The organism is Streptococcus sp. Z554, assembly GCF_053010305.1.
This window is the reverse complement of record NZ_JBRKNV010000006.1, coordinates 1-54,386: the sequence shown is the minus strand read 5'-3', so window position 1 is coordinate 54,386 and position 54,386 is coordinate 1. Positions and strand designations below refer to the sequence as shown.

The window sequence follows — 54,386 nt, the reverse complement described above, 5'->3', positions numbered from 1 at the left end:
CAAGGCTCCCGCTGGCAAAATTGGTTAAAAGATATCGACCAAGTCACTCTGAGTCCTAAGCCTCCTTCCTCCAAGATGGAAGTCAACTTTGAGACCTTGGACTTTATCGTTTCCCAACTAGACCCAGACAAAGTCACCTTTAAAATCCCTGTCTTTGATGATGCAGATCTAGCCTTTGCCAAAGGTATTCAAGAACGCTACCAACCAGATGTCCTCTTCTTATCGGCGGGAAATCCTGAGCCCAAGGCTACAGGCAATATTGTCCAAGACCAACTGGATCGCCTCAAAGAACTCTGGGAACGTGTCGCTACCGACGATAGCTGGGGCAATGTCCGCGTCCTTCCTCAACTCCATACCCTCCTCTACGACAACCAACGTGGTGTTTAAGATTAGAAAGAAAAAATCATGTCACAACAAGAAGAAATGAAAAACCTCAGCCTCCTCGGCAACAAAGAAACCAACTACATTTTCGAATATCAACCCGAAGTCCTCGAATCCTTTGACAATCGTCATGTAGAAAATGACTATTTCATCAAATTTAACTGCCCTGAATTTACCTCACTTTGCCCTATTACCGCTCAACCAGACTTCGCAACCATTTATATTTCCTACATTCCTGACAAGCTCTGTGTCGAGTCAAAATCCCTCAAACTCTACCTCTTTAGCTACCGAAACCATGGAGATTTTCATGAAAACTGTATCAACACTATCGGGAAAGACTTGGTCAACTTGCTAGACCCTCGCTATTTAGAAGTCTGGGGAAAATTTACACCTCGCGGTGGCATTTCAATCGATCCCTACTACAACTACGGTAGACCTGGAACCAAGTATGAAGGATTGGCAGAACAACGCCTCTTCCAACACGACCTTTATCCAGAGAAAATTGACAACCGTTAAACTCATACTCAATGAAAATCAAAGAACAAATTAGGAAGCTAACCGAAGGTTGCTCAAAACACTGTTTTAAGGTTGTGGATAGAACTGACGAAGTCAGCTCAAAATACTGTTTTGAGGTTGTAGATGGAAGCTGACGTGGTTTGAAGAGATTTTCGAAGAGTATAATACGAAAAAGCCCTGTTCCTCAAGCTGAGGAGCAAGGCTTTTTAAGCTTCAATTATTCTTCAGTTCCAAGGAAGTTTTTAGCAACAAGGGCTGCAAGAACTCCACCAACGATTGGTGCAAGGATGAAAATCCAAACTTGTTGAAGCGCTGCGCCACCTACCAATACAGCAGGAGCCAAGCTACGAGCTGGGTTTACTGAAAGTCCAGTGATGTTTAAGCCAGCTAGAATCAAAGCTGTCAATGACAAACCAATCACCAAACCAGCGATTGCGCCATTCCCTTTGCTTGCTGAAGTTACAGTCATGATAACCAAAACAAACAAGAAAGTAGCGATTGTTTCAAACAAGAAACCACCAAAGACAGTTACACCGTTTGCCAAGGCATTTTCACCAAGACTTGCAGTTGACATTCCTGAATTTGCCAAGAGGAAGAACACAGATCCTGATGCAAGGAAAGCACCGACTACTTGACCAAGGATGTAGTTTACAAGTTCTGAAGATGACAAACGTTTGTTAACAAACATAGCGATAGAAACAGCTGGGTTCAAGTGAGCACCTGAAACAGTTCCGATTGAGAAAGCTGCAACTACGATTGCCAAACCAAAGGCAAGAGCAATTCCAAGGTGTCCAAGACCTTCAACACCATTTCCAAAAACAACAGCTCCTGTTCCGATGAACACAAGCATAAAAGTACCGATTAATTCAGCAACAAATTTTTTCATATTAAGTCTCCTTTTTTCAAACTATGTATTAGTCTATCAGAAGAAGGAAAGGGTTTCAAGAAAAGTGCTTGGAAAATAATGGTTTGCCTTACTATCTTTTAATTGAGGAATTAAACAGAAAAATACATTTCCTCTATAGAGCTTATCAGTCGCTTATCTCACTAGCATTTAGCAACTTGATATAATCCAGACCCCATTTCTCGACAGCATCTAAAACAACTTTGAATTCCTGCCCCATTTCAGTTAAGCTGTACTCAACTCGTGGTGGAACTTCGGCATAGACCTTTCGTTGAACAATCTTATCCTTTTCTAATTGACGGAGATGACGTGTCAAAATAGTTTGAGTAATCCCAGGCAATAATCTCTGCAATTCTTTAAATCGTTTGGTACCCGTACTCAACTGATAAATGATTACCAGTGCCCATTTCCCCGTTAAAACCCTCTGCGTTGTCGCAAATGGACAAATACCATACTCACTCACTTTATTTGTCATAAAATATCTTCTTTCTATTTTTTTAAAAAAATTTATCTTTTAGTATCAATAAAAGTACTACTTTTGATACTAGCTATCAAAAAAGTGTCTACTTGTTTTTTTGTTTGTAACTGTTACAATTATATCATAAAAAAGAAATGGAGAATATATATGTCAACAAACTTAGAAATTTTCAATACTTATAACCAATCTTTAATTGCTGGTGACTTTCCTGGTGTCTTTGAAACGATGGCAGACGATATTATCTGGCACCAACCTGGTACTCATAGTATATCTGGTACAGTTGTTGGTAAGGACCAACTAGGATCTCACCTAGCTACTTTTGCTGAGAAAACTAATGGAACCTTTAAGGTGATAACAAATTGGGTTTCTGATAATAAGGATTTTGTCGCAGCTAATGTTACTTTTCTTGGAACACGTGCTGATGGTACTGAACTCAATATGAACGGGATTGACCTCTTCCGTATTGAAGACGGGAAAATCAAAGAAGTTTGGCTCTTCTCTTCAGATCAAGCTGAAGAAGATAGCTTTTGGGGATAAGCAAAACAGATTGGAAAAATCCAATCTGTTTTTACTTATACTCATAACTCAGCACTGTAGGAGATAATCTGATCAACCATATCAGACAAGAACTGAATGGTATCGCGGAGAGATTTATCAGTTGAGATATCTGCTCCGATAATCATAGCAGACTCAAGTGGTGTCTTGCTACCACCTGATTTGAGGAGGTTGAGCCAGTCTTCAGCTCCAGTCTCAGATAGTTTTTTCACTCTTAGAGGGTTTATTTTCCCAAAAACCAGTCTTTGTTTGACACAAATTTCACAAAGGTGTATACTAAAAAGCGATAGGACTTCTTTTAGAAACCTATCACGACTCACTTATAACCCTTTGCTGTTCTTTTATGAACGTTTAAATGGTATCACGGATACCAAAGGAGGAATCATATGTCTAAAGTAGCTATTGTTACAGGTGCAGGTCAAGGAATCGGTTTTGCAATCGCAAAACGCTTGGTCCAAGATGGTTTTAAGGTTGGAGTATTAGACTACAATGCTGAAACAGCTGAAAAAGCAGTTGCTGAGTTGTCAGCAGAGAATGCTTTAGCTGTTGTAGCAGATGTGTCTAAACAAGCGGAGGTTGCTGCAGCTTTCCAAAAAGTTGTAGACCATTTCGGAGACTTGAACGTTGTGGTAAACAACGCTGGTGTCGCTCCGACTACACCTCTAGATACGATTACAGAAGAACAGTTCAATCGTACCTTTGCTATTAACGTTGGTGGGGTAATCTGGGGAGCACAAGCTGCTCAAGCTCAGTTCAAAGCACTTGGTCATGGTGGTAAAATCATCAACGCTACTTCTCAAGCAGGTGTTGTCGGAAATCCAAACTTGACTGTTTATGGTGGTACAAAATTCGCTGTTCGTGGTATTACTCAAACATTGGCACGTGACTTAGCTGATTCAGGTATCACTGTTAATGCGTATGCTCCAGGTATCGTTAAAACACCAATGATGTATGATATCGCTCACGAAGTTGGGAAAAATGCAGGAAAAGACGACGAATGGGGTATGCAAACATTCGCAAAAGATATTACATTGAAACGCCTATCTGAGCCAGAAGATGTCGCTGCAGCGGTTAGCTTCCTTGCTGGACCAGATTCAAACTACATTACAGGTCAAACCATTATCGTCGATGGTGGTATGCAATTCCATTAAAATTAAAAAAAAGAGGTTGGATTAAATCCAACCTCATTTTTTATTTGGTGATTCTACATTGGAATCCTTTTTTATTCCCTTAACTCTGCACTATAAGCAATAATCTGATTGACCGTATCAGAATAGAAGAGTGAAGAAGTATTCATTTTCACTCTAATTCTACCAATACACTAATGGCTGATAGGGCGTAAAGTGGTGCTGTTTCTGCTCTTAGAATGCGAGGACCAAGCCCTGCCAATACTGCTCCCTTGGCTGTAAAACTTTCAATTTCTGCAGGGGATAAACCACCTTCTGGACCAAAGATAAAGAGCAACTTAGCTCCTTTTTCAAGACCAGTGACTGCTTGTATCAAAGCAGCACTTTCTCCTTCTTTAGCTGACTCTTCATAAGCCACCACGATGCGGTCAAACTGGTCTAACTGAGCTAGAAAGTCTACCTTTTTTTCAAAAAGGGTAATGCTTGGGACAAGATTCCGCTTGCTTTGCTCGGCTGCTCCAAGGGCGATTTTTTCTAGTTTTTCGATTTTCTTGCCCAATTTTTTGCCGTCCCACTTAGCGACTGACCAGTCGGCAGGGAAGGCCCAGATTTGACTAGCACCTAGTTCCGTCACCTTTTGAGTGATGAACTCGAGCTTATCTCCCTTGGGAAAGCCAGAGGCAATGGTCACTTGGACTGGTAGTTCTACATTGTCAGCTAATTCTTCAACCAACTCAAACTGACGTGCTTCCACATTTACCACGCGCGCCAAACGCTTGATCCCATCATCAAAAACTAAAGTAACCTCATCATTTTCCTTCAGGCGCATGACCTGAAACATGTGCTTGCTGGTTTCCTTGTCCTCGATAGTGACAGGTGAGATTGCACTCCCCTTGACAAAATACTGCTGCATGCTAGCCTCCAATCACACCAGAAATATCCTTGGTCTTCTTGAAGACACAGGCATTCCACTCCCCTTGGATCATGTGGGTTTCGAGGAAAAATCCAGCCGCTTCTGCTGACTCACGCACCATGTCCCACTTGTCCTTAATAATGCCACTCATGATAAGATAGCCTTCGTCCTTGACCAAACGATAAGCATCATCCGTTAGATGAATGAGAATACCCGCCAAGATGTTGGCCACGATGACGTCTGCCTCAATCTCCACTCCCTTGAGCAAATCGCCTGGCGCCACATGGATATTTTCCATGCCCGGATTGAGCTCAATATTTTCCTGAGCGACACGAACCGCCACATCATCCAGATCATAGGCAAAGATTTCCTTGGCACCCAGAAGAGAGCTGGCAATGGAAAGAACCCCTGAACCTGTCCCCACATCTAGTACTGTTTCGCCACCACGAAGGACCTGCTCCAAGGCAAAAAGACTCATCTTAGTCGTCGGGTGTGTTCCAGTCCCAAAGGCCATACCAGGATCCAGCTTGATAATCTTTTCTCCCGCAGTAGCCTCATAGTCCGTCCATGACGGCACAATAGTCAAGTCACGAGTGATGCGGGCTGGTTCATAGTATTTCTTCCAGTTATCCGCCCAGTCTTCCTCAGCCAAGGCAGTCGTGCCAATCTTAACCTCGCCCAAATCCATAAAATCTGTCAATTCTGCCAAGCGAGCCTGCAAATCAGTCTCCACTGCCACTACATCAACCGTTTCAGGGTAGTAGGCGGTCACTACGATTTCTTCCTGTTGCTCGACCTCAGGGAAAATCTCACCGAAGCGGTCCACATTTCCCACATAGTCCATACTGTCTTCGATTACTACCCCTTGGGCACCTAACTCAATCAGGAGATTAGAGACCAGCTCCTCTCCCTCACGCTTGACTGTAACTTTTAACTCTTGCCATGTTTCCATCTGATTCTCCTTAACCCTCCATTTCTTCTAATTCTTTTAAAGTCTTGCCGTCCTTATTTTTCCAATCAGTTCGTCCATTCGTATTCATTCCTAGCACAAAAGCAGCTGCATAAGATGGACTGGAGAACAGTTGTTTTTCTTGTAAAACACCATCTTTAATCACATTTGACTTGATTAATTCCTCACGCAATTCTTTTAGACTTGCTGGTATTGCGGATGAATCAACTTCATCAACTTGACTGCCTTCTAAAACAACAAAACCCTCCGAAGTCTGTTCACAGATAGCTTCAATCATTCGATTTGATTTCTTTGTTTTTCGCTTTAGATAGAGATAAGTTAAATTATCATCAGAAACATTCTGATTTGTTTTCTTGGTCATAGGAACAAACACTCGGTACCCTAAGGTCCCTACAATCATCAAAGTGTTTTCCACAACCTCATCTAACTCTGACTGCTTTTCTTCTGTTACATTCCCAGAATTGGGCTCATTCCCATTTTTTACAATGAAGCGCCCCGTGTCCTTTGCCAGCTGTGTAAATTTATTTTCCAAGTAACTAATTTCCGTGGGGCCAAAGGAGTTATTCTGCGTCGTCAAAATAATGACATCATTAAAATAATCTGCATGGTTGTCACGAGTATGTTCCTGAACACGTAAAAGGACACCTTCACCATTTTTGCGATTCGTCGCCTGCCCGATGTAGGTAACATCCTTTTGCTTATCCTCATTACGACCAAATAGGAAATAAATGCCACTTTGCTTCATTTCATCACGTGATTTTAAATCAGCCAATTGAATTCGAGGAATTTTATAAATCACCCCTGTCCAATTGGACAAGGTACATTTAATTATCCCAGTAACTTCTCCATCCATGAGAAACATATTGATATTCTTACTACGATTTGGCATCTACCTTACTTCCTCCAAATAATCCCTCAATCTCCCCTGCAACTGCGGAACTACTTGACTGGATGTCAAAAATTCCTCAATGTTCATCAGTTTATAGGCTTGCCCTTCATCTCCAAATATGATATTGCCAAACTGTTCTTGGCTTAGCTGACCAACCATAAATACTGACTGTCTACCTTCATAGAGCATGCTAGGATAGACCTTGCTCCAAAGCAGACAATCTTCAGTCAAATGAATCCCCAATTCCTCAAAAACTTCACGCGCCGCACATTCAAAAGGGCTTTCGTCCCCTTCACGACCACCACCTGGTAGCTCCCACATATTGGGCCAGGGAATGGTTAGTTTGTCATCACGTAAGATAGTCAGGATTTTATCCCCACAAATCAAGGCAATCTTACAACCTTGGAAATCAGTAACTTCTATTTCCATGCTGGACTCCTAATATCTCGGATAAGGGTAAAATTCTCCTTCTTCCAAACCGACTTTCCCTTCTTCAAAGACTTCTTGGTTCCATTCCATGACGAATTCTTCTGCTTCTGGGTCTTCCAAAAAGTCCATGAGGGCATCTAGTCCAACTTCTGCAGTATCTTTAAGGAATAGCGCAAAATAAGCTAAAAATTCACGAGAAAAACCTTTCTTCGGCAGGTAAGGGATGACTGTGAGATAGTCTTCTGCATTAACTGTTGACTTGGCAGGGTTGTAAAAAAGCACCGCTTCTTCAAATAGGATATCGTCTGACGACACTTCTCCTTCCTCATCCACCATCTCCACCCCTGCAGCATTTTGCGCCTCTAGCAGAAAACTCACTTCAACTGCATGATTGCGCTTGTCCCAACTAATCTCATAGTCAAAAGGAAAGTTCTTATCCAACTCTTCCTGTAAAACATCTAAAAATCCGTATGTTGCCATGTTGTCCTCTTTCTATACGACTCTTAAATCGCCCCGAATACTCGGAAATATGCTAAAATAGATACTACCATATTACCACATTCGTATCAGAAAATCCATGTTAGAAAGGACTGCTATGCCAGACAATCTCGCGCTTCGTATGCGCCCCAAAAAAACTTGATATCATTTGCTTTCTTTAAAAATCTTTAAGGCATAAGGTCAACTTAGTTTTCTTGAAAATTCATAAAATATCAACAAAAAAACTCAAAGGGACTAGCAAATCATTTCTTTCAGAAAACGAGATACCAGCACTGCAAATCAACTTTTTAGCATCTACTACCCTTTTATTCATTAGCAATTTACCTCAATTTGTAGTATCATATTGAAAAGGAAATCAATTATGAATCTAGAACAATATTTAGGAAAAGATATTAGAGTTATTTTTGTTGACGGTCAAGTTTTAGAGGGACATTGTAATAGTTTTACAGGGAAACTTGATACTGAAAATGAACTCTATGATGAAATTACAATAAGTACAGATAAGCATCCATATATTGGATTTAATGAATCTGAAATCGCTGCAATAGAGTTAACTAAAGCCATTACAACACAATGATAGGAGTTTCGTAGCATGAATAGGACTGGGAAAGACAATTTAATAATTATTGACGGGTGCGAATACGTCCATTGTCCTGTTTGTGGAACTGTTACAGCAGTATATGATATCTGTGATGTTTGTAAATGGCAAAACACTGGAGAAACTAATATTGATGGCGGTCCCAACAAAATGACACTTGCAGAGGCTAAGGAAGCATACACAAAAGGAATACCCATACTCTAAAAGGAAAAATTAATAGAATTTGAAAATAAAATTTTAACAATTGAAGTAATTAACAAACATACAAAGAGGCTGAGCAAAAAAGTCTCTGAAATCAGAAAGACGCATAGTATCAGGTATTGAAAAACTTGATACTATGCGTCTTTGTTATGTAATGGTTTACCTTATTTTCTACTAAAATTGAGTTTTTGACCAGCCTCTTAGAATAAATAGCCACTATTTCACTTTTCAACCATGTTTATAATTTCTTTCAAACTCGGTTTAGTCTTCCTAATTCTATCCCAAGACCTCATTTTTAAAAAAGTTGGTAAATAAATACCGTTTATTTTTGGTATTTCTTTAGATAATTTATATTTTTTTCTAATTTCATCTTTATGATCCATTATGTACTGATTACGAGGCAGACAATAAAAGATCCCCTCACCAAAATAACTCAAATCTTCATCAGATATTTCAATAAGCTCTTCAGGCTTTACAAAAATCGCTCTATTAACTCTATCTTTTCCACTAGAAAAAACCTTATCAATAAAATCTTTATCAAATCCCATTTGAAACTAACTCTCTAAAATTAAATACCTCATTTAGTAATGATATCCCGCTTCTTTTTTCATTTGGTCAAAGCCCCTCTTAACTTTAGAATCCACCATGTATTCTTCAGCCAAAGGTCCATACCCTACATTTTCTGGATGTTCCAGTATTTCTTTTACAGACTCTATATCATTCTTACTGGGAGAATTTGGGAATTCCATCCATTTATAAAAAGAATCTAGTAAGATTTCAACAACAAAAACTCTTTTTTTCAAATCAACTAAAGCACAACGACCGTCTACTAATGTTACTAGTACACTATTTTTTGAATCATCCAATCCAACAATGCTCTTTAATTCAAACAAGTCAGTCATCCCCCTTGTAAATATAATCAGGAAAATCCTTCATTTTAACCAAAACCATGCGAGAATTTTTCCGGTAAGTCTTTCCCTAGCTTTATACTTTTAGTTAAGGTATCCTTTACAAACAAAGTGAATTGTCCCAAATCGTCTCCATGATAACTGTATTTTAAAGTAACCTTATCTACCGTTGCAATACCTTTACAAGTCCCACTTACAACAGAATATTGCCTCTTAGAAATACTATCCTCTAATCTACGTAGAGTAATCATCTGTTTATCAATCTTTGCCATTTTACTCTATCTTTAACCGTTATTTTTAGACTATAAAATTTGTAGGTAAAATCCAGTTTAGATTTGATATCACTTACCAAAACACTTGTCAATCCAATTTCCTACTTATGACTTAAACTTCATTGGAATCAAATACCGTACTCATATTATCTAGTTTATGATTCATCATTTCTTTAAATCAAATAAATAAATGAAATCTCAAGACTTATATGCTAAAATAGGTACTACCATCTTACCACATTCGTATCAGAAAATCCATGTTAGAAAGGACTGCTATGACAGACAATCTCGCGCTTCGTATGCGCCCCAAAACCATTGACCAGGTTATCGGTCAAGAGCATCTGGTTGGACCCGGAAAAATCATCCGCCGCATGGTGGAGGCTAACCGCCTGTCCTCCATGATCCTCTACGGACCTCCGGGTATCGGAAAAACCAGTATCGCTTCAGCCATCGCTGGAACGACCAAGTATGCTTTTCGGACCTTCAATGCGACAGTTGATAGTAAAAAACGTCTCCAAGAAATCGCTGAGGAAGCTAAATTCTCAGGTGGCCTTGTACTGCTACTAGACGAGATTCATCGTCTTGATAAGACTAAACAAGACTTCCTCTTGCCTCTCTTGGAAAGTGGACTGATTATCATGATAGGAGCGACAACTGAAAATCCTTTCTTTTCTGTCACTCCAGCCATCCGCAGTCGTGTTCAGATTTTTGAATTAGAACCCTTATCCAATCAAGACGTCAAAAAGGCCATTCAAATAGCCCTGACAGATCCTGAACGAGGTTTTGATTTCCCAGTTAAGTTAGATGATGATGCCCTTGATTTTATAGCAACATCGACCAACGGAGATCTCCGTTCTGCCTTTAACTCGCTGGACTTGGCAGTTCTCTCCACTCCAGCTACTGACAAAGGTATCCACCATATTACACTGGATATCATGGAAAATAGTCTTCAGAGAAGCTACATCACTATGGACAAGGATGGAGACGGACACTATGATGTCCTTTCTGCCCTTCAAAAGTCTATTCGCGGTTCAGATGTGGACGCTAGTCTCCACTATGCTGCTCGCTTGATAGAGGCTGGTGACCTTCCTAGCCTAGCTCGTCGTTTGACTGTGATTGCTTATGAAGATATTGGCTTAGCCAATCCTGAAGCCCAGATTCATACCGTAACTGCCTTAGATGCTGCGCAAAGGATCGGATTCCCCGAAGCCCGCATCCTCATTGCCAATGTCGTCATTGATCTGGCACTTTCACCCAAGTCCAACTCAGCCTATGTGGCTATGGATAAGGCCCTAGCTGACCTTAAAACATCCGGTCACCTACCAATCCCACGTCACCTGCGAGATGGTCACTATAGCGGTAGCAAGGAACTAGGGAACGCCCAAAATTATCTCTATCCACATAATTATCCTGGCCACTGGGTCAAGCAAGAGTACTTGCCAGAAAAAATCCGTGACCATCACTACTTTTCTCCAGAAGATAGTGGAAAATACGAACGGGCCCTGGCTCAACGCAAGGAAACCATTGATAAATTACGAAACTCGTGAAATCCTTTTCAAAATTTTTAATTTTCCCTTGATTTTTTTTGAAAAAGTGGTATCATATAATCATAGAAACGCTGTGGTGTACGACTTCACATTTAAGTGTTGACCGACTATTTTTTGTATTATTAGGGAAACAAAAGTCTTCTAACAGCATGTAGGCCGTCTCACACGGAAACAGCTTCAGTTAGAGCGAGTTGCCCACCTGCTTAATTGCGCGGGTTCAATACAAACCGTGAAGTTTCGGCACCAATACAGCTTTTTATTTGCCTCCTTAGCTCAGTTGGTAGAGCAGTAGACTCTTAATCTATGGGTCACAGGTTCGAGCCCTGTAGGGGGCATCTAAATCAACAGGAAAAAGCCTTGATTTATAAGGCTTTTTTGCTTGTCTATAACTGATTTGCCCCATCATTTGCCCCACATTTTTTTATGAGCAATCTTTCCAAACATCTCTGATTACGAAAAACAAAAAAGCTATCCTACCTTTGCAAATTTGGATAAGATAGCAGAATATTTTAATGCAACTCCAACCCAACTCTTTGGAACTAGTAAAGAGATTGAGTTAGAAAAGAGTGTTCTTGAATCTAATGAATACTCTGATAAAGTAAGTGAGATTTTAAAAGCTGTCAAATACATCGAAGATTTTCTAGAAACTGATGGACAGTACTTAGAGGATTTACTTTACCTAACAAGAGGCAACCAACTATACACAGAAGATGGAGATGAGTTGTATATTGATCCAACTTCTCAGAAAAGAACACTTCATAACCAATATGAACCTGGTTTTATTGTAGCAAGGGATAAATCTCCACTAGAACTCTTAATTGAAAATAAGGAATTGTTTGATAAATAGAAAAAGCGAGGATAACCTCGCTTCAGATTGAAGTTAAAATCTTTAGAAGACACTTTTATAAGGACTTTGTCTTCAATCTGTGAAAAGGAGTGGAAACTCCTTTTCTTTTTGTAAGTCAGACTGAAACTTCCAAATTGTTTATTTATTTTATTGACATTTTCTATAAAAATAACTACAATAGTTTTATTAACAAACTATACTATACTATATAGGGGGTATTGAAATGAAATTTTCTAATCGTTTATTGCTATTCCTTGCAGGAGTTGTTTTTGTCCTTTTAGGACTTTTCCTATTTACAAACCCAGTAGCTAATCTTGTTGCTTACAGCTGGTGGATTGCATTTGATTTACTGGTTTCTTCTATAGCAGCTATTTTAGGCTATTTCTCTGCACCAAAAGAGCTTCGCTCACCTGTTTATCTTTTCCAAGGATTTGTTAGTCTTCTCTTAGCTCTTTACCTCGTTGCTTATGGCTTTTTGACCCTGCCGGTCGTCATTCCGACCATTGTAGGAATTTGGTTAATTGTAGAAGCCATTATTGCTTTCTTTAAAGGCAATCGTCTAGGATTGATTTTCCCTATTATTGGTAGCAATATCACGTGGGTAGCCTTGCTTGAATTTTTACTAGGTCTAGTGATTCTGTTCAATCCAGTGGCTACAGGTGTCTTTGTCGTTTATGTCATTGCCTTTGCATTTTTAGTTACTGGCTTCACCTACATTATTGAGGTCTTTCGTAAATAGTCTAGTTGCTATTTCTATCGCATTCAAAAAAGCTGGGAAATCATATTCTCAGCTTTTTTGTCTCTTTAATTATCACTTTTTCGCATTCCATTCTGCGTAGAATTGCTCCAAGTATTCTTCCAAAAAGTGATGGCATAGTGCTCTAGCATTCGATAAGTTGCAATAATAACCGGTCGAGAACGGGGCATCGACTCAATCATACCGAAAATAAAAGAGCGAATGTTATCTGCAAAAAGAAAGCTTAGATTCTTTGCGATTTCAACAAAAAAAGCACTGTTTGTACTGACCCCAAAAAGTTAGACAAGTAATTTAAGTGAAGGATTTAGTTCTGTATTTCACAGGACTAATGTAAGTGGCTCATTTGGACTATCCTCCTGTTTTGTTTTGTCACTTACAGTATAGTCCTTTTAGGCTTTTCAGAATTAAAACAGTTTGTTCAAACTGAAAATACAAAATTAGCTCAGGCTTCAATTGTAAAAGCTGAAAATGGTGTTGTTAACGTCAAAGATAGCTTTGATTTGATGAATTCCCTAGGAGATGATTATTTCGAAGGCGGATTAATTGGTAGTTTAATCGGAATTTTAGGTGGACCACTAGGTGTTCTCTTTGGTTTTGCTACTGGTGGAGCAATTGGCGCCTCCGTTGGTTCAGACAAAGAATTGATCAATTCGGCATTAATTACAACCGTTAGTAAAAAGTTGACTAATGGCGAAGTAGCTATTATTGCACTTGTACAAGAAAATGATGAATCTGTTTTAAATGCTATTTTTGAAAAGTATCAGGTTGACATTGCTAGATGGGATGTCGCTACTGTTGCGGCAGAGATAGAGTCAGCTCTCAAAATTCAAGAAGATTTAGAGCATCAAGCTAAAGCTCGCTTAATTGCGGATAAAAAAGAAGCTCGTCGTGAAAAATTTGATAAATTGAAAGCTAGTATTAAAGAGAAATTTTCGAAAAAAAATTAACAGACTGAAGAGACTGAGGTAATTAGGAATCGGTAAACAGTCCATCTCTGATTACGAAAAACAAAAAAGCTATCCTACCTTTGCAAATTTGGATAAGATAGCGGAATATTTTAATGCAACTCCAACCCAACTCTTTGGAACGAGCAAAGAGATTGAGTTAGAAAAGAGTGTTCTTGAATCTAATGAATACTCTGATAAAGTAAGTGAAATCTTAAAAGCTGTCAAATACATCGAGCATTTCCTACATACTGATGGACAGTACTTAGAGGATTTACTTTACCTAACAAGAGGCAACCAACTATACACAGAAGATGGAAAAGAGTTGTATATCGACCCAACTTCTCAGAAAAGAACACTTCATACCCAATATGAACCTGGTTTTATTGAAGCAAGAGAAAAATCTCCACTAGAACTCTTAATTGAAAATAAGGAGCTATTAGATTAAATAAAAAAAGCGAGGATATCCTCGCTTTTCTATTGTAAAATCTTATTCTTCATTATCAATCGTCAAACACTCCGCCTGTGAGTTGGTACATGAGGTAAATGTGTTCCAAGGTTTTTACCTTATCCATATGATCCACATCTTTTACGCCTCCCAAGGCTAGTAAAGGAACAAAACCGAAACATTGGTTATAAGACAAGGGACCATGTTTTAACACAGCCTGTCTATATAAATCCAATTCAAAGTTATCAGTCACATATGAGTTATCTAAATACTGAAGAAAATATTTCAAGCTCTTGATAATAATGTCGCAGTTTTGAAGATTGTATTTTACAATACCAACAAATTCATTCTCTTCCCAAGTAATAATATCTCCAAAAGCTGTTACGAACAGCGGAAAAAGAAGTAAGGAACTATTCATAATAATAGCCGTAGCAAATCTTTGCATTTTTGTCTTATCTTTTTTAAGATAGTACTATTAAAAAAAGATAAGGTGAAAATCATGGAAACATATACACTTGCAAATGGGGTTACTATTCCTAAAATTGGTTTTGGAACTTGGCAAATTGCTGAAGGCGAAGAAGCCTATAACAGCGTTAGCTTCGCACTTAAGGCGGGTTACACACATATTGATACCGCACAAATTTACGGTAACGAGGTTTCTGTAGGTAAGGCGATTGCTGATAGTGATTTGGCACGTGAGGATATTTTCCTAACTACCAAACTTTGGAATGATAAGCACGATTACGAGTTGGCTAAGACTTCTATCGATGAGTCTCTCGAAAGACTTGGTGTGGATTATTTGGATCTTTTGCTTATCCATTGGCCTAATCCAAAGGCGCTTCGTGAGAATGATGCTTGGAAGTCTGGTAATGCAGGCGCTTGGAAGGCAATGGAAGAAGCCTACAAAGAAGGTAAGGTGCGTGCTATCGGTGTGTCTAACTTTATGCAACATCACCTAGAAGCTCTTTTTGAAACAGCTGAAATTGTGCCACATGTCAATCAAATCCTCTTGGCTCCAGGTTGTGACCAAAAAGACTTAGTTGCCTATTGCCAAGAGCGCGATATCCTTCTTGAAGCCTATAGTCCACTAGGTACAGGTGGTATTTTTGGAAATGAAGATGTTGAAGCAGTGGCTGAACGTAACGGTAAATCTGTGGCACAAGTTGCTCTGCGTTGGAGCCTTCAAAAAGGTTTCTTGCCACTACCTAAGTCTGTGACACCTAAAAATATAAAAGCTAACTTGGATATCTTCGGCTTCGACTTATCAGAGGAAGATATGGCGGTCTTGGATAAGATTCAAGGCATCAAAACTCAGGATGATCCTGACAAAGTTAATTTTTAATAGGATTTTAATCAACTCGTCAGGGTTGCTTTTTCAAGTAAATGACAAAAGAAGTCAAGGTTTTGACAATTCGCGCCACATGAAATTATTTAAGCATATCCTTTTCTTTCATTACCATTTTCTGTTATAATGTATTGTATTTCTAAAGTAGAAAGGTATTAATATGACAACTCTTATTAAGCATAAACGTGTAGAATTTTCAGAACTTTTTTATGACCTAGTTTTTGTTTTTGCAATTTCAAAAGCAACTGCTTTAATTCACCCTCTTCATAGCGGTGTTGTGGCTTGGGATTCTTTACTTGATTTCTTCATCTCTGTCATGGTTATCATCAATTCCTGGATGATTCAAACCATTTATACCAATCGCTATGGAACAAACTCGTTATTTAACATGGTAATCATGTTTATCAACATGGGACTTATGCTCTTTATGTCCAATATGATTGGATACAATTGGCAACAATGGTTCTATTATACCTGTTGGGCTGTTGGTACATTGACCCTTACCTTATTTTTTCAATATTTGGTTGAATTTTTTAGAAAATCAACCGATAATACTGATCGGGAAAGTATCAAAGGTTTTCTATGGTTAACAGGTCTAGGAAGTTTAGGAGTCTATCTGGCAGCTCTTTTTCCTATTTACGTTGGAGTCTATATCTTTATTGCTAGTATTCTGCTAACATTTATTGTGCCAATTTTCTTGATTACTAAAGATGAGCATTTCCAGGTAAATCTTCCCCATTTAATCGAGCGCGTCTCCCTTCTTGTGATTATTACGTTTGGAGAGATGGTTGTTGGGCTAGCTAGCTTCTTTACAGTCGAGAATTTCTCGATTTATTCGGTTCTCAATTTCGTTATCATGCTTTCCCTGTTCTTGTTTTATTTTGGCGAATTTGACCATGCTATTGATGAAGGATCTAGTCAAAAGGGATTATTTGTAATTTATAGTCACTATCCTATTTTCATCGGGCTTATGTTGATGACAGTTTCGATGGGTTATCTCCTGAATCCCGAGGCTAATCTTCTCGTTGCAATCAGCTTCTTTTATATCGGAATTGGCCTCTTCCAAGCTGCTGTCCTAGCAAATGGGCCCTATAACAAAAACTATCTTCGCTATCCGAGAAGTTACTACTGTGCTCAAGCGACACTCTATCTGGCTGCCTTGATTCTCTCTTTGCTTTTCGCTTCTAATCCTATAACAGTGTTGAGTATTGCAACCATTTTTACTCTAGCTATAGCTAGTCATTTTATTTATTTTTATGTGACACAGAATAAAAAATATTCCAAATCTAACTGGGGGTTCTTTTAATGAGTTTATAACATAAAAAAGCTTTGGGAACCAAGGCTTTATATGATATCAATCACCGACCACGAAAATGTTTAGCTTACAGAACTGCTAGTGAAGCTCTAGAGGATGAGTTCGAGTAAATGTTGCACTTATTCTTGCAATTTATCATTTACTTGATGCACGAACTCGATATTTTTTTCGTTAATTTGTTTTTGCCCCACTTTTGCCCCATTTTGAAATAATTGTATTTAAAAATGCTCCAAGTATCTTCTAAAAATCACTTATACTTCAACATTTTTGATTATTTTCAATATGAAAGTCCTCTCCAAATCCATGCAGGGGGCATCTAAATCAACAGGAAAAAGCCTTGAAAATCAAGGCTTTTTATATTCGTTTTCTAGTCAAGGTCAGAATCTATTTATACAAAAAGTGAGCCATCAGTATGACTCACTTCTTATTTTTCATTCTTAGTTACGGTAAAAATGACTATCCTTGTCACTTGGTGATTGACCGATTGCCAAAACATCTTGGCTACCGTCTGTACCAGTCACTTCATTTTGAACTCCAGCTGGGGTGAAGATCAGTCGTGCACCTTGTCCACCACCGACAAGATGGATACCTGTTAAGTAGTAGCCATCTTTTTCCTCTACTTGACCCATCTCATATTTAAAGGTTCCATTTAAACTTTGAATCGTTACAATTCCATCAGATGTAACTGTTGCTGTTGTTCCTGCATAGTTTTCCCAAGTTCCTACAAATTTAGCATAAGCTTCTTGTGATTTTTGCTTATCTTCCTTCTTATCCGTTTGAGTGTTTGCCGAACTTGATGTGCTCGTCTCAGACTTCTGTTCCTCTTTTTGGCTAGCTTCTGTTTTACTTGATGACTCCTTAGTTACTTTAGAGGATGAAGCCTCTTTGCTTGAAGATGCTGTAGTTTTTTCAGTATTTCCTCCACAAGCAACAAGTGCCACCACAGCCAACAAGGCCAGGGCTGAAAGACTAGTGTAACGCAATGTTTTTTTCATGATAATCTCCTTTTGAAATGATGACCCAGTTTAGTCTGAGTCTAAAATAGCTAGCCTGAAATTGCATATATTTTTGACGGCTAACCTGTAGTCTTCAGTGTATCATTTATTTGCTTTTAATTCAATAGCTATTTGACATCAAAAAAGGCTAATCCAATCAGGAATTAGCCCTTCTATCTCTAGTCTTTATTTCATTACTTTTTAGTAAATAAACATGGCATCGCCAAAGCTAAAGAAACGGTATTTTTCATCGATAGCATGCTGGTAGGCTTCGAGGACCAATTCACGGCCCGCAAAGGCTGAAACAAGCATGACTAAGGTAGACTTGGGCAAATGGAAATTCGTAGAAAAAGCATCCACCACCTTCCAGTCATAGCCTGGTTTGATAAAGATATTGGTCCAGCCAGAATCGGCCTGGATTTGCCCATCAAACTTGCTTCCGATGGTTTCTAGTGTACGGATAGAGGTGGTCCCAACCGCAATGACACGGCCCCCATTTTCTTTGACCTGACGCAAGGTCGCTGCTGCTTCCTCAGACAATTGATAAAACTCTGAGTGCATCTCGTGCTCATCCAGATTATCTACTGAAACAGGTCTAAAGGTCCCAAGTCCAACGTGCAAGGTCAGGTAGATTAGGTGAACCCCTTTTTGCTGGATTTCTTCTAGTAATTCTTTGGTAAAATGTAGCCCTGCAGTTGGGGCTGCTGCTGATCCACTCTCCTTGGCATAGACTGTCTGGTAACGTTCACGGTCATCCAATTTTTCATGAATATAAGGAGGCAAAGGCATTTCTCCAAGACTTTCAAGCACTTCTAGGAAAATCCCCTCATACTCAAAACGGACAATACGGCCACCATGGGTTAATTCCTCAATCACGACTGCGCTAAGTCGACCATCACCAAAGATAACACGGGTGCCGACCTTGAGACGTTTGGCAGGTTTTGCCAAGACTTCCCATTCGTCTCCTGCTGTATTTTTCAAAAGCAAGAGTTCAACATGGCCCCCTGTTTCTTCCTTTTGACCATGAAGTCGAGCTGGCAAAACGCGGGTATCATTCATAACCAGGGCATCACCTGGCTCTAGCATTTCAATAATGGAGTGAAAGTGGCGATCTTGAAATTCACCTGTTTTGCGATTGACCATCAAGAGTTTAGAGGCATCGCGCTTTTCCAAAGGAGTCTGAGCAATCAATTCCTCCGGCAAGTGAAAATCAAAATCATTTGTATTTAATGTCGTCATTCTTCTTTTCTCTTCTCATTTATTCAAATTACTTATCAAAGCGAACTTCTTCAAGTAGGTACTCGATGAAACGTTCACCCATCTTAGATAAGCTCGTTTTCTCATGCTGAATATAAACCAGTTCAATGGGATCATCAATATCTAGAGGAATAGAAACAATATTGTCTCCATTAAGATTACTATTGAGGATACCAGTCGCGATGGTATAGCCGTCCAAACCAATCAAGAGATTGAACAAGGTCGCACGGTCACTAACCACGATGGATTTTTTGTGGTGTTCCTGAGACAAAATCTCCTCTGAGAAATAGAAGGAATTATGGGTACCTTGGTCATAACTTAAGTATGGAAAGTCTTCTAGGTCTGCCAACTGCACCTTGTCTCTTTTAGCAAGAGGGTTAGTCTTGCTGACAAAGATATGGGGCTGTGCTGTAAAGAGATGGTGGGCAACGAGATGGTTGTCATCCAACATCTTCGAAAGAACGTCCCGATTATAGCTATTTAAAAAGAGGACCCCTACTTCACTACGGAAGTTCTTGACATCATCGATAATCTCCCAAGTTCTCGTCTCACGCAAAAAAAGCTCGTACTTTTCCATATCGCTTTTCTTGAGCAAGGAAACAAAGGCATTGACCACGAAGGCATAGTGTTGTGAAGACACACTAAAAAGCTCGCGATGAGCGATTGGGTTCTTATAGCGTTCTTCTAGAAGTTGCGTTTGCTCGACAACCTGACGGGCATAGGATAGAAACTCCATCCCATCACGTGTGAGAGTGATTCCCTTAGGATTGCGGATAAAAATCTCAATTCCCATCTCATTTTCTAGATCACGAACTGCATTTGAAAGACTAGGTTGTGTAATAAAGAGTTGCTTGGCAGCCTCATTCATAGAACCAGTCTCTACGATTTTGATAATATAGTGTAATTGTTGAATTCTCATGCTTTTATTGTACCATACTTGACGCAATATAAAAAGGAACAGTCACTGAAAGCCAAGCTAGTCGCACATCAGTCTTTTTTTACAGCTCATAAAAAAGAGGTTGGAAGATTTCCAACCTCTTTTTCTGTTCTAGAAAGTTAAAACTAGCTGTCTTTTTTCCAAAAGATGGCTAATAAAATCATGGCTCCTAAAACTGATGGGATAATAGCCGTATCAGCTAAGATAGGCCCCCAAGTTCCAAAAAGCATTTGACCCAGGAAAGCACCAATCCAACCCAGGAACATTTTCCCGAAGCATCCCATCCGTTCTCCACGATTGGTGATAGCTCCTGCTAATAGTCCGATCAAAAGACCGACAAACATACTTCCAATCATAGTTTCTCCTTAAATTGCCCAATCTCCATTGCGGAAGAGTGATACGCGTGTCCCATCCTCACGGATACCATCGATATCCATTTGGTTCGAACCGATCATAAAGTCAACGTGAACATCTGAACGATTAAGTCCTGCAGCTTCTAGCTCTTCTTCACTCATCTCAGCTCCACCAACAACGCTCGTTGCATAGGCTGCACCAATAGCCAAATGATTTGAAGCATTTTCATCGAAAAGGGTGTTAAAGAAGGTAATACCTGATTGAGAAATTGGACTTGGATCTGGTACCAAGGCACATTCACCCAAGGCACGCGCACCAGCATTCTTAAAGACAAGGTCCTTCATTACTTGATCACCTTTTTCAGCAGTAATATCAACGATTTGACCATTTTCAAAGGTCACTTTGATGCCTTCGATAATATTTCCATTGTAGCTAAGAGGTTTTGTAGAAGTGACATAACCATCTGCACGACGGAAGTCAGGTGCTGTAAAGACTTCTTCTGTTGGCATATTTGGCAAGAAACCTTCGCCTTGAGCATTAACTGCACCAGCTGATTCCCACACGTGGTTCTTCGGCAATCCAAGTGTCAAGTCTGTTCCAGGCGCTGTGTAGTGAAGGGCTGAGAATTGCTCTTTGTTCAGCATCTCTGCCTTGCTCTTCAAGATTGCTGCATGTTCTTCCCAAGCCTTAACTGGATCTTCTTCGTAGACACGGCAAGTCTTGAAGATTTGGTCCCAAAGGAGATCCACTGCTTCTTCATCACTAGCCGCATTTGGAAAGACTTTCTTAGCCCACTCAAGTCCAGCAGCCGCTGCTACAGTCCAGCTAACCTTGTTAGATTGAGTTGCGATACGCATTGGCTTCATGGCAATTCCCATAGCTTTAGCAGAAGCTGAGAGCTTTTCAGCATCCACTCCGTTTAAGGCACCTGGGTCAGAAGAACGAACACCAAGACGACTTGCTTTGTTTTCAAGAAGGTAGTTCATCTCAGCGATCTTGTATTCTGGTACATTGTCCAGACGCTCCATCGGCGCGTGAAGGAATTTCTCACGGTTTACAAAATCATCTGCCCATTGAACGATAACTTCGTGCGCTCCAAGTGCATAGGCTTCTTTGACGATTAAGTGAGCCAACTCGCGTTGCTCCACATCGATAGAGAGAGCCAAGGTATGACCAGGTTGCACGTTCACTCCGTTTGCAACCAAAAGCTTAGCGTATTTTTCTAGATTTTCTTTAAAATTTGGTAAAACCATGTTGTTTCTCTTTTCTATTTTATTTTTCTTTCAAAGCAGAAAATAATCCTGCCAAAGCAATAGCACCTGACAAGAGTGCTGTCGATAGAAGAATTGTCTGATCAGCAAGGTCTAATTGATACTCAAATACCTTCTCAGCCGGTTTATCTTCCGCAAAAATTCTTAATTTCATGAAATGTCCTTTCTTATTCTTCATGCTCTCCTAGATAGAGGCGTCGTGCCTCTGGACTATTTGTGAGGATATCTATATAGGTTTCATAGTCATCAGGTAGAGGCTTTCCTAAAGAGATATCTTGTTCTGGATTTATATTTTTCCCATAAAGAAAGCAAAGATAGAGACGTTCGTTGAGTGTTGGAAATACTTCAATAGACATATGTTCAGCCTGACCTACCCGATCCCAATCCTGTTCTTTGATATCTGGTATGATATAAGCTTGGAAAAGTCCCATAAGTGGATTATCTTCTGGTTGTCCACTGTCCTTATCCGCCAGAACCAAAGAGCAACGTCTACCAAAACCAGCAAGTTGGCGCTCCCTTCCCTTTACCGAAACAGTAATAGGATGCCCTCCAATATGGCTATAAATCCATTCTTTAGGCAGTTCATAATCTAACAGGGGGGTAACTTCTTTGATAATCGCTACAGGACTATAGCGTAGAAACTGGCGAGTAACAGCCTTACAAAAGAGGATATCCTCCTCTTTCAAGGTTACTCCCTTCCAATTATTTTCCTCGTTAAAATGGTTGAAAAATACCAGATAGGGATCACGCACCATTTGCGCTAAGATATAAACGCCATTTCGTAAACATATAGAAATAACTTTCCCTGATTTCCAGGGTGTTGCTCTTTTTTTCTTTAGCATTATTTGCCAACCTCAAATCTACACAAGACATTTCAAACTATTAAAACAAATCATCAAACAAGCTCAACTGGTTATCCTCTGGCATATTACCGAGAATTCCCATTTCATCCATCTTTTCAACCAAGGTTGAGGAAAGTCCTCCACGCTTGCGCAACTCAGTTTTAGAGAGGAATTCTCCCTCTTGACGCGCACGGACCAGTTGCTTGGCAACGTTCTCTCCCAGACCATCCATAGCGACAAACGGTGGGATTAGGGTGTCTCCATCGATGATGAATTCAGTCGCATCACTACGGTATAGATCTAGCTTGCCAAATTTGAAGCCACGTTCCCACATCTCATTGACGATTTCAAGTGTTGTATAGAGATCAATTTCCACATTAGAGGCTTCATTGTTCTTACGTTTTTCAGCAATTTCTTGCATCTTTCGCTTGATGGCATCCAAGCCTGCACCCATGGTCTTGATGTCAAAGGCCTTGGCACGGATTGAGAAGTAAGCACAGTAATAATAAATCGGATGGTGAACCTTAAAGTAGGCCACGCGAAGGGCCATCATAACGTAGGCTGCCGCATGGGCTTTAGGAAACATGTACTTGATTTTTCCACAAGATTCGATATACCATTCAGGCACATTGTTGGCTTTCATGGCTTCGATATAACCATTGCGTTCTTCTTCTGAGATTTTGAGCCACAATCCCTTACGCACTCGTTCCATGATGGTAAAGGCCATCTTTGGATCTAGACCTGCGTGCATGAGGTAAACCATGATGTCATCCCGACATCCGATAACGGTTGATAGGTCCGCAATTCCTGACTTGATCAGGTCTTGAGCATTTCCCAACCATACGTCTGTCCCGTGAGACAAACCAGAAAGCTGAAGCAACTCCGCAAAGGTCGTCGGATGGGTTTCATCCACCATCCCTCGAACAAAATTAGTTCCAAACTCTGGAATACCAAGCATGCCAGTTGAAGTCCCGATTTGCTCAGGGGTCACTCCTAGGATATCTGTACCTGAGAAGAGGGCCATGACACCATGATCATCCATAGGAATATCATTTGGATCAATGCCTGACAAGTCCTGAAGTTTCCGAATCATGGTCGGATCATCATGTCCTAGAACATCGAGCTTGAGGACGTTCTCATCGATATCGTGGAAGTTAAAGTGAGTTGTCTGCCATTCGGCAGTTACATCATCGGCAGGATATTGCACTGGAGTAAAGTCATAGACATCCATATAGTTAGGGATAACAACGATTCCCCCTGGGTGCTGACCAGTCGTCCGTTTGACACCAGCAGCTCCTTGGGCTAAGCGCTCTACTTCAGCCTCACGGTAGAATTTGCCATAGTCACGCTCGTAACCTTTGACAAATCCATAGGCTGTTTTAGCAGCCACCGTACCAACCGTTCCTGCACGGAAGGCATACTCTTCCCCAAAGATATCACGAACATCCAAGTGGGCGCTCGGTTGGTCTTCACCTGAGAAGTTCAAATCGATATCAGGTACCTTATCCCCATCAAAACCAAGGAAGGTTTCAAAAGGAATATCCTGTCCATTTTTGCTGAGCTTATGACCACAGTTTGGACAGTCTTTATCTGGCATATCAAAGCCTGAACCGTAGGAACCATCTGTGATAAACTCACTATATTTACACTGCCCACAGACATAGTGAGGAGAGAGAGGATTGACCTCTGTAATCCCAATCATGGTCGCAACGAAACTAGATCCAACAGACCCACGTGAACCAACCAAGTAGCCTCGTTCGTTTGAGCGGTGCACTAGCATTTGCGAAGCCAGATAAATCACGGCGAATCCATTCCCCAGGATAGAGGTTAGTTCTTTTTCAATCCGTAAATCAACGATATCTGGCAGAGGATTTCCATAAATCTCAAAAGCTTTTTTATAGGTCAACTCTGCGACCGTTTCCTCGGCCTTGTCAATGAAAGGTGTATACAAGTCGCCTTTAACGACCTCAACAGGCTCAAAAATTTCTGCCAAGGCGTTGGTATTTTCAATAACAATCTTACGAGCCAAGTCTTCCCCTAGAAAGGCAAATTCATCCAACATTTCATTGGTCGTTCTAAAATGTGCCTTGGGTAGTGGAGCTGGTTGGGCAGCTTCTCCGTGACCAATCGTCCGGTTAATCATAGCTCCCTGACCTAGACTTCGCACGATGATTTCTCGATAAATCTCATCCTCAGGTTCGAGATAGTGGACATTTCCTGTCGCAAGAACGGGCTTACCGAGACGGTCTCCGACCTCAATCAAACTCTTGATGATGGTCTGAAGTTCCTCCATATCCTTGACCTGCTCTTTGGCAATCAGAGGTGCATAGATAGCCGGAGGCATCACCTCGATGAAGTCATAGTATTTAGCTACTTCGACTGCCGCATCTACCCCTTGTGACACGACTGCATCAAAGACTTCTCCTTCCGTACAGGCTGAACCTAAGATCAAGCCTTCTCGATGGGCATCTAGTACCGTACGTGGAATCCGTGGAACTCCTTCAAAGTACTGGGTATTTGAGAGAGACACCAGCTTAAAGATATTTTTCAAGCCCACCTGATTTTTCACATAAATGGTCGCATGCTTGACTCGAGCTTTTTTATAAGAGTCTGGACTGATTAAATCAAGGTTCAATCGAGCCAAGTCAGTCACACCGTGTTTTTCTGCTACTTCCTTGATAAAGATAAAGAGCAGACGGCCAGTTGCTTCCGCATCATAGTTGGCCATGTGGTGGTGTTCTAGGGCTACACCAAAACGTTTGGTCAAGGGGCCGAGACCATGGCGTTTATACTCAGGATAGAGATTTCTAGCAAACTCTAGCGTATCGATGACCGGTTGAGTAATTTTTGGAAGACCGTGACGCTCATAGTTAGCGTTCATAAAGCCAACGTCAAAGATCGCATTATGGGCTACAAGAACGGTATCTTTACAGAATTCTTGGAATTCTTTCAGAACTTGAACCAAGGGTTTAGCATTTTTTACATGGTCATCCGTAATCCCTGTTAACTCGGTTGTAAAGGCTGATAAGGGATGCCCTGGATTGATAAATTCATCAAACTCAGCGATGACATTCCCCTTATACATCTTGGAAGCCGCAACCTGAATCAAGTCATTATAGATAGCTGATAGACCTGTCGTTTCCACGTCAAAGACCACATAGGTAGCTTCAGAAAGGTCCATCTCCACTTCGTTATAAACGATAGGAACACGGTCTTCAACGATATTGGCTTCCATCCCATAAATGAGCTGGATACCAGCTTTCTTGGCGGCCTTATAGCCATGAGGGAAGGATTGCACATTACCATGGTCCGTTATAGCTACGGCTTTGTGGCCCCATTTGGCTGCAGTACCAACGATTTCTTCTACCTCAGGAAGAGCATCCATAGTCGACATATTGGTATGGGCATGAAATTCAACACGACGCTCACCTTCTGGCATTAAGTCCTTACGCTCATAGTGAACGACTTCCTGCACATCTTGCACATTCATGGTCAAATCTCGTGTGAAATTATTCATCTCAACATTTCCACGAACACGGAGCCAAGAATTTTTCTTAATGATGTCAAACTTCTGAGCTTCTTCTTCATTTTTGACCCATTTTTGCATGGAGAAACTAGACGTATAGTCCGTCATCTTGAAGTTAATCAAGACACGACCCGTTCTCGTCACCTTATGTTCCACATCAAAGACAACTCCTTCAAAAACCAGTCGATTTTCCTCGGTATTGACCTCGATCATTGGAGTAATCTCGGCCTTGTCAAGTTTAGGATTAGCAGCAGCCTTCTTGGCTTGAAAATCAAAGACAGGTTTGTCCTCAACTGGAGGAGGCGGTGCCATCTGTTCTAACTGTTCCATAGCTCGAAGGGTTTCGTCATTAGCAGCCTGAACAATCATTTGATTTTCAGAATGGAAAGCTTCCTGTTCTTCCTTGGTCAAATCTTCATTTTTCTCTAAGTGACACGTAAACTTAGGAAAACCAAAGAGTTCCAGTTGTTTGCTAAGATTTGGCAGATGATTTTTTCTGAAATGCTCTGTATCTGCTGCTTCAGAAGCCTCAATAATCAACTGATCATTTTCAAATCGAACCTGAAAATCCTGATACATGGTCCGAAATCCTTGACTAGAACAAGGTCCATCTGAAAAAGCCTCCCTATAGTAGGCCTGTAAAAGCTCTCTTGAAAACTCTTGATGTTTCGTTTTAATCTCGAAAGTCGCTTGATTTCCTGTTTTTGAAAATTCTTCTTTCAATCCCTTCTTCAATGCTAAAAAGAGATCAAAGGGGAGAATATTCTCAAAGATAAAACGAAACTCCCAAATGTTACTTTGTTTGTGTACGATAACTTGTTCAATTTCAGCCTGGGAGAAGGCCTCATGATTTCTTATCTCAGCGGGAATTCCCAACTGATTCATTAAAATTTCAAAAGTGGTTGACATCCATTTTCCTCACAATATACTCCTTCTATTTTACCATATTTGAGGCAATTTTAGCTATTTCTACCAAACAGAAAAAGGAAGTCACTAAGTGACTTCCTTGTAGAGTGACGACGTATTAGTCTTCACCTTTGTTTTTCTTAATGATTTCTTCTTGTACTGACTTAGGTACATCTTCGTAGTGGTCGAATACCATCATGAAAGTACCACGTCCTTGAGATGCAGAACGAAGAACTGTTGCGTAACCGAACATTTCAGCAAGTGGAACGTAAGCACGAACGATTTGGCTGTTACCGTGAGCTTCCATACCATCTACACGTCCACGACGAGCAGTTACGTGACCCATAACATCACCAAGGTTTTCTTCTGGAACAGTGATTGTTACAAGCATCATTGGTTCAAGGATAGCTGGTTGTGCAGTCTTCGCAGCTTCTTTAAGGGCAAGAGATGCCGCGATCTTGAAGGCAGTTTCAGATGAGTCGACATCGTGGTATGAACCATCGTAAAGCTTAGCTTTCACGTCAACCATTGGGTAACCTGCAAGAACACCGTTAGCCATAGATTCTACCAAACCTTTTTCAACCGCTGGGATGAATTCACGAGGAACCACACCACCGACGATTGCATTTTCGAATTCGAATCCTTTTCCTTCTTCGTTTGGAGTAAATTCAATCCATACATCACCGAATTGACCTTTACCACCAGACTGACGTTTGAAGAATCCACGTGCTTGAGTAGGAGCGCGGAATGTTTCACGGTAAGATACTTGAGGAGCACCTACGTTCGCTTCAACTTTGAACTCACGACGCATACGGTCAACAAGGACGTCAAGGTGAAGCTCACCCATACCAGAGATAACTGTTTCACCAGTTTCAACGTTCGTTTCAACGCGGAATGTTGGATCTTCTTCAGCCAATTTTTGAAGGGCGATACCCATCTTGTCTTGGTCTGCTTTAGATTTTGGTTCAACCATCAATTGGATAACTGGTTCTGGAACGTTGATTGACTCAAGGATGATTTTAGCTTTTTCATCTGTCAATGAGTCACCAGTTGTAGTGTCTTTCAAACCAACGGCAGCAGCGATATCACCTGAGTAAACAGTGTCGATTTCTTGACGGCTGTTAGCGTGCATTTGAAGGATACGTCCGATACGTTCACGTTTACCTTTAGAAGTGTTCAATACGTATGAACCTGATTGAAGAACACCTGAGTAAACACGGAAGAATGTCAAACGACCTACGAATGGGTCAGTCATGATCTTGAAGGCAAGAGCTGCAAACGGCTCTTCATCAGATGCAGGACGAGTTTCTTCTTCATCTGTATCTGGGTTGATACCCTTGATAGCTGGGATGTCAAGTGGGCTTGGAAGGTAGTCAATAACCGCATCAAGCATCAATTGAACACCTTTGTTCTTGAAGGCAGAACCACACAATACTGGGAAGAATTCAACGTTGATAGTCGCTTTACGGATACCAGCTTTCAATTCTTCGTTAGTGATTTCTTCACCTTCGAGGTATTTCATCATCAATTCTTCGTCAGTTTCAGCAACTGCTTCAACCAATTTTTCACGGTACTCTTGAGCTTGTTCAAGGTACTCAGCTGGAATGTCTTCTTCAAGAATATCTGTACCAAGGTCGTTCGTATAGATTTCAGCTTTCATCTTGATCAAGTCGATGATTCCACGGAAGTCATCTTCTGAACCGATTGGCAATTGGATTGGGTGAGCATTTGCTTGAAGACGATCGTGAAGTGTGCTTACTGAGTAAAGGAAGTCAGCACCGATTTTATCCATTTTGTTGGCAAATACGATACGTGGAACTCCGTACTCAGTTGCTTGACGCCAAACTGTTTCAGTTTGAGGCTCAACACCTGATTGTGAGTCAAGAACTGTAACCGCACCGTCCAATACACGAAGAGAACGTTGTACTTCGATTGTGAAGTCCACGTGTCCTGGTGTGTCGATGATGTTTACGCGGTGGTTGTTCCATTGAGCTGTTGTCGCAGCAGATGTGATAGTGATACCACGTTCTTGCTCTTGCTCCATCCAGTCCATTTGAGACGCACCTTCGTGAGTTTCACCGATTTTGTGGATTTTACCAGTGTAGTAAAGGATACGCTCAGTTGTAGTTGTTTTACCAGCATCGACGTGAGCCATGATACCGATATTACGAGTTTTTTCAAGTGAAAATTCGCGTGCCATGAGGTTTGTTTCTCCTATATTTTTTATTTCTATTCTATTATAACACGATTTCAATAAAAACGGATAGGCAGGACCCACCCGTTCTCAATGTTTATCTTGTTTAGTTGGTTTCAACTTGTGAGATGGGAAGTTGAATTGTAGCTAATACTATTCGTGTTAGCCGATTTGAGCTGGAACGGGATGCTGGGTGAAAAAGATAAACTTCCTTGTATTCATCGAATACTGCGTCAGTTTCCTATTTTCACTGTGCATCCTTACCGTTCCTAGCATCATGATTTTACCAACGGAAGTGTGCGAAGGCACGGTTAGCTTCAGCCATACGGTGAGTGTCTTCACGTTTCTTAACAGCTGCACCAGTGTTGTTAGCAGCGTCCAAGATTTCTTTTGCAAGACGGTCTTGCATTGTGTGTTCACCACGAAGGCGAGCAATTGTTACCAACCAACGAAGTCCAAGTGTTGTACGACGTTCTGGACGAACTTCAACTGGGACTTGGTAGTTTGATCCACCAACACGACGTGCACGTACTTCAAGTACAGGCATGATGTTTTCCATAGCTGTTTCAAATACTTCAAGTGCATCGTTACCAGTAGCTTCTTTGATTTGCTCAAAAGCACCGTAAACGATTGAAGCAGCTGTACCACGTTTACCATCAAGCATAACGCGGTTGATAAGACGAGTAACTAGTTGTGAATTGTAAAGCGGATCTGGCAACACTTCACGTTTTGGAGCTCTATTTTTACGACTCATTTCTCTTTATCCCCTTTCCTTATGCTTTTTTCGGACGTTTAGTACCGTATTTAGAACGGCCTTGTTTACGATCGTTGACACCTGCAGTATCAAGTGCACCACGGACGATATGGTAACGTACCCCTGGAAGGTCTTTTACACGTCCACCACGAAGAAGCACCACGCTGTGCTCTTGCAAGTTGTGTCCGATACCTGGGATGTAGGCAGTAACTTCGATCAAGTTGCTCAAACGTACACGAGCAAATTTACGAAGGGCAGAGTTCGGTTTTTTAGGTGTCATAGTCCCAACACGAGTTGCTACACCACGTTTTTGTGGTGAAGAAACGTTTGTTTGAACTTTTTTATGACTGTTGTAACCAACGTTCAAAGCTGGTGATTTAGATTTTTCTACTTTTGATTTACGCGGTTTGCGAACCAATTGGTTAATTGTAGGCATCTACATTCTCCTGTGTTTTTTTATTTTTGGTGATGATACACTTGGTGACAGCTATCATCTGTGTGTACTTTTGCAACATTTGTCAGCACGTCCCTGTACACTCTTGAGAGACCAAAAGTAAAAAGTACCGTCTAACATTGTACCACGTTTTTTCTATTTTTGTCAATATATTTCTTCTTATTTTTTGACTTCTTCGCTCTTAAATTTAGTTGAAAACGTTCGCCTACCAGATAGACTCTTCAACCGACCACATAGACAAAGCTTCTTGTATTTGTCGACAAAATGGTGTTTAATAGATTTGTAAGTAAGAGATCTCTATTACAACTTGATGAAAGGAAAAATTATGAAAGTCAGACTCGACATTGATGCACAACATACTGAAGAACAAATCATCATCGAAGCGCCAACCTTGTCCACTCGAGTTCAAAAAATTCAGGACTTTGTCCAATCTCTGGATCAAAAGGAGACCATCAAAGGAAAATTTCAAGATCAGGTCTACTTGATTCAGATTAGCAAGATTCAGCGAATCTACATTGAAAATCGTAAGGTCTTGGCCGAAACGGATAGCCAAACCTATGCACTCGACATTCGTCTCTACCAAGCAAGTGAAATTTTACCTGCTTCCTTTATCCAAATTTCCCAATCCGAAATTGTCAACATTGAGGCGATCAGTCATCTAAAACTAACCTCTAACGGCTTGATTGAAATCTATCTTAAAAACGACAGTTTTACCTACTCATCTCGCCGTTATCTCAAAACTATTAAGGAGAAATTAGAACTATGAAAAAACAAGTATTTCACGATGCCACAACCGGTATCCTCATCGGTCTTATCCTATCTATTATCTTTTCGTTTATCCACTCACCAAGTAACTACGCACCTCTCAGCCCCAACTCTTTAATTGGGCAATTCATGACCCAACATCAGGTGCATGGATCACTCGTCTTACTTTACTGTCTGCTTATCTGGGCAACGATTGGTGTCCTCTTTAGTTTCGGCGGTCGTCTCTTCGCCCAAGACTGGAGTCTCCTTAGAGCTACAGTCACTCATTTTTTCCTTATGCTCCTAGGCTTTGTCCCTCTAGCAATCCTAGCTGGTTGGTTCCCTCTTCACTGGACTTTCATCCTTCAGCTCATCCCAGAGTTTGCCATCGTCTACCTCATCATCTGGACTATTCTCTACAAGATAGAATCAAAGAAGGTTGCCCATATCAACCAATTATTGGCTCAGAAAAAATAAGACTTAAAAACCCACTCCGTTTTGTGAGTGGGTTTTTACTTATAATGTTTGCTTCCATTCTAATAAGAGGTTCATGGCCTGCATCGGTGTCATATTGTAAACATCTAGTTGGGCCAACTCTGCTAGGATAGGATTTTCTTCTTTTTCATCAAAGAGAGACATTTGCTCATTGACTGTGTTCCTTTGATTAGAAGGACTCTTCTGGCCTTGGCTCTCTAGCTGAGCTAAAATAGTATCCGCTCTTTTTAGCAAGTCTGCTGGTAGTCCAGCAATCTTAGCTACATGAATACCGTATGATTTGTCAGCTGGGCCTGGTTCTATCTTGTGAAGGAAGGTCACCTGTCCATTTTGTTCCAGCGTAGCCACGTGAACATTGACTAGATGCTCGAGATCAGATTCCAGACTGGTCAATTCATGGTAGTGAGTCGCAAAAAGAGTCTTGGCACCAATATGCTCATGGATGTACTCGATGATAGACTGGGCAAGAGCCATTCCGTCATAGGTTGCAGTTCCACGCCCCAACTCATCAAAGAGAATCAGGGATTTCTCCGTCGCATGCGAAATGGCATTATTAGCCTCCATCATCTCGACCATAAAGGTGGATTGACCTGAAACCAAGTCATCCGCTGCACCAATACGGGTAAAAATTGCATCAAAGATTGGCAGGTGAGCACTTTCTGCAGGGACGTAAGATCCCATCTGGGTCATAACTGCTGTTATTGCCAACTGGCGCATATAAGTTGACTTCCCACTCATGTTAGGCCCTGTAATCAACTGGATGCTGGTAGCTTCATCCATTTGGATGCTGTTCGGAATATAAGTCTGGGCTCCCATGACCTTTTCAACAACAGCGTGACGACCATTTTGGATATCAATTCTAGAATCTTGCCCAAACTCTGGTCGAATCAGGTGCTGCTTTTCTGCAACTACTGCCAAGCCTTGCAAGACATCGACAGTAGCGATTCCTTGGGCTAGGGCTTGCAGGCGTTGGATATACTTGCCAACCTCCTCACGGATTCGCATAAAGATTTCGTACTCTAGGTTTGCGGATTTCTCACGCGCCTCTAACATTTCTCCCTCGATACGCGCCAATTCCTCTGTCCCAAATCGCTCAGAGTTTTTTAGCGTTGCCTTGCGGAAAAAGTGGGCTGGAACATTACCGAGCTGCGAGTTGGTCACATGGAAATAGTAACCATCTTTTTTATTGTAATCAATCTTGAGGGTATTGATGCCCGAGTTTTCTCTTTCCTTAGCCTCAATCTCAGCTATCCAGCTGGTTCCTTCTCTCAGCACACGACGGTATTTATCCAAGGTCTCATCAAAGCCAGTCCGGATAATCCCGCCCTCTGTAATCACATGAGGAGCCTCTGGAGCAATGGCTGCGCTAATAAGATTTTCCAACTCAGGAATAGCATCTAGTTGTTCAATGAGATAAGCTAGAGCTGGTTGCTCCATTTCTTCTAAAATTGCTCGAATTTGTGGAACACTTCCTAAGGTAGTGGCTAATTGCAAGAGGTCTTTCGGATTGCTTTTGCCAAAAGATACCCGACTAGCCAGACGCTCGATATCGTAGACTCCCTTGAGGCTTTCTGTTAAATCACTGCGCTCAAAGAAATAATCCAGAAAGACTTGCACAACCTCTTGACGTTCTATAATACGGTCCTTATCAATCAAGGGGCGTTGAATCCAAGAACGCAGAAGACGCATACCCATTGCAGTTTTAGTTTCATCCAGCAACCAGAAAAGACTGCCTTGTTTCTGGCCTGAGCGAGCATTTTCAACCAAATCAAGACTGGCCTTGGTCGCAAAATCCATCTGTAAGAAATCCTTGATTTCATAACGGATAACAGGCTTCAAATGGTTCAATTCTCGCATCTGTGTCCGATGAACATACTGGAGAAGTTTACTGCTGGCAGCTTGTTCAACAGGTGCCAAGCGTGGATCTAGTAAATGTACATCTTCATACGATTCCTCTTCATAGGAAAGCACCAGATTCATTTGACGACTGAGAATCTGCTCTTCCACTTCGGATAGTTCGTAGCCAATCACTACTTCTCTGGCCTTGAGATTGCGGATTTCACCACAGACTAGAGAAAAATCTGATAGTCCTGTCACATAAAAATCACCTGTGACCAGGTCCATGTAGGCCAAGCCATATTTAGCCCCGTCATGATCAATAGCTACCAAAAAGTTGTTTTGGCTATCTGGCTTGCTACTATCAACGACTGTCCCTGGTGTAATAACCTGAACGACTTCACGTTTAACGACACCCACAGCTTGTTTGGGGTCTTCCATCTGTTCAGCGATGGCAACCTTGTAGCCACGCTCAACTAGGACATCGATGTACTGTTGGGCAGAGTGATAGGGTACACCTGCCATAGGAATAGGATTTTCAGCATTTTTATTGCGACTGGTCAGTGAGATTTCTAGTATCTGTGCAGCATTGACGGCATCTTCATAAAACAACTCATAAAAATCACCCATGCGAAAAAGCAAAAAAGCATCTGGATATTGTTTTTTGATATCCACATACTGTTGCATCCCAGGTGATAATTTTTCAGTAGTCATTTACTCTCTCCTTGTAAAAACAGCCCTGAGAGAAGCTCTCAAGACCTTATCTATTTTCCATTAGCTCAAGCAAGCGTTCTTCCATGACTTTAGCAGCATGTTGATCTTTACAGATAACCAAAAGGGTATTCGCTCCAGCAACTGTACCTAAGATCCACCCATCTTTATTTGAATCGACTACATTGGCTAAAACAGATGCTTCTCCAAGTTTCGTGTGGAGGACTAGGGTAAATTCAGCCCTTGCAACACCCTCTAAGTGATGTGAAAGGAATTCAACCAAGTCAATTTTGTCTGTCTCATTTGCTAGTACATAGTAGACAACATCGTTTTTCTTAACTTTGGTTAAGCCAAGTTCTCGCAAATCACGGGATAATGTCGTTTGTGTCACAAAGACATCACAGGCTTCCAATCGATCTTGAATTTCCTTTTGAGTTCCTAATTTTTCTTCTGTAATCATTCGCTTGATGAGCTGATGACGTTCTCTTTTTCTCATGAGATCCTTTCAAGTGTATATTTATAACATTTTACATTTTTTTAGTAAGAACATTATATCAAAAAAACTGGATATTTCAAAAAATATCTCTTCTTTCAAAAAAAATGTAGTAAATTGTGATAAAATAGTAGAAAAGCCCTAAAGGAGCCCTAAATGAATACAAAAGAATTGATTGCTAGCGAGTTGGCTAGCGTCATTGATAGCCTGGACCAAGAGGCTATTTTAAATTTACTAGAAACACCTAAAAACTCAGATATGGGAGATATCGCCTTCCCTGCCTTCTCGTTGGCAAAGGTTGAGCGTAAAGCCCCTCAAATGATTGCTGCTGAGATCGCTGAAAAGATTAATAGTCAAGCCTTTGAAAAGGTGGTAGCAACAGGACCTTATGTCAACTTTTTCCTGGACAAAGCTGCTATTTCTGGTCAAGTACTCCAAGACGTTATCACTGAAAAAGAGCACTACGCTGACCAAGAGATCGGTCAGCAAGAAAATGTTGTTATCGACATGTCTAGCCCTAACATCGCTAAACCATTTTCAATCGGTCACCTTCGTTCAACCGTTATCGGAGATAGCTTGTCACATATCTTCCAAAAGATTGGTTATCAGACTGTCAAGGTCAACCACTTGGGAGACTGGGGCAAACAGTTTGGGATGTTGATTGTCGCCTACAAAAAATGGGGGAATGAAGAAGCTGTCAAAGCTCATCCAATCGATGAACTCCTCAAGCTCTATGTCCGCATCAATGCCGAAGCTGAGAATGACCCAAGCTTGGATGAAGAAGCACGCGAATGGTTCCGCAAGCTTGAAAACGGAGATGAGGAAGCTCTTGCTCTTTGGCAATGGTTCCGCGATGAAAGTTTGGTAGAATTTAACCGCCTTTACGATGAGTTACAGGTTGAATTCGACAGCTATAACGGGGAAGCCTTCTACAATGACAAAATGGATGCAGTTGTAGATATCCTAGCTGAAAAAGGACTATTGGTCGAATCTGAAGGTGCTCAAGTTGTTAATCTTGAAAAATATGGAATTGAACATCCAGCTCTGATCAAGAAATCTGATGGTGCAACTCTCTACATCACACGCGACTTAGCCGCTGCCCTCTACCGCAAAAACGAATATCAATTTGCCAAATCGATCTATGTCGTTGGTCAAGAACAATCAGCTCACTTTAAACAACTTAAGGCTGTCTTGCAAGAAATGGGCTATGATTGGAGCCAAGATATTGTCCATGTACCGTTTGGCTTAGTTACAAAAGAAGGGAAGAAACTTTCTACTCGTAAAGGGAATGTTATCTTACTAGAGCCAACTGTCGCAGAAGCCATCAGCCGTGCTAAAGCGCAAATCGAAGCCAAAAATCCTGAACTTGAAAACAAAGACCAAGTTGCGCATGCTGTTGGAGTTGGTGCCATTAAATTCTATGACCTTAAAACCGACCGTACAAATGGCTACGACTTCGACCTTGAAGCTATGGTATCCTTTGAAGGAGAGACTGGTCCTTATGTTCAATATGCCTACGCTCGTATCCAATCAATCTTGCGTAAAGCCGATTTCAAACCTGAAGCAGGGGCCAACTATAGCCTGAACGATGCTGAAAGTTGGGAAATCATCAAGCTCATCCAAGATTTCCCACGTATTATTAAACGTGCAGCTGACAACTACGAACCTTCTATCATCGCTAAATTTGCAATCAGCTTAGCACAAGCCTTTAACAAATACTATGCCCACACTCGCATCTTGGATGAAAGTCCAGAACGTGACAGCCGTCTAGCCCTTAGCTATGCAACAGCAGTTGTCCTCAAAGAAGCCCTTCGTTTGCTGGGCGTAGAAGCACCAGAGAAGATGTGATTCAGTACTAACAATTGGAACTAAAGTTCCTAATTGTTAGACGCTAGCCGCGTTTATGCGGACTAGCTAACTGCTTCATAGCATTATCACTCGAAAGGGGAAGATACTTCGCCTTTCTCTTGCCACCTACTTCTTTATCACTTAGGGAGAATTTTTATGAGCCAGTATGCTTATATTCTAGTTGTTATCAGTCTTCTTTTTCTCTTTCTTGTCAACAAATATGAAAAAGAGAAACTTCAAAGACTGCTTCAGGACCAACTATTGAAAGATCCAGCTTTTCGTGCAACTATCAAAGAGAAAATCCAAACGATAGAAAACATCAATGATGTCATTGACTACATCAACAAAGGTTACCGTTTAGGAATTCCAATTTCAAAAGAAATCGTTGACGAAATTCGCAAATCATAAAAAGACTCGAGATGAAGATTCTCGAGTCTTTTTTCTATTTTTTCCTGAGAACTATGATTCCCACCAGTATAACAATCCCCAGTGATGCCATGGTTCCGTATACTGACAAACTTTCATCAAGAAATTTCTTGGAGAACTGCAACAGAGCAAGCGCTAATAGTAGCAAGGCACTGCATAGCATAATATCCTTGAAGCTTGGTTTACGTTTTATATACTTTAAAAATGATCTCTGTAATTTACTCATTTGAACTGTTCTCTTTTGAAATAATTCTATTATCCATGGGATAAAACTCTAACCCAGCAACTCTATCTTCTTACAAGGATTCAAGTTCGTAAAGTTCTGCTATAATCCCTGCAACCTTCTTGATATCTCCCAACATGCCACGCATTTCAAAATCAGCTAAAACAGGGAAACCAAAGCGCTGGCTGTATTGTTTAGCAGTTAGACAGTATTGGTTGTTAAAATTGCGGTTGCCGGATCCTACAACCCCAAAACACTTGCTAGCATTATCACCATATGCAATAAAGTCACCTACTGGAGTGGTCAAGATTTCCACATCTCCATTGTCAACTCCATTGCCACCTTCGAGGTAAGTCGGTAGAAAAGCCACATATGGGTTGGTCATCTCAAAGAAGTCTTCTCCTTCCTTGACCAAGTCTTTAATATGAATTTTTTCTACTTCAATGTTCGCATACTGCTCCAACAAATAAGCTTTCAAACGTGTTACAAAACTCTCCGTATTGCCACTTAGACTGATATAAACTAAGGAAATTTTTTTCATCTTTTCCTCCCTCTTTCTCGAATCCAAAAAAATAACTACCAAGATTGTATCTTGATAGTTACCCTTTGTCAACTCTTAGGCGATTTCTTCCTCTTGAGATTCTGTTAATTCTTTTTGCTGGCGCCACATTTTATAGAAGACAATTCCTAAAAAGATAACATTGATGACGATAAATATAATAGTAGTTACTTTTGACATGACTCCCATTCCTAAACGTAGGGTATCGTCTTTAATCAATTGCATAGCATCTTGTAGATTCATATTGTCATAGACTAGACCAACAATGGCTAGCAAGGCATACCCAACATAAGTGTAATTTGCCAACTGTAAGTTCTTACGAACCAAGAAAACAAAGGCTACTACAACTAGGATAGCAGATAGAATAATGAGTATCGTGTTAAAAATAGAGTGAGATAACTCTGACACTTGGTGGGCATAGTTAACAGCATCTTCTAATTGTTGAGCACTAAGTGTCCCGACATTTCCTTGGCTAGCACGAAGGGCGTCCTTACTAGGTACTGGAGTGAAAATTCCAACTACTGCCAAGGCTGAATTAATCGCTGATAAGACTAATAAAACCCATAGATAGATTGGTTTCTTTTTCATAAAAGTAACCTCCTCATATTTTTGAACTTATTATAGCATATTTTAAAATGGATAACAAATCTTAGAGGGTGACCTCGATCTGCTTGCGGTAGGCCTTTGGAGACTTTCCACATAGTTTTCGAAAAACCTTGTAGAAATAACCGACATTACTATAGCCAACCGTATAGCAAATATCCTCAATACTATCATTTGTAGACAGCAAGAGTTGTTGGGCAGCCTTGATGCGCTGTTTATTGAGAAGCTCCGCAAAGGTTGAATTAGTTTCCTTCTTGATTAACTGACCTAAATACACAGGATTGATAAAAAGATCCTTGCTGATATCCTTGAGAGACAACTCTTTTTTATAATCTCTACCAATAACTTCAAGTACGCTAACAACATTTTCATTCATACGGTATTGACCGAAGAAGGACGTCAAGGTTTCCTTGGTATAAGCCACTAAGTCTTCAAAGTTTGTAATGGCATGAATGTCCTTGACAATATCTGTCATATCGTCTGCTTTCAGATGCTCAAAGAGGTGAAAAACATCCATTACAAACTGAGTAAAGAGTTGCTTGGTAATGGACACTCTCGGTGTGTTTTCCAATACAATCTTCTCAAGTAGGTTCAACTCTTCGATAATCTGCTGAAGATTCCCTTGAATAATCACTCGATAGATGGGTTCATAATAAGAAAAGAGACTTTCAGACTGATCTAGATTGACAGTTCCATAGAAAAGTGCTTTTTCAACGTCAAACTTCCATTTTTCAAAGTTTGCCTCATAAGGCAACTCAAAAGGCATGACGAGTAAACCATCGAATTTCTGAGCCGCTATCACAATCTGCCAGTCCTGACCTAGAACATAGTAAGGAATGACAAAATCCCCTTGTTTTTCTCGGGAAAGACCAATCCACCAATTTTCTTTTTGAGACAGGTGTTCTTTAAATGCCTCGTCGTCTAACTTCTGACTTAACATTTCTGGCTCATGCACTTTTTCACGAAGCTGACCAAGAATTTTTTCAAGCAAATGCTCCAGCTCAACCTTATCAACTGGTTTGACAAGATAATCTACAACATTGAGGTTCATGGCTTTCTTGACATATTCAAATTCTTGATAGCCTGAGAGAAGGATATAGTAAGCCTCCGGCAAGAGTTCCTTCATCTCCCCAATCATTTCAAGTCCTGTCTTGTCAGGCATATTGACATCAGAAATGACGATATCTACGGGATGCTCTCGAACATAGTCCAAAGCGTCATCCGCATGATTGGCTGTTGCAACGACTTCCATATCCCATTTTTCAAAAGGGATCAAACGCTTCAGTCCTTCTGTAATCATGTACTCATCATCAACTAATAGTACTTTATACATCTTTATCCTTTCTCTTCATCCTGAATAGTGATTCGATATTGAACACCTTTTTGTTCAGCAGATTCTATACTAATGTTATAGCGGTCTCCAAAATAGAGAACAAAGCGTTCATGAACATTGACGATCCCAATGGACTGTCGCTGTTCCATATAATCCGCTGTGTGTTCAAAGGTTCTTTGGGCTAATTTAGTTTGAATTTCTGCTAGTTTTTCAGCAGACATCCCACGGCCATTATCGGTTACTAAAATTTCGACATAGCCATTCTGTTTCAAAGCCTTGATACTGATAACATTATCTGTTCTTCTGTAGTCAACTCCATGGGCAAAATAATTTTCCACTAAAGGTTGGAGGGTGAACTTTGGAATACGCATTTCTTCCAATTCAGGGTCAATCTTAAATCCATAGGCAATGGATTTTGGATAGCGAACCATACAGAGATAACTGTACTTCCGACAAAACTCCACTTCTTGTTTGAGGGTCGTTTCTCGCTCGTCAGAGATATTATTGCGCAGGAGACTACTGAACTCATAGATGATATCTGCTAGCTCATTTTGGTTCTCCATCACTGCATACATCCGCAAAAATTCTAGAGTATTGTACATAAAATGCGGATTAATTTGAGCTTGCAAGGCTCGCATGTTGGCATCTTTTTGATTGAGTTCCAGTTGATAAATATCGTGGATATTACTTTCTAGTCGATCCAACATATCATTTGTCGACTCAGCAATTAGTAGCAATTCCTGGTCCTTTTTATCTGTATTAATTCTCTTGGTATGCTCTCCCTCAGTAATGGCTTGGATGGAGTCCACCAAGTCCACAACCTGACTTTGATAGTCAGAAAAGGTCCTTCTTAAGGTCATATATAAAATGATGATAAAAAGGGCGCTCAAACCTAAAATAAGTGCCGAACTCGCTAAAGTCCCACTCCAAACATAATCCCTTGGTACAGCTACTCGAACTTGATATCCATGGGCAGTTGTTCCTACCAACCAAGATTCATTCGTTCCTTTCGCACCAATATAGAACATATCTGTTTCATATGGTGTAATAACCGTTACCGCTACAGGAATGGTTCCCCTGGTATTGTCAATCGCTTTATAGAGGACTTCTGGTTCTACGGAAATATAGATAACTCCAAGAGCCTGGTCTGATACTGGATCCGATACTGGAACAGCGAAACTATTAGCATCTGGTTTAAAGCTCTCAGCTGGAATCTTCTGTCCACCTCGGTTTTCTCTTTTGGAAACAAATACATCCGTTGAATCCTGTAGAACAATCGAAACACCTGTTACAAAATCATTTCGCACGTATATATCATCGATATTTTCATAAATGGAAACGGAAATATAGGGTGACGCCTTGCGTTCTAACTGCCAATAAAAATAATCTGGCGTACTGAGGCTAAAATACTTGTAAATCCCTTCGATCCGGGCTTGATTCTCCACTAAACTCTGGGCTAGGCGGGTTGACTCCCGATAGTAGTATTCAACTTCATCAACAGTACGAGCAAGAACACGCTGACCAACACGATTGGCTTCCCTTTCACGCATATCCCAGTCTGCGTAAGAAATCAAGAGAGCAAAACAGGAAATGATGATCATCATTACCAGACTATAGATTCGTAGGAGTGAGTGGAGACGGAATTGTTTGGTCTTATTTGGTTGCCAATTTTTCATGAATACTTTCATAAACAGGCTCCAATAAATCGCTAATAAAGAAGTGCCACATCCCAATCCCTACAAAGGCGATGAGGGCTGGCATATAGAAGCCAATAATGGCTAATAAGACGCTACCAAGGAGAACCTTGGCGACTGCTGACAAACTCATAAAAATTCCGATAAAAGCAAGCTTTAAGGTGTTTTTATAGGATAATTCAAAGTAAACCTGTAGCTTTAAAGATACCGTATAGGCCAAAAATACCAAGGCTACTAAAAAGATATTTAGAAATGTTGCTGCCAAGTGGACAATCGTCTGATTTGGCAACTGAATCATCAGATACAAGCCATAAATCAAGAGCAAGTCAATCCCTATAAAGGTGTAGAAACTGAGATTGCTTTTAACAAAATTGCTCTTAAATAATGCCCATGCTTCCTTGAAACGATAAGCACGGTAAGAATAGCCGTGTTCAGCATATAAACTCATGAGGGTTGCACTAGCGGGCGCTATACCAAAAACCACTCCTCCTGCTAGTGTCAATAACCAAAAATAAGCCGTCGCAATCATCCCCAAAAAGAAACGATGAAAGACTAGCTCAATGAAATTTCCCACGGTTTGCCTCCTATAAATTAATCTAGTTTTATTATAACATATTTCAAGCACTCTCAAAAAGCGGAACAGTAAAAAGATAGAGAGATTTTAACTCACTACCTTTTTAGGAGCAAATTTGGAGTAGATATCCATCCCTGTCAAAAGTGTACAAACGCCAAACTATAAAAAAATTGCATTTATCGGTTTAATAAGGATATTTGTGCTATAATAAAGATAGATAGAGATACCGATTAATAATCAAAGAACAAAGGCTTTACCAGGGCAGATGGATATGTTTGAAAATTAGATAATTACTATTCAACTTATTTACTGGTTCAACAAAATAACGAAAGGAGTATGTACCATGACTACTCAAAATTTAAGCACTGTGTTGATGTGTGTTGCGCTTATATTGACTCTTTTCTCTGAAAAATTGTTCAAGCAACATGAAAAAATCGGAAAAATAATTTGCACTATAATCATATTAGTCGCTGTTTTGTTAATGCTGCTCTAAGTTATTTTAAGAATACAGGAATTTGTTGGTCCTGTATTCTTTTTTTCTACAAAACGTGCATCGATAGAAATGTATACCAAAACCCCCCGTTTAAACGGGGGGTAGTGAGGAGACTTAACAAAGTTATGACAATGTTATTATTTAGCATCGTCTTTATGAAGCATGTTTTTAACACCTTCAACGACACCTTCTACAGCATCTTTTGCATCTTCAACGACACCTTCTACAGCATCTTTTGCATCTTCAGCAACTTCTTTAACTTTAGAAATAACTTTTTCTGTTGCCCCTTCGCTTTCAAGTTCTTTATCGCCTACCAATTTTCCAACACCTTCTTTGATAGATCCTGCTGCTTGGTTTAATTTTTCTTCTGTAGACATAAGTATGTTCTCCTTTTATTTTTTTCTAAATTATAAATTAGTGTACACGTGGTTCTGCTTTGGCTGCAGCGTCTTTAACATTGTCAACGCCTTGGCCAACTTTTTCTTGGATGAATTCAGCTCCTTCGCCAAGTTTTTCAACACCTGAACCGATTCCAGCTTTAACTCTAGAAAATTGTTCTGACGCAAACTCGCCTGTTGATTCTGCCACGTCAGTTACACGATCCTGAAGGCTAACTGAGTCTGCTTCATGTTGTTCTTTAGTTTTGATATCAACAACATTAACGTTCACTTCAACTACTTCTAGATCAGTCATTTTCGCAACTTCTGAAACGATAACTTCTTTAATTTGATTGTATAGAGTTGGAACGTTTTTTCTGTACTCTACGATAACGTTCAAGTCAACTGCTACTTGTTCTTTACCAACTTCAACTTTAACACCGTGTGTTACATCGTTAGTATTCACAAGTTTTTCTGTAAGATTTGAGAAGAATCCACCGTCAACATGTAATAGTCCTGGGACTTTTTCTAGTGAAAGACCGATAATTTTTTGAATAACTTTATCTTCGTAAGTTAATTCTCCTCGAACATTTTTAGAAACGACTACATCTTTCTTTTCAGTATCTACATTTACATTTTTTTCTACGTTTGACATATAAAACTCCTTTATTTATTTAAATAATTTTTCTGAACATAGTATCCGAATCCAATCCCTAATGTCCCACAAATTAAAACAAATAGTGTTTTAAAAAATCCAAAGGACAGGATGAAGCAAGCTAGAAGAATACCTGCTATACCACATAGAATTGGATATTGGTATTTTTTAAACAATTCCATTTTTTACTTCCTTACTTTACACGACTAACCATTTTTTTAGCTGCTTTTTGAGGGTCATATTCTTTCACTAAAACTTCCAGTTTAACCTCTCGATCCATACCAAAGAATTCTTTCAATCCTTGAGTAATTTCGTTTTGAACTACTTCAAATTTGTTAGCAATGTTATCTGAAAGAACAGCTGTACCTTCTACATAAACGAAACATTTCTTTTTCCGAGTATGTACCTGAATTTTGGGATTTTTGACCATCTTGTGTTCATCCAATAAACATCGAACAAACCCTTCAATAGCTGAATTTTTTAGTTTTAATTTATCGTCTTTAGTTCCAAGTTTTATTTCCAGATATTGTCTAGGATAAAACAGGATTACTAAGATCCATAATAAAACTAAGAGAGACAGTCCTAGAAGTCCCCAAAATACATATCTAGCAATATAATATTCAAATGATGTCTGTCGCCAGCTGGTCAATTGAATTCCTAAATCACTAACCTGGTGGTAATCTATCAAAATAGGAAGGAAAATTGTCAAGATTAAAATACAGAAAATAACCAATAATATTTTCTTTGATTTTGACATATAAAATCCTTTCAATTAAAGCACTAAACTATAGGTTTACCCGTCAATACTAAATTTAAATCTATAGTTTATGATTGAGTAAAAATTAACCTTTTTTACCCAAGAAGAACGATACCACAGAAACTACAATCACTGCACCAACAATAGATGGAATGATAGCCATACCAGCTAGTGAAGGTCCCCAAGTGCCAAGAAGTGATTGACCAACTGATGAACCGATTAAACCGGCAAAAATATTAGCAATTACTCCCATTGAGCCACCTTTTTTTGTGATTGCTCCAGCTGCAAGGCCGATAAAGCCTCCTACAATAATGGACCACAACATAATATGATATGCGCCTCCTTTCTTGAGTCCATATATCTGGGTTATATTTAGTATATCATAATGTGAGAGCGCAATCAAGAAATGTTCTCACGAATGTATGCTTTGATAAAATTGATAGTTAATTTTTAAAAACTACACAAAAAATGCAGTCATTCGGTTGATTTTTATTGTAATACTATGAATTTGGAAAAAAGAAAAAACGCTTAAAATCAGCGTTTTTCTTCTGTATTGATTCGTATTGAATGCTTACTTCACTTCTATAAAAAGATTAAATAATTTCTATTTTAGCTGTTAGAAACGTTGGTACATCAATGTTTTTAGAATGCTACATAATAAAAGATAGAGTGAATGGTAGAGTAGTAAAAATAGTTGTTATCCTAGTTGATTAAAAAAATCTCTGATTTCCTCATCTTTAATAAAATAATATATAATTTTCCCCTCTCTTCTAGTATCCAAGATGTTTTGATTGGCTAGTTTACGAAGATGGTGGGAGGCAGATGCCATACTGAGATTTAGTAAACAGGCTATATCACAGACACAGAGTTCTTCAACAGCAAGGAGATAAAAGATGATATTTATCTGTTTATTATCGGTAAACTTTGATAAAATACGAAGTGATTTTTGGACTTTTTTCTTTTCAAGGTAGTTCGTTGCGGTTGTAACATTTTGTTGATTTATAATATTCACTTGGCATATACTATCTTTTTTCATAATTTTTTCTCCTAGCCGAACACAGTCCTTAGCATGTCAAAGCTGTTGTTTTCAATCAGGATATACATCCCCAATCCTAAATAAACAACGGCAATAAACCATCTGCTATATTTTTCCAAAGTTTCTCCAACAGAAGGGACTTGTGCCAATTTTTGGGCAGAAAAAACCAAGAGATAAATCATGACTAGAAAAGTAAGTAAAGCCACTATCAAATTCGCTAAATTTAAGGTAATAAAATATGGGACAAAAACACCAATATTGTCAGCACCACAACTTGCAAAAGTAATCATAGCGACTAGAAAAATCAGGTTTTTATCATCTTTGCGCAAACCATCTTTTGCAATAGCTTCTCCATCAGAATCTCCTAAAAGCAAAACTTTGAGCCCTAGGAAAATTGGAATCAAACCGAGCAAACCTAAAATCTCTTTACTAGGAATATAATTTAAGACAAATGCAAAAAGTAAACTTAGCAATATTAGACTAACAGAGCCTAGAAATTGTCCTAAATAGATGTTAATAATGTCTTTTCTGCTTTTTCTTTTGGCAAAAAATAACATTAGAATAATAAGTAAGTCTACGGCTGTCCCAGAATACAGGATTATTGAAGTAACAACATTTTGAACCATAAAACACCTCATTCAAATATATTTTTGAATGTATTCTAACATTAAACTTTGTAGATGTCAACTTCAGCTCCATCAAAATATAGATAAGAAGGTAGTGTACCAAACATTAAAAAGCCCTGCCATCGAAATGATAGCAGGGCTCAACTTCAATATCCAGATGATATATTTATCTAAAAAAGGTAGAGAAAAAGGTAGAGTTTGGACTGAAATATAGTGAAATGTATTGAAATTGAAAAAAGAAAAAACGCTTAAAATAAGCGTTTTTCTTATGTATTGATTCGTATTGAATGCTTACTTCACTTCTGTAAGCGTAATATGTAATTTAGCAAGTTTCATGATGTACAGAAACGTTGATTTTATGGGCTTTTCAATCTTTCAATTATTGATGAAATAGGGTGATTTTGACCTTGCTTTAGTTTTAATCAGACAAAAATCAGATAAAACTTTAGTTCTTGGTCATAAAATCACCAAGGTTTTTAATTTTTTGTTTGATGATATGATATTGTTCAGATGATGTTCTAGGAAGAACATATTTTGTTGAACGTCCCTTGCCAATTACCTCTATATATTGCTTGCTTTGAAGAGTTTTTAAGTTTTCTCTGAACTTATATTCTGTCATCAGATTATTCTCAATAACATCGTTTTTGCTAATGCTTTCATTTTCGATTATGTACTTGAGAATAGCTCTTTCATCTTGTGTTACATCTTGGTATGAAGACAACAAGTCCACTTTCCAAATGGTTACGATAGTACTATCAAAAGTAGTTGAAACTTCGGGAATTTTCAATTTGTATTTTTCTGACACATCAAAGATTTTTGGCCCGCCTGAGCCAGCCTTCTCAGACATTCCGATTCTTCTGAATAGCGATGAAATTGTACCGTTTCGTGTTTTTGACGTACCGCCATGTATAAACTCAGGAATAGAAATTTTCATTTTTCCTGGATTCTTAAATTCATAAAAATCATTATATGCGGTGATAACGATAGGTGAGTCAAAGTCATAGTAAGCGTGCATTAAGCAGTTTACTAGTGCTTCACGTATAGATTCAGATAAATCTTTTTTAAATGGTAAACGATGGGCAGATTTATCATTGAGTTCGAACCTATCGTTGGTAGTTGCAGTTAATTTCTTGTATGCTAAATTAAAAAAGTCATACATGTTCAAATCAGGGTACATCATGTCCCCTGTTGAAATCCTATCATTCCACCTAGTAGAAAGTGAGTTGTCCTTTTCAAAGTAGTCTAATTGAAATTTAGGATACCTAGATATTATGGAGTTGTATTTCCCGAAAAATAGTAACCCTCCTGCAGTCAACTTATAAGAGCCATCTGTTCTATCCTTCTTAAAAACACCAATTTCAGTTAAGAAGTCCCTAAGTGGCATATTGGTGTACTTAGTGTTCCCGCTTAATTCGATTAGGAGTTTTTTATACTCTTCGATTGATTCAATATTGAGGTCACTTTCGTCATAGTTAGTTAGGAGTTCGCCATCAATATCATCATGGGAGCTTGCCATGAGATACTTTAGCTCTTCTTTATCAAGTCTAACATCACCTTCCCCTAACCTTTTATAAGATTCTCTAAAATCATTTTTAAGATGGACAGGTTTTTGGTCACTACTGGCTTCTCTAATCGTTATTACCATAAGTTGACGATTTTTATCAGGAATATCAATGTACTCAATATCATTATCGGTTAGCAAATTACAACTTACTTTTTTTCTATTAGAGACTAGATTAAACAAGTCATTCCTAACTTTTTCAGGATTCATAACTCCCTGAAAAGGGTCTTCATTATTTTCATCTACTCCCAAGACAACTTTTCCACCATTGGTGTTTGCGAAAGCAGAATAGGTCTCCCAGAAAGAATCAGGAAGTGCTTTTTTAGCTTTTTTGTACTCTAAATCATTGCCTTCAATTTTTAATTCCACACTTTTTCCTCCTAACTTAAAAAATCAAATTGCAGGGTATCACGCGAAAATCACGCGAAAAAAATTTTTGATAATACTCAATTTTGCTTGATTTTAAAGCATTTTTGAGTAGTTCGTTTTAAAAAGATATCGAAAATCACGCGAAAGTCACGCGAAAACCACGTGATTATTTCTCCGCCCAGTCAGTCCAGTCATCAAAGGTCGTATTATTGTATAGTTCTATCAGTCGTGGTCTGACAGATTGGATAATTTCAACTAATTCATGCCCTTCATGAAATTGTGAAAAAGGCATACCAACTGTTGCTTGGGACATATCTGAAAGTAATTGCCTTGTTGCTTGGCTATCTGCAAGTGTATTGATTAGAAAACCGAGTAGGTAATTGGAATCATAGCTAACTTCTACACCTGCTGATGGCGAATCTTTAATCAGGCGTTCATAGCCCTTTTTAATTTCTTTTTTGATTTTATCTTTGGAAAGGATTTCTAGATTTCCGATAAAATCATATGAAGTATAGATTTGGTTAGCAAAGTAATCAGAAAGTTCGTTGATTTTAGTATCATCAAGTCCGTCTTGCTGGCTTAAGTAGGTTTTGGCTTCCTTCCTAATTGTGTCCCTCAGCGTATCATAAAGCATTTCAAAAAAGATATCATCTAGGTAGCCTTCTTTTGGGTATCCAAATTCATTTTCCCAGTCAGGATTTTCAAATGTTCCAATGGTTACTCCCCCACTTCTTGTGACCGATTGTATTGGATTTGTTTTTATTCTAAAAAGCTCTTCTTTTATTTTTAATGGAGTATCAGGATACTCATCTAGGAATGTGCCATAACCAAGTTTTCTAAGGTAAAGTTCAATATATTCTTCCAATTCTCCGTAGTAAAACCAACCTACGGGTTTTCCATAGATTTTTGACACTTTCTCTAAAACTTCAAGAGGAGCTAAGTTATCTCCTCTTACATATGCGTTAATCGTTGATTTTTTTAATCCAAGACGGTTTCCAAATTCAGTAAAAGACAAATTTAATTCATCTTTGACTTGTCTTAATCTTTGACCAACAGTCTTTTTATCAGGTTTAAGTATTTCAAACATAGGTTACCTCTCAGACTATTATAACACAGGTGTTTATAAAATCGTACATTTTTTGAGAAAAACGCTTGACTCCGTGTATGATATCGTATATAATTATTGATGAGCATTAAGGTTGCTCAAAAATTTTACACCAAACGTACATAAAACCGTACATGCGTGTTAGAGAGGAGCTAACCCAACAATCAAAAAAGAAAGGAAGGTACAAAAAATCCTTGAACAATCTGGTACATCGTTCAAGGACAGTAAATCTAATTGCTGTGATTATACCAGATATTTCGGATAAACGCTAGTTGAATGCAGAATCAGAAAAGAGGGTAATTATGAATTTAACAGGTATGGAACTACAAATGGTAGAGTGGGTAGCCTACTCACCAGATACACAAGAGAAAGTCTTAATCAAACCAGAGGATTGTAAAGATTTGAATGACAGAGAACTCTATCGCCTTATCAAGGATATGGGATTTGAGCGATTGATTGAATCTAGTTCTTTGCAGATTTTGAACGACTTTCTTAATCAGAAAATACAGGTAAACTAATGAGTAAATACGATTATCAAGAAGTTGTAGATAGGGTTGATGGTCTCAACTCAGTCTCAACATTGAAAAAGTGGCGGTTAAAGATTGAAAGTCTAACTGGTACTCAATTCAATGAAAGTAGAGTGAGAACGGGTCGAAAATCTTATTCTAAAGTTTATCTTTTTACAGAAGATGACCTAAATCATTTTCAAGCGATTGCTGACAAGAAGTCTTCGTTGGGGCTGGAAAGAGCAATTCTAAGTGTTTATGGGTTTTCTAAAGAAAATGATTATCAAAAACCTATTAGAGAACTTGTTGATGAGCTAGAGGTCTCCTTTAAGGAAATCCGAGAAGATTATCGAAGGAACCTAGCAAAGTTGAAACAGGAGTTAGAAGTGCTTCTGGATAGAATCCAGACCTTAGAGAAAGAGACTGAAAAGAAATCATTTAAGAGACTTAGCTTCTTTCATCGATGAAGACGGTTCGCCACCCCACCACTGGGCGAGTGGTCAACACGGTAGCCCAGAGCAGGTGGGAAAGGTGGCAAACGGCTGAACTCGATTTGACATTTGCACCCCAGTCCCTATTAGGGGGTGCACACATACATAAAATGTGGTCAAATTCCTTGATACGCAAGGGGTTCAGTGATTTGAAGCAAATTTCACGAAAAAAACATTTATGAAGCCTATGATATCAACGGTTTACGATTGATTTCATGTAGGCGTAGCTTTTATGAATAGGAGAAAAAACATGACAAAATTTAACTTAACAGACGAAACTATAAAAGTTGGCGACTTGAAATTGGATAAATCACAATTTGACATTCCAAAGAAAGTGACCATCCTTTCTTCACGAGTTGCACCAGTCTATAAAAATGTCAATGGCGAAAGCATTTCGACAGATGAAGTAGCTAAAATTACTTGCTCTGTACAAGATACAGACAAAATCCAAGCCTTGAAAGACCTGGGCTATTCCCCTGATGACCTCAAGGGTATTCGCTTGGAGATTGTAGACAACCTTGACAAGTTGGCTAAATCCGTTGAAAAGGATGAGCTGAACTCACTTGTAGTAGAACTTGTCAATCCAGAAGTCCACCTTAGTTGGCGAGCTAATAATAATGGTGGTGGAAATTGGGGAGGCTTAAAACTAGTGGCAACTGATATTAAATTTATTGGAGCCTAGACATGGATAACTCAGTGATGTTAGACTACTTAGCCGTAACGATTAAAGGCTTAGCTCCAGATGATGTCATTGAGAAAATCCTCATTCTTCCTAAAGATAAGTTTGTTCTCAATGAATGGGGGATAAACAAGTACCAAAGGCATTATGCCTTCTCAGAGATAAAGGTTTACTTCAATAAAGACTGGGAATCAAAAATGGGAGTTTTTATCGAACTGAGAGGGCAGGGGTGCCGTCAGTATGAAGAATACATGGAAAGCAATGTCAATAACTGGGTAACCCTGATGAAACGCATTTCTGAATGCCATAGTAACTTTACAAGACTAGATATCGCCAATGATATTTTTGATGATAGCCTATCCGTCCCGCTTATTTATAGTTATTGTAAAAAGCAACTCTGCATATCAACCGCTAAAACCTTTGATTACCATGAAAAGAGTATTCTTGAAAATGGTGAAAAGGTTGGTGAAATGGTAACGATTGGTGTTAGAGGTACTCAGCAATGGTGCATCTATAATAAGCTATTAGAACAAAAACTGGATAAAGATTTACCAGAAATGCCCTCATCATGGACAAGAGCAGAGCTTAGATGTTGGCAAGAAAAGGCAAACTTACTGGCTCAACAGATAAAAAAAGGACGTCCCCTTAAAGAGATTTACTTTGAAGCGATTAATGGACACTATCGCTTTGTCAGTCCGAGAGATAAGGATTCCAACCGTTGGCGAAGAAAAAACGTAAAATGGTGGAATGACTACTTAGAAACACAAGAAAAGACGGTCTTAAGTGTAAAGCGGACAAAACCCACCCTAAAACGGTCTGAGCTATGGACAGAGAAGCAAGTCTCACGAGCACTTGGAAAACTCTATGTAGCAAAAGCAGAATCTTACGGACAAGAAAAGGCAAATGGCTATATTCAACACTTACTTGAGATTGGGATATCCAAACTAACGGAAACAGATGAGACTGATATTCAGCAGTACAAACAAGAGCAACAAAGCTCAGCCTATTGGGGCATAGGAAAAGACGACCTGTAGCAAACTACAAATCGCCTTTCCAAAAATAACTAACTTGATTATAACCAAAATAGAAGGAGAATTCAATGGCAACATTAAAAACAGAACATGATTTTGACTTGATCCGTAACTGGTACCGTAAATCCGTCTTTCTAGATGAACTCTGGCATGGCATGACCGTTGCAACGCTCAATAGCTATATTCGTCAGATGAAGGACAGCCCATACTCTTTCGGTATTAAAGGAACACATGGCAATGTCTTTATTCACTCAGAAGTCTTCGTGGCATGGTTTGACTACAAAATTGCCAATCAATATGTCGCAAAGATGGCGTAGGTAATACCTATGAGAGATAATAGTTCAAGAGTACTCATCATCAGTTCTTGGCGAACAGACCCTTATAAAGCAGGCAATGTCTTGGTGAAGTTCGCTATGCGATTTACCCACCCTATTACTAAAAAATCTCACAAGAAATACCTTTCTACAGGTGCTGGTAAAGGGTGGTTTACCACTAAGGCAAGACCAAGTAAAAAGACATCTTCTGGAAAAGAACGTCTTTTGGTCAGCGATATTAAAAACTCACAATTGATTACACAGGTCACGCAAGAACTGAACAAATTAGTTGATGACTATATCGCTGAGGTAACAGGTATTAAGCCTAAGAAAGCCAAGAGACTTTTAACCCTAGAAGAAATCGCTAAGCCCTATGATGAAGATGGAAGTCTTTATGGTAAAGCCTTTAAAGCATGGTATGAAAGGGTCAAACCAGCCAATAATACTCTTAAAACAAGGGTTACTATCTATAACCGCTATATCGTGCCTAATTTTGATACCAGAATGTCTATCACAAAATTTGCCTCTATGACAGAGGAAATTCAAAATCTAATCAATGCTTCTTCCATGCACATGGCAAGAAACCTGCATATTTATCTTAAGATGGTTTTTGATTGGTCAGTCGAAAACGGACAGATTACTCTTACACAAGACCCGATTGCCAACAATAAGGTTAAAAGGCGGGTTCTGACAAAGAGTGAGGAGCAAAACAAGAAACGTGAAGATATTGCAGAAAAATACCTAGAAGCAAGTGAGGTTAACTACGTTCTCCGACTGATAGAAAGCTGGACTAACCGTCCTGATAATCAACTTATCGCAGATGTGCTGAGAATGATTTTTCTAACAGGTATGAGACCAAGTGAAGTTCTGGGTTTGAATGAGGATATGCTTGATTTTGAGGAGAAGTGGATAAAGGTTCATTGGCAGAGGGCAAGCAAAAATAAATCAGATGAGGTAATGGAAGCACTTAATCTTGACGGAAAGGAACGCTACCGAGCAGACCTTAAGACCAAGGAAAGTGTCCGAACGATTCCAATGAGTCCTGAGGTAGAGAAAATTTTGCGACATTATATAGACAGAAATAAGTTTCAAGCTCAATTTAACCCTACTTATCAAGACCTAGGCTATCTCTTTACCAGAACCTATATCAGAACAGGTAATCGGCAAGGCTCTCCGCTTTATCATAATGAACTCTCACAATTCCTGAGAGGTGGTTCTAGTCAGTCAGCAAAATATAATAAAAAATCTGGTAAACCCTATAAGGACATAGATAGCTTCCTAGACTTTGGCAGACCGATTCATGTTATCCCTCATATGTTCCGCCATAGCTTTATCTCCATTATGGCTAGCGAAGGTATAGACCTCTCCACCATTCGAGAATTTGTTGGACACTCGGAGGATTCCAAGGAGATTGAGCGTGTCTATCTCCATGTGATTAAAAAGCAAAAAGACACCATGAGAGGAGCTGTAGAAAGGCTGGAAAAATTGATTAATAATAAGAACTAAGTGTGGAAAGGAGGATACTGCCTCCTTTTCTATTTGACATAGATATTTTTTTAGGATATAATTTAGTCTGTAATCAGACCAAAAGAGAGGTAAGGAATTATTTTGGAAACAGATTTTATGAAGCAATTATCAGTACAAGAGAAAGAATTCTCATCTCTTTATCGTGTCATGGCTAAGAATTTTGGGCTATCTGAGAGTAGCGTGTGGGTCTGTTATTTTTTATTAGTAAATAGTGGTGATATCACTCAGCAGGACTTGGTTGAACAGATGATGTTCCCAAAACAAACCATTCACTCTTCGGTAAAAAAGTTGAGTGCTGACCAATATGTAAGGGTGACGCCACTACCAAGTTCTCGTAAGAGCAAGAAATTGTCCTTGACTGAAAAAGGCAAAACTTATATAGAGATGACCGTTGCTAAAATGGTGGAAGCAGAAAAAGAAGCAATAAGGGCCATGGGGCAAGAGGATATGCAAAAATATGTTGAACTTCAAGGAAAATATCTAACTCTTGTGAAGAATGAATTTACTAAAGCTGAGCTGTTAACTTTAACTGACGATATGGAGAATAATTGATGGAAACAGATAGTATTGAAATTTTTGGTGCTAAAGAGCACAATCTAAAAGACTTTGATGTGACGATTCCTAAGAATAAGCTAGTGGTTTTTGCAGGTGTTTCAGGTTCGGGGAAGTCTTCCCTTGTCTTTGATACGCTAGCAAGAGAAAGTAGTAGACAGTGGCAGGATAGTTATCCTCTCTTTTTACGGAACAAGCTACCTCACTATGAGCGTCCTCACGTAGACGAAATTAAAAATTTACCCCCATCTATCGTTGTCGCTCAGAAAGCTTTAAGGACTAATACTCGTTCAACAGTCGGGACGGCTATGGACATTGCTCCGCTTATTCGTCTGCTGTTTTCACGGGTTGGTCAACCAAGTGCGGGTGGTTCAATGGCTTATTCTTTCAATCATCCTGCAGGGATGTGTCCTATTTGTACTGGGATTGGGAAGGT

General features: G+C 39.5%; 63 protein-coding genes, 1 tRNA gene and 2 pseudogenes (1 of these 66 running past the window's edge). 27 read left to right on the top strand and 39 right to left on the bottom strand.

Annotated elements, in window-relative coordinates; genetic code table 11:
* Nucleotides 1–387: the 3' portion of a 7-carboxy-7-deazaguanine synthase QueE gene (gene queE, locus ACVC7R_RS06440; RefSeq protein ID WP_447264002.1), read on the top strand. Its footprint begins 330 nt before the window's first position; the window shows 387 of its 717 coding nt (coding positions 331–717); the start codon falls outside the window, past its left edge; it ends in the stop codon at nt 385–387.
* 18 nt (nt 388–405) lie between these two features.
* Entirely contained in the window at nt 406–897 is a 492-nt protein-coding gene (gene queF / locus ACVC7R_RS06435; protein WP_000082589.1) for a preQ(1) synthase, read from the top strand.
* A gap of 217 nt (nt 898–1,114) precedes the next feature.
* On the opposite strand, the gene ACVC7R_RS06430 is transcribed toward queF, so the two are convergent.
* Nucleotides 1,115–1,783 carry an MIP/aquaporin family protein gene (locus ACVC7R_RS06430; RefSeq protein ID WP_004250764.1) on the bottom strand — a complete coding sequence of 223 codons (669 nt, stop codon included), beginning with the start codon at nt 1,781–1,783 and terminating at the stop codon, nt 1,115–1,117.
* 145 nt (nt 1,784–1,928) lie between these two features.
* Complete coding sequence (locus ACVC7R_RS06425) at nt 1,929–2,276, bottom strand: winged helix-turn-helix transcriptional regulator (RefSeq protein WP_447264001.1); 348 nt, start codon at nt 2,274–2,276, stop codon at nt 1,929–1,931.
* A gap of 150 nt (nt 2,277–2,426) precedes the next feature.
* Here ACVC7R_RS06425 and ACVC7R_RS06420 point away from each other — a divergent pair, with 150 nt between their 5' ends.
* Nucleotides 2,427–2,816, top strand: a complete 390-nt coding sequence (locus ACVC7R_RS06420; RefSeq protein ID WP_447264000.1) for a nuclear transport factor 2 family protein — start codon at nt 2,427–2,429, stop codon at nt 2,814–2,816.
* Nucleotides 2,817–2,857: 41 nt separating this feature from the next.
* Here the strand turns inward: ACVC7R_RS06420 and ACVC7R_RS06415 are convergent.
* A pseudogene (locus tag ACVC7R_RS06415) lies at nt 2,858–3,040 on the bottom strand (oligoendopeptidase F); the annotation flags it as partial.
* 180 nt (nt 3,041–3,220) lie between these two features.
* On the opposite strand from ACVC7R_RS06415, the gene ACVC7R_RS06410 reads away from it, so the two are divergent.
* Complete coding sequence (locus ACVC7R_RS06410; RefSeq protein WP_004250763.1) at nt 3,221–3,985, top strand: (S)-acetoin forming diacetyl reductase; 765 nt, start codon at nt 3,221–3,223, stop codon at nt 3,983–3,985.
* 148 nt (nt 3,986–4,133) lie between these two features.
* Here ACVC7R_RS06410 and ACVC7R_RS06405 read toward each other — a convergent pair whose 3' ends face one another.
* Genes ACVC7R_RS06405 through ACVC7R_RS06385 form a run of 5 tightly spaced genes read right to left on the bottom strand, consistent with a single transcriptional unit; the run spans nt 4,134 to nt 7,642 of the window.
* Nucleotides 4,134–4,874 carry a 16S rRNA (uracil(1498)-N(3))-methyltransferase gene (locus tag ACVC7R_RS06405; protein WP_447263999.1) on the bottom strand — a complete coding sequence of 247 codons (741 nt, stop codon included), beginning with the start codon at nt 4,872–4,874 and terminating at the stop codon, nt 4,134–4,136.
* Between the two features lies 1 nt (nt 4,875).
* Entirely contained in the window at nt 4,876–5,826 is a 951-nt protein-coding gene (gene prmA / locus ACVC7R_RS06400; protein WP_447263998.1) for a 50S ribosomal protein L11 methyltransferase, read from the bottom strand.
* A gap of 10 nt (nt 5,827–5,836) precedes the next feature.
* Entirely contained in the window at nt 5,837–6,733 is an 897-nt protein-coding gene (locus tag ACVC7R_RS06395; protein WP_447263997.1) for a GIY-YIG nuclease family protein, read from the bottom strand.
* The gene (locus ACVC7R_RS06390; RefSeq protein ID WP_447263996.1) at nt 6,734–7,162 is read right to left on the bottom strand and encodes an NUDIX hydrolase; all 429 of its coding nucleotides are present in this window, start codon (nt 7,160–7,162) and stop codon (nt 6,734–6,736) included.
* Nucleotides 7,163–7,171: 9 nt separating this feature from the next.
* On the bottom strand, nt 7,172–7,642 hold the full coding sequence (locus ACVC7R_RS06385) for a DUF3013 family protein (RefSeq protein WP_447263995.1): 471 nt from the start codon (nt 7,640–7,642) through the stop codon (nt 7,172–7,174).
* A gap of 379 nt (nt 7,643–8,021) precedes the next feature.
* Here ACVC7R_RS06385 and ACVC7R_RS06380 point away from each other — a divergent pair, with 379 nt between their 5' ends.
* Entirely contained in the window at nt 8,022–8,237 is a 216-nt protein-coding gene (locus ACVC7R_RS06380) for a hypothetical protein (protein ID WP_447263994.1), read from the top strand.
* 15 nt (nt 8,238–8,252) lie between these two features.
* On the top strand, nt 8,253–8,462 hold the full coding sequence (locus ACVC7R_RS06375; RefSeq protein WP_447263993.1) for a CPCC family cysteine-rich protein: 210 nt from the start codon (nt 8,253–8,255) through the stop codon (nt 8,460–8,462).
* A gap of 218 nt (nt 8,463–8,680) precedes the next feature.
* On the opposite strand, the gene ACVC7R_RS06370 is transcribed toward ACVC7R_RS06375, so the two are convergent.
* The 3 genes from ACVC7R_RS06370 to ACVC7R_RS06360 are packed head-to-tail and all read right to left on the bottom strand — an operon-like array spanning nt 8,681 to nt 9,639.
* The gene (locus tag ACVC7R_RS06370) at nt 8,681–9,007 is read right to left on the bottom strand and encodes a hypothetical protein (RefSeq protein WP_447263992.1); all 327 of its coding nucleotides are present in this window, start codon (nt 9,005–9,007) and stop codon (nt 8,681–8,683) included.
* 33 nt (nt 9,008–9,040) lie between these two features.
* A complete protein-coding gene (locus ACVC7R_RS06365) occupies nt 9,041–9,361 on the bottom strand; it encodes a hypothetical protein (protein WP_447263991.1) in 321 nt (106 codons plus the stop codon).
* Nucleotides 9,362–9,396: 35 nt separating this feature from the next.
* Nucleotides 9,397–9,639, bottom strand: coding sequence for a hypothetical protein (locus tag ACVC7R_RS06360; protein ID WP_447263990.1), 243 nt, complete (start codon nt 9,637–9,639; stop codon nt 9,397–9,399).
* Nucleotides 9,640–9,914: 275 nt separating this feature from the next.
* On the opposite strand from ACVC7R_RS06360, the gene ACVC7R_RS06355 reads away from it, so the two are divergent.
* The 6 genes from ACVC7R_RS06355 (at nt 9,915) to ACVC7R_RS06330 (ending at nt 14,182) form a co-directional block, all read left to right on the top strand.
* Nucleotides 9,915–11,186 carry a replication-associated recombination protein A gene (locus ACVC7R_RS06355; RefSeq protein WP_447263989.1) on the top strand — a complete coding sequence of 424 codons (1,272 nt, stop codon included), beginning with the start codon at nt 9,915–9,917 and terminating at the stop codon, nt 11,184–11,186.
* Between the two features lie 262 nt (nt 11,187–11,448).
* Nucleotides 11,449–11,521 (top strand) — tRNA-Lys (locus tag ACVC7R_RS06350).
* Nucleotides 11,522–11,616: 95 nt separating this feature from the next.
* Nucleotides 11,617–12,033, top strand: a complete 417-nt coding sequence (locus tag ACVC7R_RS06345) for a helix-turn-helix domain-containing protein (protein ID WP_447264045.1) — start codon at nt 11,617–11,619, stop codon at nt 12,031–12,033.
* Nucleotides 12,034–12,256: 223 nt separating this feature from the next.
* Nucleotides 12,257–12,772 (top strand): DUF308 domain-containing protein, encoded by a 516-nt coding sequence (locus ACVC7R_RS06340; RefSeq protein ID WP_021767032.1) that lies wholly within the window; start codon nt 12,257–12,259, stop codon nt 12,770–12,772.
* Nucleotides 12,773–13,293: 521 nt separating this feature from the next.
* Nucleotides 13,294–13,737 (top strand): DUF1269 domain-containing protein, encoded by a 444-nt coding sequence (locus ACVC7R_RS06335; protein ID WP_223361914.1) that lies wholly within the window; start codon nt 13,294–13,296, stop codon nt 13,735–13,737.
* A gap of 28 nt (nt 13,738–13,765) precedes the next feature.
* Nucleotides 13,766–14,182, top strand: coding sequence for a helix-turn-helix domain-containing protein (locus ACVC7R_RS06330; RefSeq protein WP_148130190.1), 417 nt, complete (start codon nt 13,766–13,768; stop codon nt 14,180–14,182).
* A gap of 55 nt (nt 14,183–14,237) precedes the next feature.
* Here the strand turns inward: ACVC7R_RS06330 and ACVC7R_RS06325 are convergent, their stop codons facing one another.
* Nucleotides 14,238–14,600, bottom strand: coding sequence for a T6SS immunity protein Tdi1 domain-containing protein (locus tag ACVC7R_RS06325; RefSeq protein WP_239822583.1), 363 nt, complete (start codon nt 14,598–14,600; stop codon nt 14,238–14,240).
* An 81-nt stretch (nt 14,601–14,681) separates the two neighbouring features.
* Here ACVC7R_RS06325 and ACVC7R_RS06320 point away from each other — a divergent pair, with 81 nt between their 5' ends.
* Nucleotides 14,682–15,524 carry an aldo/keto reductase gene (locus ACVC7R_RS06320; protein ID WP_447263988.1) on the top strand — a complete coding sequence of 281 codons (843 nt, stop codon included), beginning with the start codon at nt 14,682–14,684 and terminating at the stop codon, nt 15,522–15,524.
* Between the two features lie 163 nt (nt 15,525–15,687).
* The gene (locus ACVC7R_RS06315) at nt 15,688–16,833 is read left to right on the top strand and encodes a low temperature requirement protein A (protein WP_447263987.1); all 1,146 of its coding nucleotides are present in this window, start codon (nt 15,688–15,690) and stop codon (nt 16,831–16,833) included.
* 446 nt (nt 16,834–17,279) lie between these two features.
* Here the strand turns inward: ACVC7R_RS06315 and ACVC7R_RS06310 are convergent, their stop codons facing one another.
* The 11 genes from ACVC7R_RS06310 to rpsL all read right to left on the bottom strand — a co-directional run bounded on the left by ACVC7R_RS06310 (nt 17,280) and on the right by rpsL (nt 30,314).
* Nucleotides 17,280–17,837 carry an ABC transporter substrate-binding protein gene (locus ACVC7R_RS06310; protein ID WP_447263986.1) on the bottom strand — a complete coding sequence of 186 codons (558 nt, stop codon included), beginning with the start codon at nt 17,835–17,837 and terminating at the stop codon, nt 17,280–17,282.
* A gap of 201 nt (nt 17,838–18,038) precedes the next feature.
* A complete protein-coding gene (gene queA, locus ACVC7R_RS06305) occupies nt 18,039–19,076 on the bottom strand; it encodes a tRNA preQ1(34) S-adenosylmethionine ribosyltransferase-isomerase QueA (RefSeq protein WP_447263985.1) in 1,038 nt (345 codons plus the stop codon).
* A gap of 28 nt (nt 19,077–19,104) precedes the next feature.
* Nucleotides 19,105–20,013 (bottom strand): LysR family transcriptional regulator, encoded by a 909-nt coding sequence (locus tag ACVC7R_RS06300; protein WP_004250738.1) that lies wholly within the window; start codon nt 20,011–20,013, stop codon nt 19,105–19,107.
* 143 nt (nt 20,014–20,156) lie between these two features.
* Nucleotides 20,157–20,387, bottom strand: a complete 231-nt coding sequence (locus ACVC7R_RS06295) for a GlsB/YeaQ/YmgE family stress response membrane protein (RefSeq protein WP_006154630.1) — start codon at nt 20,385–20,387, stop codon at nt 20,157–20,159.
* A 9-nt stretch (nt 20,388–20,396) separates the two neighbouring features.
* Complete coding sequence (locus ACVC7R_RS06290; protein WP_447263984.1) at nt 20,397–21,638, bottom strand: aminopeptidase; 1,242 nt, start codon at nt 21,636–21,638, stop codon at nt 20,397–20,399.
* Nucleotides 21,639–21,657: 19 nt separating this feature from the next.
* The gene (locus ACVC7R_RS06285; protein ID WP_000776623.1) at nt 21,658–21,810 is read right to left on the bottom strand and encodes a hypothetical protein; all 153 of its coding nucleotides are present in this window, start codon (nt 21,808–21,810) and stop codon (nt 21,658–21,660) included.
* 13 nt (nt 21,811–21,823) lie between these two features.
* Nucleotides 21,824–22,498, bottom strand: a complete 675-nt coding sequence (locus tag ACVC7R_RS06280) for a hypothetical protein (protein WP_447263983.1) — start codon at nt 22,496–22,498, stop codon at nt 21,824–21,826.
* 40 nt (nt 22,499–22,538) lie between these two features.
* Nucleotides 22,539–26,933, bottom strand: coding sequence for a PolC-type DNA polymerase III (locus tag ACVC7R_RS06275; RefSeq protein WP_447263982.1), 4,395 nt, complete (start codon nt 26,931–26,933; stop codon nt 22,539–22,541).
* Nucleotides 26,934–27,048: 115 nt separating this feature from the next.
* Nucleotides 27,049–29,130, bottom strand: a complete 2,082-nt coding sequence (fusA, locus tag ACVC7R_RS06270) for an elongation factor G (protein ID WP_447263981.1) — start codon at nt 29,128–29,130, stop codon at nt 27,049–27,051.
* A gap of 277 nt (nt 29,131–29,407) precedes the next feature.
* Nucleotides 29,408–29,878 (bottom strand): 30S ribosomal protein S7, encoded by a 471-nt coding sequence (gene rpsG / locus ACVC7R_RS06265; protein ID WP_004250722.1) that lies wholly within the window; start codon nt 29,876–29,878, stop codon nt 29,408–29,410.
* A gap of 19 nt (nt 29,879–29,897) precedes the next feature.
* Nucleotides 29,898–30,314, bottom strand: coding sequence for a 30S ribosomal protein S12 (gene rpsL / locus ACVC7R_RS06260; protein ID WP_001142333.1), 417 nt, complete (start codon nt 30,312–30,314; stop codon nt 29,898–29,900).
* A gap of 343 nt (nt 30,315–30,657) precedes the next feature.
* Here rpsL and ACVC7R_RS06255 point away from each other — a divergent pair, with 343 nt between their 5' ends.
* On the top strand, nt 30,658–31,098 hold the full coding sequence (locus ACVC7R_RS06255) for a LytTR family DNA-binding domain-containing protein (protein WP_447263980.1): 441 nt from the start codon (nt 30,658–30,660) through the stop codon (nt 31,096–31,098).
* Complete coding sequence (locus ACVC7R_RS06250; protein WP_447263979.1) at nt 31,095–31,553, top strand: DUF3021 domain-containing protein; 459 nt, start codon at nt 31,095–31,097, stop codon at nt 31,551–31,553. The genes ACVC7R_RS06255 and ACVC7R_RS06250 overlap by 4 nt, the downstream gene beginning before the upstream one ends.
* Nucleotides 31,554–31,592: 39 nt before the next feature.
* Here the strand turns inward: ACVC7R_RS06250 and mutS are convergent, their stop codons facing one another.
* Together mutS and argR are read right to left on the bottom strand one after the other, a co-directional pair.
* The gene (gene mutS / locus ACVC7R_RS06245) at nt 31,593–34,121 is read right to left on the bottom strand and encodes a DNA mismatch repair protein MutS (RefSeq protein ID WP_447263978.1); all 2,529 of its coding nucleotides are present in this window, start codon (nt 34,119–34,121) and stop codon (nt 31,593–31,595) included.
* Nucleotides 34,122–34,167: 46 nt separating this feature from the next.
* Nucleotides 34,168–34,614, bottom strand: a complete 447-nt coding sequence (gene argR, locus ACVC7R_RS06240; protein ID WP_447263977.1) for an arginine repressor — start codon at nt 34,612–34,614, stop codon at nt 34,168–34,170.
* A gap of 153 nt (nt 34,615–34,767) precedes the next feature.
* Between argR and argS the strand changes: the two genes are divergently transcribed.
* Nucleotides 34,768–36,459 (top strand): arginine--tRNA ligase, encoded by a 1,692-nt coding sequence (gene argS, locus ACVC7R_RS06235; protein ID WP_447263976.1) that lies wholly within the window; start codon nt 34,768–34,770, stop codon nt 36,457–36,459.
* 156 nt (nt 36,460–36,615) lie between these two features.
* A complete protein-coding gene (locus tag ACVC7R_RS06230; RefSeq protein WP_447263975.1) occupies nt 36,616–36,867 on the top strand; it encodes a MarR family transcriptional regulator in 252 nt (83 codons plus the stop codon).
* Between the two features lie 314 nt (nt 36,868–37,181).
* On the opposite strand, the gene nrdI is transcribed toward ACVC7R_RS06230, so the two are convergent.
* From nrdI to ACVC7R_RS06170, 12 genes are all read right to left on the bottom strand, one after another.
* Nucleotides 37,182–37,649, bottom strand: coding sequence for a class Ib ribonucleoside-diphosphate reductase assembly flavoprotein NrdI (gene nrdI / locus ACVC7R_RS06225; protein ID WP_223333922.1), 468 nt, complete (start codon nt 37,647–37,649; stop codon nt 37,182–37,184).
* Nucleotides 37,650–37,724: 75 nt separating this feature from the next.
* Nucleotides 37,725–38,255 (bottom strand): ABC transporter permease, encoded by a 531-nt coding sequence (locus tag ACVC7R_RS06220; RefSeq protein WP_447263974.1) that lies wholly within the window; start codon nt 38,253–38,255, stop codon nt 37,725–37,727.
* 61 nt (nt 38,256–38,316) lie between these two features.
* Entirely contained in the window at nt 38,317–39,603 is a 1,287-nt protein-coding gene (locus ACVC7R_RS06215) for a response regulator transcription factor (protein WP_447263973.1), read from the bottom strand.
* A 2-nt stretch (nt 39,604–39,605) separates the two neighbouring features.
* The gene (locus ACVC7R_RS06210) at nt 39,606–41,279 is read right to left on the bottom strand and encodes a sensor histidine kinase (protein WP_447264044.1); all 1,674 of its coding nucleotides are present in this window, start codon (nt 41,277–41,279) and stop codon (nt 39,606–39,608) included.
* Nucleotides 41,257–41,871 (bottom strand): YesL family protein, encoded by a 615-nt coding sequence (locus ACVC7R_RS06205; RefSeq protein ID WP_447263972.1) that lies wholly within the window; start codon nt 41,869–41,871, stop codon nt 41,257–41,259. The genes ACVC7R_RS06210 and ACVC7R_RS06205 overlap by 23 nt, the downstream gene beginning before the upstream one ends.
* A 630-nt stretch (nt 41,872–42,501) precedes the next feature.
* The gene (locus ACVC7R_RS06200; protein ID WP_250307673.1) at nt 42,502–42,741 is read right to left on the bottom strand and encodes a CsbD family protein; all 240 of its coding nucleotides are present in this window, start codon (nt 42,739–42,741) and stop codon (nt 42,502–42,504) included.
* 37 nt (nt 42,742–42,778) lie between these two features.
* Nucleotides 42,779–43,396: an Asp23/Gls24 family envelope stress response protein gene (locus ACVC7R_RS06195; protein ID WP_447263971.1), complete on the bottom strand. Its 618-nt coding sequence runs from the start codon at nt 43,394–43,396 to the stop codon at nt 42,779–42,781.
* An 11-nt stretch (nt 43,397–43,407) separates the two neighbouring features.
* On the bottom strand, nt 43,408–43,578 hold the full coding sequence (locus ACVC7R_RS06190) for a DUF2273 domain-containing protein (RefSeq protein WP_142558776.1): 171 nt from the start codon (nt 43,576–43,578) through the stop codon (nt 43,408–43,410).
* Nucleotides 43,579–43,589: 11 nt separating this feature from the next.
* A complete protein-coding gene (gene amaP, locus ACVC7R_RS06185) occupies nt 43,590–44,153 on the bottom strand; it encodes an alkaline shock response membrane anchor protein AmaP (RefSeq protein ID WP_447263970.1) in 564 nt (187 codons plus the stop codon).
* A gap of 85 nt (nt 44,154–44,238) precedes the next feature.
* Nucleotides 44,239–44,478, bottom strand: coding sequence for a GlsB/YeaQ/YmgE family stress response membrane protein (locus ACVC7R_RS06180; RefSeq protein ID WP_006149342.1), 240 nt, complete (start codon nt 44,476–44,478; stop codon nt 44,239–44,241).
* A gap of 372 nt (nt 44,479–44,850) precedes the next feature.
* On the bottom strand, nt 44,851–45,189 hold the full coding sequence (gene cadX, locus ACVC7R_RS06175; RefSeq protein WP_447263969.1) for a Cd(II)/Zn(II)-sensing metalloregulatory transcriptional regulator CadX: 339 nt from the start codon (nt 45,187–45,189) through the stop codon (nt 44,851–44,853).
* A gap of 11 nt (nt 45,190–45,200) precedes the next feature.
* Nucleotides 45,201–45,815 (bottom strand): CadD family cadmium resistance transporter, encoded by a 615-nt coding sequence (locus ACVC7R_RS06170; RefSeq protein ID WP_006152989.1) that lies wholly within the window; start codon nt 45,813–45,815, stop codon nt 45,201–45,203.
* Between the two features lie 28 nt (nt 45,816–45,843).
* On the opposite strand from ACVC7R_RS06170, the gene ACVC7R_RS06165 reads away from it, so the two are divergent.
* A complete protein-coding gene (locus ACVC7R_RS06165; protein WP_134805420.1) occupies nt 45,844–46,029 on the top strand; it encodes a FanG protein in 186 nt (61 codons plus the stop codon).
* Between the two features lie 231 nt (nt 46,030–46,260).
* On the opposite strand, the gene ACVC7R_RS06160 is transcribed toward ACVC7R_RS06165, so the two are convergent.
* Both ACVC7R_RS06160 and ACVC7R_RS06155 read right to left on the bottom strand, forming a co-directional pair.
* Nucleotides 46,261–47,745: an RNA-binding domain-containing protein gene (locus ACVC7R_RS06160; RefSeq protein WP_062004534.1), complete on the bottom strand. Its 1,485-nt coding sequence runs from the start codon at nt 47,743–47,745 to the stop codon at nt 46,261–46,263.
* A gap of 166 nt (nt 47,746–47,911) precedes the next feature.
* Nucleotides 47,912–48,832 carry a helix-turn-helix domain-containing protein gene (locus ACVC7R_RS06155; RefSeq protein WP_062004533.1) on the bottom strand — a complete coding sequence of 307 codons (921 nt, stop codon included), beginning with the start codon at nt 48,830–48,832 and terminating at the stop codon, nt 47,912–47,914.
* A gap of 320 nt (nt 48,833–49,152) precedes the next feature.
* Here ACVC7R_RS06155 and ACVC7R_RS06150 point away from each other — a divergent pair, with 320 nt between their 5' ends.
* From ACVC7R_RS06150 to ACVC7R_RS06115, 8 genes and pseudogenes are all read left to right on the top strand, one after another.
* Nucleotides 49,153–49,368: a hypothetical protein gene (locus ACVC7R_RS06150; protein ID WP_062004532.1), complete on the top strand. Its 216-nt coding sequence runs from the start codon at nt 49,153–49,155 to the stop codon at nt 49,366–49,368.
* Complete coding sequence (locus ACVC7R_RS06145) at nt 49,368–49,823, top strand: hypothetical protein (protein ID WP_070837751.1); 456 nt, start codon at nt 49,368–49,370, stop codon at nt 49,821–49,823. The genes ACVC7R_RS06150 and ACVC7R_RS06145 overlap by 1 nt, the downstream gene beginning before the upstream one ends.
* A gap of 274 nt (nt 49,824–50,097) precedes the next feature.
* On the top strand, nt 50,098–50,529 hold the full coding sequence (locus tag ACVC7R_RS06140; RefSeq protein WP_045760131.1) for a hypothetical protein: 432 nt from the start codon (nt 50,098–50,100) through the stop codon (nt 50,527–50,529).
* A gap of 2 nt (nt 50,530–50,531) precedes the next feature.
* Nucleotides 50,532–51,560: a replication initiation factor domain-containing protein gene (locus ACVC7R_RS06135; protein WP_447263968.1), complete on the top strand. Its 1,029-nt coding sequence runs from the start codon at nt 50,532–50,534 to the stop codon at nt 51,558–51,560.
* A 65-nt stretch (nt 51,561–51,625) separates the two neighbouring features.
* Nucleotides 51,626–51,874: a hypothetical protein gene (locus ACVC7R_RS06130; RefSeq protein WP_447263967.1), complete on the top strand. Its 249-nt coding sequence runs from the start codon at nt 51,626–51,628 to the stop codon at nt 51,872–51,874.
* Between the two features lie 9 nt (nt 51,875–51,883).
* On the top strand, nt 51,884–53,377 hold the full coding sequence (locus tag ACVC7R_RS06125) for a tyrosine-type recombinase/integrase (RefSeq protein WP_045760134.1): 1,494 nt from the start codon (nt 51,884–51,886) through the stop codon (nt 53,375–53,377).
* A 117-nt stretch (nt 53,378–53,494) separates the two neighbouring features.
* Nucleotides 53,495–53,950 (top strand): MarR family winged helix-turn-helix transcriptional regulator, encoded by a 456-nt coding sequence (locus ACVC7R_RS06120; RefSeq protein ID WP_235287934.1) that lies wholly within the window; start codon nt 53,495–53,497, stop codon nt 53,948–53,950.
* Nucleotides 53,950–54,386 (top strand): annotated as a pseudogene (locus ACVC7R_RS06115) (excinuclease ABC subunit UvrA); the annotation flags it as partial. The gene ACVC7R_RS06120 and the pseudogene ACVC7R_RS06115, both read left to right, overlap by 1 nt.

Excerpts from the sequence above, each read along its gene's own strand:
- ACVC7R_RS06335 (WP_223361914.1), top strand. The coding sequence starts at position 13,294 with ATGAATTCCCTAGGAGATGATTATTTCGAAGGCGGATTAATTGGTAGT.
- ACVC7R_RS06120 (WP_235287934.1), top strand. The coding sequence starts at position 53,495 with ATGAAGCAATTATCAGTACAAGAGAAAGAATTCTCATCTCTTTATCGT.
- ACVC7R_RS06280 (WP_447263983.1), bottom strand. The coding sequence starts at position 22,498 with ATGCTAAAGAAAAAAAGAGCAACACCCTGGAAATCAGGGAAAGTTATT.
- ACVC7R_RS06315 (WP_447263987.1), top strand. The coding sequence starts at position 15,688 with ATGACAACTCTTATTAAGCATAAACGTGTAGAATTTTCAGAACTTTTT.
- ACVC7R_RS06295 (WP_006154630.1), bottom strand. The coding sequence starts at position 20,387 with ATGATTGGAAGTATGTTTGTCGGTCTTTTGATCGGACTATTAGCAGGA.
- ACVC7R_RS06155 (WP_062004533.1), bottom strand. The coding sequence starts at position 48,832 with ATGTTTGAAATACTTAAACCTGATAAAAAGACTGTTGGTCAAAGATTA.
- ACVC7R_RS06140 (WP_045760131.1), top strand. The coding sequence starts at position 50,098 with ATGACAAAATTTAACTTAACAGACGAAACTATAAAAGTTGGCGACTTG.
- ACVC7R_RS06370 (WP_447263992.1), bottom strand. The coding sequence starts at position 9,007 with ATGGGATTTGATAAAGATTTTATTGATAAGGTTTTTTCTAGTGGAAAA.
- ACVC7R_RS06430 (WP_004250764.1), bottom strand. The coding sequence starts at position 1,783 with ATGAAAAAATTTGTTGCTGAATTAATCGGTACTTTTATGCTTGTGTTC.
- ACVC7R_RS06375 (WP_447263993.1), top strand. The coding sequence starts at position 8,253 with ATGAATAGGACTGGGAAAGACAATTTAATAATTATTGACGGGTGCGAA.
- ACVC7R_RS06145 (WP_070837751.1), top strand. The coding sequence starts at position 49,368 with ATGAGTAAATACGATTATCAAGAAGTTGTAGATAGGGTTGATGGTCTC.
- ACVC7R_RS06360 (WP_447263990.1), bottom strand. The coding sequence starts at position 9,639 with ATGGCAAAGATTGATAAACAGATGATTACTCTACGTAGATTAGAGGAT.
- ACVC7R_RS06195 (WP_447263971.1), bottom strand. The coding sequence starts at position 43,396 with ATGTCAAACGTAGAAAAAAATGTAAATGTAGATACTGAAAAGAAAGAT.
- ACVC7R_RS06425 (WP_447264001.1), bottom strand. The coding sequence starts at position 2,276 with ATGACAAATAAAGTGAGTGAGTATGGTATTTGTCCATTTGCGACAACG.
- argS (WP_447263976.1), top strand. The coding sequence starts at position 34,768 with ATGAATACAAAAGAATTGATTGCTAGCGAGTTGGCTAGCGTCATTGAT.
- ACVC7R_RS06395 (WP_447263997.1), bottom strand. The coding sequence starts at position 6,733 with ATGCCAAATCGTAGTAAGAATATCAATATGTTTCTCATGGATGGAGAA.
- ACVC7R_RS06365 (WP_447263991.1), bottom strand. The coding sequence starts at position 9,361 with ATGACTGACTTGTTTGAATTAAAGAGCATTGTTGGATTGGATGATTCA.
- ACVC7R_RS06230 (WP_447263975.1), top strand. The coding sequence starts at position 36,616 with ATGAGCCAGTATGCTTATATTCTAGTTGTTATCAGTCTTCTTTTTCTC.
- ACVC7R_RS06250 (WP_447263979.1), top strand. The coding sequence starts at position 31,095 with ATGAAAAAACAAGTATTTCACGATGCCACAACCGGTATCCTCATCGGT.
- ACVC7R_RS06130 (WP_447263967.1), top strand. The coding sequence starts at position 51,626 with ATGGCAACATTAAAAACAGAACATGATTTTGACTTGATCCGTAACTGG.
- mutS (WP_447263978.1), bottom strand. The coding sequence starts at position 34,121 with ATGACTACTGAAAAATTATCACCTGGGATGCAACAGTATGTGGATATC.
- ACVC7R_RS06405 (WP_447263999.1), bottom strand. The coding sequence starts at position 4,874 with ATGCAGCAGTATTTTGTCAAGGGGAGTGCAATCTCACCTGTCACTATC.
- ACVC7R_RS06170 (WP_006152989.1), bottom strand. The coding sequence starts at position 45,815 with ATGGTTCAAAATGTTGTTACTTCAATAATCCTGTATTCTGGGACAGCC.
- ACVC7R_RS06220 (WP_447263974.1), bottom strand. The coding sequence starts at position 38,255 with ATGAAAAAGAAACCAATCTATCTATGGGTTTTATTAGTCTTATCAGCG.
- ACVC7R_RS06190 (WP_142558776.1), bottom strand. The coding sequence starts at position 43,578 with ATGGAATTGTTTAAAAAATACCAATATCCAATTCTATGTGGTATAGCA.
- ACVC7R_RS06215 (WP_447263973.1), bottom strand. The coding sequence starts at position 39,603 with ATGTATAAAGTACTATTAGTTGATGATGAGTACATGATTACAGAAGGA.
- ACVC7R_RS06410 (WP_004250763.1), top strand. The coding sequence starts at position 3,221 with ATGTCTAAAGTAGCTATTGTTACAGGTGCAGGTCAAGGAATCGGTTTT.
- rpsG (WP_004250722.1), bottom strand. The coding sequence starts at position 29,878 with ATGAGTCGTAAAAATAGAGCTCCAAAACGTGAAGTGTTGCCAGATCCG.
- ACVC7R_RS06320 (WP_447263988.1), top strand. The coding sequence starts at position 14,682 with ATGGAAACATATACACTTGCAAATGGGGTTACTATTCCTAAAATTGGT.
- ACVC7R_RS06180 (WP_006149342.1), bottom strand. The coding sequence starts at position 44,478 with ATGTTGTGGTCCATTATTGTAGGAGGCTTTATCGGCCTTGCAGCTGGA.
- ACVC7R_RS06275 (WP_447263982.1), bottom strand. The coding sequence starts at position 26,933 with ATGTCAACCACTTTTGAAATTTTAATGAATCAGTTGGGAATTCCCGCT.
- ACVC7R_RS06210 (WP_447264044.1), bottom strand. The coding sequence starts at position 41,279 with ATGAAAAATTGGCAACCAAATAAGACCAAACAATTCCGTCTCCACTCA.
- prmA (WP_447263998.1), bottom strand. The coding sequence starts at position 5,826 with ATGGAAACATGGCAAGAGTTAAAAGTTACAGTCAAGCGTGAGGGAGAG.
- ACVC7R_RS06150 (WP_062004532.1), top strand. The coding sequence starts at position 49,153 with ATGAATTTAACAGGTATGGAACTACAAATGGTAGAGTGGGTAGCCTAC.
- ACVC7R_RS06290 (WP_447263984.1), bottom strand. The coding sequence starts at position 21,638 with ATGGTTTTACCAAATTTTAAAGAAAATCTAGAAAAATACGCTAAGCTT.
- ACVC7R_RS06340 (WP_021767032.1), top strand. The coding sequence starts at position 12,257 with ATGAAATTTTCTAATCGTTTATTGCTATTCCTTGCAGGAGTTGTTTTT.
- ACVC7R_RS06200 (WP_250307673.1), bottom strand. The coding sequence starts at position 42,741 with ATGTCTACAGAAGAAAAATTAAACCAAGCAGCAGGATCTATCAAAGAA.
- nrdI (WP_223333922.1), bottom strand. The coding sequence starts at position 37,649 with ATGAAAAAAATTTCCTTAGTTTATATCAGTCTAAGTGGCAATACGGAG.
- ACVC7R_RS06420 (WP_447264000.1), top strand. The coding sequence starts at position 2,427 with ATGTCAACAAACTTAGAAATTTTCAATACTTATAACCAATCTTTAATT.
- ACVC7R_RS06390 (WP_447263996.1), bottom strand. The coding sequence starts at position 7,162 with ATGGAAATAGAAGTTACTGATTTCCAAGGTTGTAAGATTGCCTTGATT.
- ACVC7R_RS06385 (WP_447263995.1), bottom strand. The coding sequence starts at position 7,642 with ATGGCAACATACGGATTTTTAGATGTTTTACAGGAAGAGTTGGATAAG.
- ACVC7R_RS06355 (WP_447263989.1), top strand. The coding sequence starts at position 9,915 with ATGACAGACAATCTCGCGCTTCGTATGCGCCCCAAAACCATTGACCAG.
- cadX (WP_447263969.1), bottom strand. The coding sequence starts at position 45,189 with ATGAAAAAAGATAGTATATGCCAAGTGAATATTATAAATCAACAAAAT.
- ACVC7R_RS06380 (WP_447263994.1), top strand. The coding sequence starts at position 8,022 with ATGAATCTAGAACAATATTTAGGAAAAGATATTAGAGTTATTTTTGTT.
- ACVC7R_RS06125 (WP_045760134.1), top strand. The coding sequence starts at position 51,884 with ATGAGAGATAATAGTTCAAGAGTACTCATCATCAGTTCTTGGCGAACA.
- queF (WP_000082589.1), top strand. The coding sequence starts at position 406 with ATGTCACAACAAGAAGAAATGAAAAACCTCAGCCTCCTCGGCAACAAA.
- ACVC7R_RS06300 (WP_004250738.1), bottom strand. The coding sequence starts at position 20,013 with ATGAGAATTCAACAATTACACTATATTATCAAAATCGTAGAGACTGGT.
- queA (WP_447263985.1), bottom strand. The coding sequence starts at position 19,076 with ATGACGACATTAAATACAAATGATTTTGATTTTCACTTGCCGGAGGAA.
- fusA (WP_447263981.1), bottom strand. The coding sequence starts at position 29,130 with ATGGCACGCGAATTTTCACTTGAAAAAACTCGTAATATCGGTATCATG.
- ACVC7R_RS06135 (WP_447263968.1), top strand. The coding sequence starts at position 50,532 with ATGGATAACTCAGTGATGTTAGACTACTTAGCCGTAACGATTAAAGGC.
- ACVC7R_RS06325 (WP_239822583.1), bottom strand. The coding sequence starts at position 14,600 with ATGAATAGTTCCTTACTTCTTTTTCCGCTGTTCGTAACAGCTTTTGGA.
- ACVC7R_RS06310 (WP_447263986.1), bottom strand. The coding sequence starts at position 17,837 with ATGAAAAAAACATTGCGTTACACTAGTCTTTCAGCCCTGGCCTTGTTG.
- ACVC7R_RS06165 (WP_134805420.1), top strand. The coding sequence starts at position 45,844 with ATGTATTCTAACATTAAACTTTGTAGATGTCAACTTCAGCTCCATCAA.
- amaP (WP_447263970.1), bottom strand. The coding sequence starts at position 44,153 with ATGTCAAAATCAAAGAAAATATTATTGGTTATTTTCTGTATTTTAATC.
- argR (WP_447263977.1), bottom strand. The coding sequence starts at position 34,614 with ATGAGAAAAAGAGAACGTCATCAGCTCATCAAGCGAATGATTACAGAA.
- rpsL (WP_001142333.1), bottom strand. The coding sequence starts at position 30,314 with ATGCCTACAATTAACCAATTGGTTCGCAAACCGCGTAAATCAAAAGTA.
- ACVC7R_RS06255 (WP_447263980.1), top strand. The coding sequence starts at position 30,658 with ATGAAAGTCAGACTCGACATTGATGCACAACATACTGAAGAACAAATC.
- ACVC7R_RS06285 (WP_000776623.1), bottom strand. The coding sequence starts at position 21,810 with ATGAAATTAAGAATTTTTGCGGAAGATAAACCGGCTGAGAAGGTATTT.